Below are 57,671 nucleotides of genomic sequence, written 5' to 3' on the forward strand. Positions count from 1 at the left end.
CATATGCGAGAAGCAGTCGTCAATGCCGTAGCATTCATAAGAGGAATACTGCGGACGCGAGAATGTGTTGGCGACACCCATATCATGCGTGAAGCTTATCCCGCCTGGATACTCGGTATCATCGCCCGGGAACCGGACTGTGTCGCGGTAGCTGTAGCGGCTTGTGAACAGGTCAAGCTCATTCTTGACTGTCCACGGGTTCATCTCCAGCTCGAAGAACAGCTGGTCGACCGTCAGATCGAATGTGTTCATCATCCGGTATTCGCCCTCGTTAACCACCCATACCGCTTCGCCGTCCCGCTCCAGCATCTGCGTGCAGCCATAATAGCTGCGGATCGCATGAGCCAGCATGAATTGCTGGTCTTCGCTGAGCTTGGAGCCGCCGATCCATTCATCCGCCTTGTGTGCGGCAGCGGCAATCTCATCGTAATGCTCCCACGCATAGGCGGCAACGGCTTCAATATCCTTGAAGTAGCGGGCATAGTAGTAGGAGGTATCCATCCCGGCTGTTACGAGGCCCGCCCGGTGGAAGCAGATGACGAAGCGGAAGGTCTGGATTTCACCTGCTGGCACATCCATCATCAGTGCGGCTGTGCCGCCAAGACCGAAGGTCCAGTTTTCCTTAAATTCCGTCTTGAGGATGTTCTCCATGCTGAAGCCCTGTGCGGATACAATACGGTCATCCTTGGTTGCTATTGCCGTGTGGCGGCCTTGGCCGACACCGTTCATAACGCCGCCTGTTGTATCCCTCAGATGCCGCATGGAGCTGTAAGGATCGTTGCCCTCGTAGCCGAAGAAAGCCCGCTTCGCCCTTCCGCCCTGCCGGTTGTCGATTGTCAGCTCTGCCAGCACACCCGGGACAAGCGCGAGCTTAAGCTCATCGTCGGATGCTGTGGCCGGGTCCGGAACGGAACGAACCTGTGAGTAGAGGGTGAAGGACATGCAGCCCGAGCGAAGCGTGTCCGTACCGACCGCGAATTCGCGGGTTATGTCCTTCAAGGGAATGGGCATAATCAGGTCATTCTTCGCCTGCTCTTTCTCCTGGGTTGCGGTGTAGCGCAGGCTTTCGTCCGTGCCGCCGGAGAAGAAGGGGAATGCCTCATAGCCGGTGCCATCTTCGCGTTCTACCCCAATATAGACCTTCTGGTTAGGAGGGGCTCCCCGCTCCAGATCAAACCCGCCGCTTGCGCCGGGGAATCCTAATGTAAAACTGGCGAAGGCGCCAATCGGACTATGATGTGCGTTAAAGAACATATTTTTAGCCATTTGCAACCATCCTTTCATATCGGAAGTTTGGGATATTGACTAGTGATGTATACATCGTAGCTGATTTTCCAGGAAGGCAACATGGGGGATTCGTGGAGGAATTTACCCATATCGTGCATTCAGGTTCCACAGCCGTTATACTAATGGTAAATGTTCAGTTTACGGCTAATGTAACCGATTACCTGATAACGGGGGAGGAAGTCATCTTGAATCAATCTGAACTGCCTGACGGCAAGCTTAACACCCTAGTGCATACCGAGCTCCCTTCCCTGGAATCGACGGTGAAGCTGTTCGCTTCCCACTATCGCCTGGTAGCTCCCGACTGGAGCTATCCGGAGCATACTCACCCGCTGTTCGAGATCAATCTGGTGACCGAAGGGGCCCAGCTGATGCGGGTGAAAGGGGTAGAGCACTGTATGGCTGCCGGGGATTTGCTCATTATTCCACCCAATCAGGCTCATGAGAGCAGGGTTGCCGCTGATGAGCCGATGGGGTACTTTTGCCTGCACTTTGACAGTGATGACAAGCCGTTCCGGCAGATGCTGATGCGGACGAAGCTTGCGTTCCCTGCGGATTCCAGGCTGAACGGCATGATTCGCCCTGCGCTGGACAAGCTGATGGAGCTGTCGAGGCATAACGGCCCGTTCCTGTTAAGTCAGAAGATGCAGGCGCTCTCATCGATGTTTGAGCTGTTTGCTGCCCTTGGCGACATGCTGTCGGAGGAGGGGGAGGGCGGGGCAAATCTGTCCGGCCAAGCGATGGAGATGGCGGGAGCCATGGCCGGCATGATTGAACGGGCGGTTCAGGAGGCGGAAGGGAGCTCAGCGTCAGCCGAGCATCTGCTTATTGCCGATGTTGCCAATGAGCTGGGCTACAGCCCCTCGTACTGCAACCGGATTTTCCACCTTGTGTACGGAATGTCACCGAGGCAGTATCTGTCCTCCCTGAAGCTGAAGCAGGCCCGGCTCCTGCTGCTGGATCACAGGCTGTCCATTGAGCAGATCGCCTTCAAGCTCGGCTACCGGGACATCTCGCATTTCAGCAGGCAGTTTAAGAGGTGGACAGGCGTGCCGCCCAGCCATTATAGGCAGTATTATTCAAGCGGCGGGTAGCGAAGGGCTTGGTCCAGCGCTGTTTTCCAATCTGGGGATTGAAGCTATAGGGGTAGACGAGGGGGCTGTGCATGAGCAAACGCAGGCAATTATTATTAGATACCGCCCTTGCTCTGTTTATCGAGCATGGTTATGCGAATACAACGGTCCAGATGATACTGGATAAGTCAGGGGTATCGAAGGGGACATTTTATAAGTTCTTCCATTCTAGAGACGACTGCTTTACTGCGATACTGGAGGATCAGCTGCAGGAGGAGATTGCGATCAGGCAGCAGCTCGAAAGCCGCAGCTACGCATCTGATTATGAACGGCTGGTGGACCAAATCGCCATTCCGATGTCGCTGCCAGATAAGGAGCGGATATGGGGACTGTACTGGACAGGCTTCCATTCGGGGGAGATTGATTCAGTGAAACTGGCTAGGATACAGCTAAAATGGCTGTCTGAACGGTTCGTTCAGTTGTATGGTGAAGCGATTAGGCCCTATGCATATGAAGGTGTGATTCTCTTCTACGGGATGCTGTACCAGATTGGCAATACGCGGAGAAGCTTTAAAGGAGAGGGGCCCGACTGGAAAGAAGCTGCTGCTAAAGTGCTGAATTACGTCGAAGTGCTGCTTAACACGATGAGGGAGAGGGAAGAGCATCTGTTAGACTACAGCACCCTGTCCCAAATCAGCTCGCGCGAGGGTTTGAAGGCAGTGGACAAAGGGGCGCTGATTGAGGAGCTTCAGGAGTTCAATCGAACCGTTCAGAAATCACCGGTATCTTCAGCGGCCAAGGATATATCCAAGGGGCTTCTGGCGCTATTGGAGGAGAATGAGCTGAATATCACGCTTGCAGGTGTAGCCGTAAGAGCGTTCCAGGAAGCCTTTGAACCCAGTGCGTTTCGTTCCAATGCAGGGAGACTAGCCAGGTCGTGCTGGTGGTATTTAGAGCAAGTTAAGCAGAATTAGATAAGAATCTACATATATCCGGGACGGCCGACAGCAATGTCGGCTGTTTTTGTGCGGGAATCTAATTGCATTGAACTAATCGTATAGTATTGGAGCCTCTGTATAAAAGGGAACCTTAATAGTGACTTAGTCTAGTATCGAATTTTATACGACTAGTATAAACTATTAGGTGCATATAATGCCTATAATGAGCAGCGCGAAATATCGATCAATTGGGAGGAGCATTCGTTATGAATCAGGGACTTATATCCATCCAAGACATCACACAATTCAGGTCTAGAACAGAAGAGTTTTTTCCGCTGGAATGGTACAAGAGAATGCTGCTTGATAATCCTGTCTTCTATCATGAGGAGACGGATACCTGGAATGTATTTCGATATGATGATGTGAAGCAGGTGCTGAGCAACCATGAATATTTCTCCGCAGAAGGCTCCCGAACGACCATAGTGATTGGAGCGAGTAACAGTGAGGGGACGATACCAGAGAAGATTAGTATTTCCAGCATGGACCCGCCCCGGCATCAAAAATACCGCTCCCTGATGTCTTCAGCCTTTACGCCCCGCAGCTTGAAGAGCTGGGAGCCTCGCATCCGGCAGGTCGCCAGCAGACTTGTCGATGAAATGGAGGGGAATACCGCCGTTGATATTGTCCAGTCACTGGCCGGTCCGCTACCAGCCATGGTTATGGCCGACCTGTTAGGTGTTCCGGGAGACGGGACTCATCTGTTCAAAGGCTGGGTTGACGTCCTGTTTCAGCCGTACAGCAAGGAGGATGAGCAGGAGCTGGGCATCAAGAAACAGGCGGCTGCCAGAGAGTATTTTCAGTACCTGTATCCAATTGTTGTTCACAAACGGGCAAACCCGGGAGAGGATATTATCTCGGATCTGTTGGAAGTCGAGCTGGAGGGGGAACGTTTCACGGACGATGAGGTCGTGAAGACTACAATGCTCCTGTTGGGGGCAGGTATCGAAACGACGAGTCACATGCTGTCCAGCACCTTCTATTCCTTACTGCATGATGATAAGTCCCTATATGAACAGCTGCGGAATGATCCGGAGCTTGTCCCCAAGGCCGTAGAAGAGATGCTGCGCTACCGGTTTCATGTTTCCAAGCGGCATCGTACCGTTAAGCAGGATAATGATAGTTTGGGAGTCCCGCTGAAGAAGGGGGACGTGGTCATTGCGTGGATGAGTGCCGCCAATATGGACGAAAGCATGTTTGAGCGCCCATTCGAGCTGGACATTCACCGGCCGAACAACAAGAAGCACCTGTCCTTCGGAAACGGTCCGCATTTTTGCCTTGGCGCCCCATTGGCAAGGCTGGAGATGAACATTGCGCTGTCCGCATTTCTGGAGAGATTTTCGCGTATTGAACCGGTCGAGTCCTTTGACTTGGAGGCCAATCTGGCGACCTCTGCTCCCGGGCAGTCCCTGACCCATCTTCCAATGAGAGTCATAGAGTAAGCAGATTATACAGACACTAGTCATTTGGGCTGGTGTCTTTTTTTGTTTTGTCTATGAAGTCCTACTATAATAAGTGTGTCGGCTTGAAGATATGTTCGATCCGGGAGGAAGGGTTATGAAAGATCACAATTACTATGGCACCTTCATTCAAGTTGCCGATGATTCCCCTGTAACGGCTGCTGAAGTCCCCAAGCTGTGTGCGCTCGAATGGTTACATGCGCACAGCCGCACAACTGCGCAGCCGGCTATAGCCGGACTTATGAGAAAGGAGCTGCCCCATGTTTGATGCGGCATCGTTATTATTTTTTATTGGCACATCCATTCTATTGATCATCATTCCGGGGCCTGACCTGATCTTCACGGTCACGCAGGGAATGACAAACGGGCGGAAGGCCGGGGTCGTGACTGCTCTCGGGCTTAGCCTGGGCAACATTATCCATACATTGGCGGCTGTACTCGGCTTGTCGCTGATCATTCAGACATCTGCTGTGGCCTTTACCATCTTCAAGATACTTGGGGCTCTGTATTTGTTTTATATGGCGTTCAAAGCCATTAAACACCGTAAGGAACAGCTGCAGCCGGACAGCCGTACAGAGAAGAGCAGGCAGACCAAAGGGCTCTTCCTTCGGGGGGTTATGATGAACATTCTTAACCCGAAGGTGGCGATCTTCTTCCTGACCTTCCTGCCGCAATTCGTTAATTACCGGGCGGACTGGGTTCCGCTGCAGATGTGTTTGCTGGGTTTTATATTTATCGCGCTCACGGCTGTTATTTTTGGTCTGCTGGGATACTTCGCGGGAAGCTTCCGTGACCGGCTGTTCAGGAGGCCACGGTTTAGCGAGTATATGAACATAGCCGCAGCAAGCATATTCCTGGGCTTGGGCATTAAGCTGTTGACGACCAAGCCTTAAGGCAATAGATAGCAACACTCATTGGGGCTGCCGTCATCAGAACTATTAGGCCGAGCAGCTATCAAAAGTAGCTCTGTACATTGGAAAGGACCAGTTATGAGAAGCTCTAATCGAGATCTGCCCGTTCATCCTTACCTTCTCCTCACGGTCAGCATCCTGGCGGTTGCTGTATCGTCGATCATGATTAAGTCTTCCGCTACGCCCCCGTCGGTTGCCGGGATGTACAGACTGTTCATAACAGTGTGCATCCTGCTGCCTTTCGTCCCTTGGACAAGCATAAGGACCTTGTCCCTCAGTCTGAAGGAATGGATCATTGTCCTGTCAGCGGGAGCAGCGCTCGGGCTTCATTTTCTATTCTGGATGGAATCGCTGTCGTACACCTCCGTGGCAAGCTCGCTTGTCATACTGACGCTGCAGCCGTTCTTTGTGATGGTCGGGGCTTATTTCCTGTTTAAGGAGCGCATCACGGTTCGCATTACATTATGTATGCTGACGGCCATTGCCGGTTCGGTTGTGATCGCCTGGGGTGACATTGGAGTATCGCGGCAGGCTTTGATCGGGGATGGCTTGTCTCTGCTGGGGACGATCGCCATTTCCCTGTACCTGCTGGCGGGGCAGCGGGTAAGCCGCAGAATTCCTGCGAACCTGTACAGTGTCATCGTGTTTGCGGTTGGCGGTACTGTCATGCTCATCTATAGTGCCGTCAGGCATTATCCGCTCATCGGATACGCCCCGTCTGACTGGGTGTATTTCGTTCTGCTCGCTGTCATACCGACCGTGTTTGGTCATTTCATCTTCAACCTGCTGCTGCGGTCGATTGGCGCGACTGCTGTGTCCGTGGGAGTTATCGGGGAGCCGGTGCTGGCGACGATCCTGGCTTATTTCATCCTTGGCGAGGCGCTTGGAGGCTCACAGCTCACAGGCGGGGTGCTGACCCTGCTTGGAATGGGGACGTACTTCTGGCTTAAGGCCAGTCGCAAATCACATTCGCTACGTGCTTGACAATCCATGCGTCAGTTCCTATAATATTGAACACTTTTGGCCAAAGGTGATTTTGATTAACCGGATGGTTAATCGTTCGTCTGGAGCGATATTGGCATGGGAACGGAACACGATTATATATTTGGTAAAGTCTATAACCAGTGGATTGAAGACCAAATAGCGGAGAGCCAGCGCAGCACGCGGAGGCAGCGGGTTAGCAGGAGCAGGCAATTGACTGCATGGATTCAAATTTTTCTACTATTGATAGGGAGAGACAGATGATGACGGCAGCAGAGGAAAATCTACTGCTCATTAACGAGCCGGGACACGTTGTAACTGGAGTTAGTTTGCGGGAAAAGGTACAGCTTGTTATTAGCCCGTTCCACGAAATGCTGTGCAGTCTTCATGTACTCTACCGTCCGGAGCATCATACGGCAAGACGGGTTTGGGCGGAACGGCTAAAACAGGAAGCGCCTTTACTGTGGCAGCGTGCGCGGGATATAGGGGCTGTAACAGAGGAATGGATCGGGATAGTGAACTTGCCGGTAAGATGCTGCGAACCGATGAGTGTTCAGGAAGGTCTACGCCGGTTGGAGCTTCTTCCTGATGCGGAGCTTCTGGAGATGACCTTTAATTACCGGTATCCGCTCGAACAGGTTCTTCGGTGGATGTCGGGTGAAGACCGGGAGCTTGCGGAAAGCGGCTTAGGCGAACGGCAGAGGGTGCTGCTGACGAGTCCCTCCTGTTACCGGAAAGAGCTTCTTGCCGTACTGAAGGAGTATGCGGATTATTTTAAGCAGGAATGGCGTCTGGTGCTGCCTCTCATTCAGGCAGAGGCCGAACGTTTCCAGGCGGCATGTGAGCGCAATGTGATTAAGGCGCTAAACAGCCTGCATCCCAGATTGGCAGTGACGGGCGGGGAGATTGTCGCTTATAAAACGCAGACGTACCGTTATGCCGCTGGAGCGCTCGGGAAGGTGTTAATCATTCCGTCCTCGTTCATAGCTCCGCATCTGCTGATAGGCTGCGGGAAGGATGTTGTGTCTCTGCCGCTTGCCGTAGACAGCGATCCAACCGCCGGGTCGCTCACTGATGAATGGTCTCCGCCGGTAGACTTACTGGGTGTACTGAAGGGGCTGGCGGACGGTACCCGGCTCAGGCTGGTCAAACTGATCTGGCGTGGACCTCAGTGTACCCGTCAGCTCGCTCAGTTGCTTCGCATTTCGGAAGCTGCTGTATCCAAGCATTTAAAGATATTGCAGCAGGCAGGTCTTGTCTACAGTGAGCGGAAAGGGAACTATCAATACTACAGCTTGCAACGAAGCGAAATTGACCGCTTATCCCTTGATATGCTGCAATTCCTGGAGCAGCCGGCCGTGCCTGAAAAATAAAAGTGCAGCCTCTTGAGGGGCTGCACTTTTATTATTGCGCTACATCAGGTGGCTGCCAGTGTGGTGTACAGGAGATGGAGCCGTTCCATACGAATGCAGGAAGGTATCGGCTGTCGTGTCCTTCAGCGTTGGTACTTGGTAGTAGCCCCGCTGGTTGGCGTACTGGAAGCCTTCATACGCCATATCTGCCGAATTGTTCGCAGCGGTTTGGATCATTTGGCGGAGCGCAGGGTTCGCCATCTCAAGCGCTGCTCTCATTTTGAGGGCAGCCGTTTGCTTGTGACAGTTAATAATGCATACCGCTACATCGACATCATCAATCTCTTCGCTTGTGGAAGCAGGAGTCTGTGTTTGCGGATTACGCAGGCCGTAGGTAGGGGAATATCCCTGGTTAATGTTCATCATACCGGACATCTTGGCACGACGGTTAGGAACAGCTTGTCCGGCGCCTTGGTGATGGGCCATCTGGACAAGGTTGTTATACTCCACCGTAAGCATGTGCATATGTCTGTCCATCATGGCTTGGAGCTGTTGATCTTGGGCATAGGGACGGTACAGCTTCATGGTGTTCAGACCGTGGATCGCATCATTCATAATCTCGTGAAGCTCAAGAGCTTCGTGCGCGCCAAGCGTATTCATTCGTTTCATTGACCTCCAGTAAGTGGGTGTGTGCGAAGGCACCGTTACAAATGATCTCCCACTTGGAGAAAAATATTCCTAAACAGCCTGGCAAGCAGCAGAAAAAAAGCTGCTCCCGTCCGCGCCGGACGAAAGCAGCCATGGTGCTAGGAGGCAGCTACGACTTTCTGCTCTTCCTAATTGCGATTGTAACGGTAAGCGCGAGGCCGCCCCATAGCAGCACCGCCCCGAAGGTGAACATTGCAATTGCCGCTCCGCTCATATCAGCGCCCCCCTTGCTTATTTGGTTCTTTCCATCTGAATGCGTAGGCCAGCACGAACGCCAGCACGATTGTCAGGGCGACCATAATCCAGCCGAAGGTCAGCTGGGCATGCAGCGGATACCCTTCGTATGGTGTATTGAGCCACTGCTCAAAGTTACGATAAGACATGTAGATCAGAATCAGCGGGGTAACGACCTTGATCATCACATCCCACCACCTGCCGATCCGGAAGTCGGACACGAGGTTGTTCTCCTCCCGGATTGTAGCCAGTCTTGTGAACCAACCGATCAGAATAACCTCGAACAGGCCGGCAATGACGATGCCGAAGTTGTTAATGTAATGATCTACGATATCCAGGAGAACAACGCCTGCGCCGGTTGTATAAGCCAAGCTGACGAGAGCACAGACACCAACAACCCAGTTAACCGAAGCCTGGCGGGAAAGGTTGAATTTATCCCGGATCGCCGCGATCAGCACCTCAATGATTGAGATCAGGGAGGTGAAGCCGGCAATAACGAGCGACAGGAAGAACAGAGCGCCGAATGTGCCGTTCAGAATCGGGAACGCGTTAATGATCTGCGGGAAGACAACGAATGCCAGTCCGAGACCGGCTTTGGCGACCTCACTGACATCGACGCCAGTAGTCGTAGCCATAAAGCCGATTGCCGCGAATACCCCAATAGCTGCCAGAAACTCGAAGCCGCTGTTGCTGAAGGCCATAATAAAGCCGCTATTGTTGACATCCTGCTGTTTATCAATATAGCTGCTGTACGTGATCATGATCGCGAAGGCGATGGACAGCGAGAAGAAGATTTGGCCATAAGCGGCCATCCATACCGTATACCATTCCGGATTCGTTCCGCCAAGGAAGCCTGGCAGTATTTTACCAAAATCGGGCGTGAACAGATGGTCAAGACCAACTGCCGCACCAGGCAGAGTGACAGCACGGATGACGAACAGCACCATAATGACAAGCAGAATCGGCATGAAGATTTTGCTGACCCGCTCGATGCCGCGCTGAACGCCCTTGGACAACACATAATAGACGCCCGCCCACACTGCAACCAGCGGCAGCAGAATGTGCCATTGGATACCGCCGAAGTTCCAGCCGCTATCGGTAACGACTCCCTCGGGAACACCCAGATATGAGCCGAACAGGAAGCCCTCCGTGTCCGTCCCCCAGTTCAAATTGAAGGAATAGAAGAAATAACTGACTGCCCATGCGACGATCGCCACATAGTAGGTCGTAATGACGAAGCAGATTAGCGCCTGCCACCAGCCCAGCCACTCGAACTTACGTGATAATCTGCTGAGCGAGTAGGGGGCTGACCCGCCACCCTTCCGTCCAATTCCGAATTCAAGCAGCAGGATGGGAATCCCGGCTGTTAGCAGGGCGAAGAAATACGGAATCAGGAAAGCACCTCCTCCGTTACCATAGACCACATATGGAAACCTCCATATGTTGCCCAGGCCAATTGCGGAGCCGGCTGCTGCCAGAATAAAGCCGGTCCTTGATGCCCATTGATCGCGCTGCTTCATAAGCAACTCCTCCTTCTTAATTGATTAAACGGTGTATCAGAGTTTACGGAAAGTTAAATAGTCTGACTATTCAGTAATTTTTTACAAACAATTTATGTAGCTCCCTGCCAGGTATGCTTCCCGTAAACGGTACCAACTAAAACTTTTTCTCTAGAGACTCACACTGCTTCGTCTTAATTTCAACCAATTAACCAAGCTGAAAGTGGATGAATCTCTAGCAAACGATGTATATAGTATACAATTCATCTAAATATGAGTGTCTTGTATCAAGGAATTGTATGAATGATACATCACATACCTTGTAACTTTATGTACAAATCCGTTATTGCAAGAATAGCACAGGCCCTATTATTAAGGAAGAATAAATTTAGGGATAATTCATTCAATATTCTTATAAGGCTAAAAAAATTTGAACTCTATCAATACTTTCCACGACTATATAAGTGTAACCGCGCGGTGAAGCAAAAAATGAATGCAGGGCAGTGGGTGGAAGAGAGGTAACAGGCATGATCTATAAGCAGAACACGGCGATTGCCGCCCGCGGCCCGGAAGAGCAGAAGCTGAAGGAGCTGCTGCTTCCTGGCTGTTCGCCATAGTTCGCAACAAGATGCTGGATGCCCTTCGCCGAAGATATAGGTGTACGGGCATCTCACTAGGTGTCCGGACTGCCGCAGGGACTTGGTGATGTTCATAACAATGAAAGAGCAGGTGCTAGAAGAGGTCTAACGTCTGGCGGACATCTCTATTCACCTCCATTTGCAGCATGATCGGCGGTCTCGCTCCCGCGGAAGGGAAGCTGGATGCAGCGGCGGATGCTGCTCTGGGGGCGGACATCCCCCTGACAGAGACAGGGCTGACTGGGGACGCAGGGGAGTTGGCTGAGTGGAGAGCGATGCGGCATGAATAAAGCAAGATGAGACAATCCATCTCTTCTGTCTTTAGCGTGCTCAGATGGTATAACCATACAGCGAAATCGGTTTTGCAGAGCGGTATGCGTGTTTAACCTGTTGTCTTGCTTGATAACGATCAAAGGAGAGGTTCATAGATGGAGAAGGAATATAACAACAGCTACAACTACAATATGAGTGCAAAAGAGATCGCGGAAATGCTCGATGTGACTGCGGAGAAGCTGCCGCAGCTAATCACTCGTGTGCTGGAATCGTTCTATTCCCCGGAAGCTGGCAGCAAGATTGGCCAGTCCGTCGGTTCGCTGTATAAGGAGCTCGTTCAAGCTGGACTTCCGCAGGATGTGGCAGTCAAGATGGCGGGGGATTACATGTTCTCGCTTCGGGACTTTACGAAGCTCATGGATTCGACGGAACAATGAGCGGCGGTTTGAATCTTGTGCGAATGGGCTGGCATGTCCTCAAGGGCAGGACGAATTCCGATCAAGCTGACAGCCGTCCTGCTGAATGGAAGGCGAGTAAGAAAGCAGGCTGCGGACCGCTTCAGCAGGTCTCTTAAAGAACAAGGCTTACCTCCGGAGGCGGTAAGGCTGCTGACTGACCGTTATGCGGACATGATGCCGCTGCGTGTGCTCGATTATATTCAGCTAATGAACCGTTATGATAAGTCCAGGTCAAGGGGAGCATCTGGTACGTTAGAGAAGGGAGCAGGAGCATGAGGGATGAGGCAGTCGCTGTGTCTGAGCTTCGGGTTACACTGGGCGGACGGCAGGTGCTGAATCACGTCCATATGCGGGCGGGCAGGACGTAACTGGAGCCGTGCGGAAGGTGGGCTGTTGCAGCAAGGGGCTGATTAGGGTCAGGGCCGCGGCGGGTTATTTTAATAAGAGGTTTCAAGATCGGGCCAGCTTCATTGAGAAGCTGGCCTTCTTGTGCTTCGGGCAGTAAGCAAGCAGGTCGTTCATTCATGAGTGTGGCATCATTAGCAGGAAACTGATTGGAGCGGCGGATAAAATCAGACCAGCGGGATTCTGCAGGCCGTTGATCCGGGCGAGACAGGTACCGCCGTGGGGTATATCAGTCTGTTCCGTTCGCTTGGTTCTACGCTGGGACCGACCGCAGCCGGACTGCTTCTGTCCATCTACAGCAATGGTTTCAGCATGCTGTTCCTGATAAGCAGTCTAGTATCTGCGCTTAGCATAATCCTGCTGTTGTTGTTCCTGAAGCCGCGTAAAACAAACCCAATCGGTTAAAAATAATAAAAAGTTCCATAAACCCCTTGACTCATATAGGGTAGGGGGGTATAGTATTAGATATCAACAGCATAACAAACACTTGAATTAAAGGAGACGATAACCATGATGACCCAAACATTGAGCGTACAAGGCATGAGCTGCCAGCACTGCGTGAACTCCATCGAGAACGCACTGAAAGAGATCGGAGCAGAAGGCAAAGTTAACCTGAGCTCCGGCACCGTGGAAGTCGCTTATGACGAGAGCAAGCTGAGTCTGGATCAGATTAAAGAAACGATTGAGGAGCAGGGTTACGATATCGTGTAAGGGATTGTAAAGGAGAGGGATAGCGATGCAAGCAGCGGAAACGAAACAGACGACCTTGCAAGTGACAGGGATGACCTGCGCCGCATGTGCGAACCGGATTGAGAAGGGCCTCAATAAGCTGGAGGGCGTGTCGGCCGCCAATGTCAACTTCGCGCTGGAGAAAGCCAGCGTAACGTATGATCCGGGCAAGGTGGATGTTCAGCGTCTTGAGGAGAGCATACGTAAGCTCGGCTATGATACGGTGAAGGAAACGGTCGATTTTCAACTGGAAGGCATGACCTGTGCGGCATGTGCGGCCCGGATTGAGAAGGGCTTGAACAAGCTTCCCGGCGTCGCGCATGCGACTGTAAATTTTGCAATGGAGACTGCTCATGTGGAGTACGCTCCGGGTGAGGTAACGGTATCCGATATGCAGCAGAAGGTGGAGAAGCTGGGCTACAAGGCTACCCTTAAGCAGGAATCCGGCGAACCAGCAGACCGCAGAGCGCAGGAAATCCGCAAACACAAGCTGAAGCTCCTCATTTCCGCTGTTTTGTCGCTGCCTCTTCTGTGGACGATGGTGAGCCACTTCTCCTTCACGTCCTGGATGTATACACCAGAGATTCTTATGAATCCATGGCTTCAGATGATCCTGGCTGCACCAGTCCAGTTCTATGTAGGCTGGCCCTTCTATTCGGGAGCTTACAAGGCGCTCCGCAATGGCAGTGCCAACATGGATGTCCTGGTAGCGCTTGGAACCTCGGCCGCGTATTTCTTCAGTGTGTATCAGACCATCTCGTGGGCTTCTGAAGGAGGCTCCCTGCATCATGGCGGGCCGGCTCTGTACTTTGAGACAAGTGCGGTTCTGATCACGCTTGTCATCATGGGCAAGCTCTTCGAGGCGCTGGCTAAGGGCCGTACTTCCGAGGCGATCAAATCGCTGATGGGCCTGCAGGCGAAGACCGCGCGTGTGGAGCGTAATGGCCAGGAGCTCACCGTTTCAGTGGAAGAAGTGCTCATAGGTGATATCGTGCTGGTGCGTCCCGGTGATAAGGTCCCGGTTGACGGAGTCGTGGCGGAAGGCCGATCCTCTGTTGATGAGTCGATGCTGACGGGTGAGAGCTTGCCCGTCGAGAAGCAGGCGGGAGACGCGGTGTACGGTGCGACGATGAACAAGAATGGTTCGCTTAAAGTGAAGGCGACGAAGGTCGGCAAGGACACGGCCCTGGCACAGATCATTAAAGTTGTTGAGGAAGCGCAGGGCTCTAAAGCGCCGATCCAGCGGGTAGCAGACGTGATCTCGGGCATATTCGTTCCGATTGTCGTAGCCATTTCGATCGCTGCGTTTCTTGTATGGTATTTCTTGATCACACCGGGTGACTTCCCGAACGCACTAGAAATTGCGATTTCCATTCTAGTTATCGCCTGCCCTTGTGCGCTTGGTCTGGCGACACCGACTTCGATTATGGCCGGTTCCGGCCGTGCAGCCGAGCTTGGTATTCTGTTCAAGGGCGGCGAGCATCTGGAGCAGACCCACAAGATTGATGCCATTATTCTGGATAAAACAGGGACGGTAACGAAGGGGAAGCCGGAGCTTACCGATGTTATTACGGACGGGGATAAGAATACATTCCTGGCGATCGTCGGCTCCGCTGAGCGAAATTCCGAGCATCCGCTTGCCGAAGCCATCGTGGCCGGAATTGAGGAGAGGGGAATAAGCATTCCCGCTTCCGAGGCATTCGAAGCCGTTCCAGGCTATGGCATCAAGGCGGTTGTCCAGGGGCGCAGCGTGGTGATCGGCACACGTCGCCTGATGGAGAGGGAAGGCATTGCAGACGCGGAGTCCGCATATGGCGCAATGACTGAGCTTGAAATGGCCGGCAAGACTGCAATGCTTGCTGCTGTAGACGGGACGTATGCCGGCATGGTGGCTGTGGCGGATACGGTTAAGGAGACATCTGCCGCTGCAGTGAAACGTCTGAAGGCAATGGGGATCCAGGTGATTATGATTACCGGCGATAATGAACGGACAGCGCAGGCAATCGCAGCGCAGGTTGGAATTGAGCATGTGCTTGCCGAGGTGCTGCCAGAGGGTAAGGCGGCGGAAGTGAAGAAGCTGCAGGAGCAGGGCAAGCATGTCGCGATGGTAGGGGATGGCATCAATGACGCTCCTGCCTTGGCAACCGCTAACGTTGGCATGGCGATTGGCACTGGCACAGATGTGGCGATGGAAGCGGCGGATGTTACGCTGATGCGCGGCGACCTGTCGAGCATCCCTGATGCGATCTATATGAGCCGCAAGACCATGAGCAACATTAAGCAAAATCTGTTCTGGGCGCTTGGCTATAACACACTGGGTATTCCAGTTGCCGCAATCGGCCTGCTTGCCCCTTGGGTAGCGGGTGCGGCAATGGCGCTTAGCTCGGTTTCGGTTGTACTTAATGCGCTTAGGCTGCAGCGGGTGAAGATCAAGAGCAGCTAGAGGTGATTCATCAGCATTTTCATATACTGTGTCAACGAGCGCGACTAAAGACGAGGCAGCGGAAGGCGTATGCCTATTAAAAGTCAACAAACAAGCTTCTCATGCGGGGTCATGAGAAGCTTAATTGTGCTTGCGGATCAGCTCATCCAGTCCACCCGCAGATCAATCGTGGCGAGACCGTAGAGGAGAGCCGCTTGCGAAACAGCTGCTGATACAGCAAGGGTGAGCATCGCTTAGAATTAGCCCTTCTTACGGGCAGCTGTCCAGTTATTCTTTCGGCAATCTATTCGTTTCCTGGAGCCCTTCTGCGAATTCGCTGGTTCCGTTCCGGAGTTCGGGATAGGAGCTGTCCGGCTTCTCCGGCAGGCCGCTGCTCCTGCCAAGCAGGTGCTCATTGAAGAACTCGAGCACGACTTGATTGACAATGGCAGTGCTTCGCTTGCCACCAATGGAGCCTGTGAAGCCAAGCTGCGGCAGCAGGGGGGAAGCCAGCTGAAGATCCGTAAAGTTGTAATGGGAAGAACAATCTAAATACAGAAGCTGGTTGCCCGACTTCAGCGTCTGGCTGATCTGCTGGATCTCCAGCTCTGCGAGCTTTAACTGTTCGTTTAATTGTTCCCGGGTTGTACCCATGCGCTCGATCTCCGCATCGGTGTAGCTCTTCCCCTTCCGAATCTCGTTATAGGCGTTGAAGGTATCCTCTGCATAGAAGAACAGGAAGGGCTTCGTTACCGCTGCTTCACCCCGAAAACCGTATAGGGTGCCGTCCATGCCAATTCCCGCATCCACCCGGTCATCCGGCATTATGTCATAGCTGGCGCCGCCGCCATAGGAATGGCCCATGACGCCGACCCGGCTCATATCGATTCTGCCCGTGAAGCCACTCTCCGCCTGTCCGCTATTCATCTTCTCAAGCTGATCGAGTGCAAAACGCATATCTTCCGTCCAGACGCTTCCAATCTCGTCGCGGAAGTCGGCAGACTTCGCCATCCGTGCCGTATCTGTCTCATTGTGCGTGACTCTGCCATCTGGAAAGACGGATGCGAGTGTGCTGTACGGGTGCTCGACGGAGGCCACGATATAGCCATGGCTTGCGAGATTCTCGGCTTGCGATGTCTGCAGGAAGCGTGCCGTCCCCATGCCGTGACTTAATAGAATAAGCGGATAGGAGGGCTGCTCACCGGAGAGCTCTGCGTTCAAGCTGGAGTGGGTGAGGACATACTGCCATTGGCTGATCAGTTGTCCGGGCAGCTGCATCTCTGCCGCTACAGCATTAAGGATCTCCATGCCCTCTGGCACCAGGGGGGCAGTCTCCGTCTTCGGGTCGTGTTTGGCAGGGTACCATAGCTGCACCATAATCTCCCGCTTGCCGCCGTCCGCGCCAATTGTCTCCTCCCTGTTAGTATCAACCCAGTGAAAAATACGTGTCCCGATTGCATAAGGACCTGCCGGCTCCGGGAGGCTGAAGACCGGCAGGAGTACGGCCAAGCTGGCTGAGGCCAGGAGTGCAAGGGCGAGGAGCGATTTTAACGGCAGTGTAATCCAGGCGGACACCCGGCTCTTCCTGTCAGACGCTCCGCGTACAAGCCTGATGATGGCGACCGCGAGGAAAGCAGGGGTCATAAGATACGGGACGAGGAGCTGCCAACGTCCGCCCTCCACGATGAAATGGATCAGCAGAATAGCAGCAGCAGTTCCGCTGACCGGCAGCATGGCCTGTCGTCTTAAGGCTGTGCGGGGCAAGAACAACAGGATTAGCAGCAAAACGTTTGAAGACAGCAGCATGATTTCGAATAAACGCATACCAAATTCCTCCTAGACTCTCATGTAGAACATATCAACCCAAATGGAAGACGATTCAAAAGTTGTCAATATGCAGCCTCTCTCCTATGGGGTGGTATATAATACCTCTAAGACGAGTGAATCCGGTTTCTGGCATTACTCAGGGCACGGCGGATAGCATTTGGCCGTGAGCCGCTGATTAAGGATGTTCTGGCAGCATCGGACCGGGTCACCCTCCGCCGTACGGATCAGGACGATCTGTTCCAGATTCTCTATATTGAGCGGGACCCGGATAACGTACCGTTCATAAGCCAGTGGACAAGGGAGCAGCATGGGGAAGCGATGGCTGACCCGGACGCTCTTCATCTGGTCATTGAAGATGCGGGTGGAAATCTGGCCGGATACCTTATCGTGAATGGTCTGGATGATCCTAACCGTTCGGTGTGTCTGACACGTATTGCGCTGCAGACGCAGGGCAAAGGGTATGGCAAAGAAGCCATCCGGCTTATTGTCGAGTGGCTGTTTGCACATACGAACGTTCACCGTATATGGCTGGATGTAAAGGATTTTAACCTAAGAGCTCTTCATGTGTACCGTTCATCGGGCTTCACCATCGAGGGGACGCTGCGTGACGCGGTTCTCCGGGATGGTAAATATGAATCGCTGATCGTAATGTCCATTCTCAGGACAGAGTACGAGGGTTAAACGGGATCGTTCTGTCCGTAAGTTTCGCCTAGGGACGCAAGGCCGCGAGGATTGCTCTCCAGGTCTTTGTATCTTCGGTCAGAAAATGTCCGGCTCCCGGTACTATCGTAACCCGGCAGTCGGGTATCTGCTTGGCTGCTTCAAGCATCTCTGCGCAAGGCGCCATCCGGTCTTCGGCCCCATGGAATACCCATACGGGAACCTTCAGCCCGGACAGTTCGAAGCCCCAATGCCGGGACAGGAGGACAGGCTCGCTAATCCCTTCATGTGGACCCTGCCGGTAGGCCTCGCGCAAATGCCGCAGGGTACCCTCAAGCTGCTCCTCTGTCTGAAGATGAGCGCGATCCCATTCTGACAGATGCTTGTTGCCGGTCTTGAGAAGGTGTTTGAACTTCTCGGGCTGCTCATCCATCAGTTTAATCTGTGCGTTCAGCGACCATTTTACCAGCCAGGGGGCATACCTGCTCAGTATGAATGCGAGCCGGTTGGCCTTCACCATGCTGGCCGGGGGTCTGCCGCTGCGGAAGGGGGCGACGCTCGCGGCCATGGCAGCCGCCCGCAGGCCGGGGGGAGCCTTGTACGCGCACGCAGCGGCATATGCCCCTCCCCCCGAGACGCCAAGCACGGAGTACTCGTCAAACCCGAGCAGTGCTGCTGCCTCAATTATATCATCCGCCCAGTCCAGCACCGTCCGACCCGGCTTAGGGTCTGAGCGGCCATAGCCCGGGCGGTCGAAGGCGATCAGGCGGCATCCAAGGCTCAGGGCAGTCTCGTCTTCGCCTGCAAACCAGATCCGGCTGCCGGGTGTGCCGTGGAACAGGAGAATAGGGTAGCCACCCGGGGGTCCGTTCTCCATGTAAGCCAGGCTTCGCCCATCGTGCAGCCTGAGCATGCAGCTGTTATCATTCATTCGAGCCGCCTCCCCCGTTCAGGATCAAACCATATTCAGCTGCATAATAGGCGATTGCCCCCTGCATCCATGCTGCTTCCTCTTCGGAATAGGGGGAGTGAAACATGCCATCAAGCTTGTCAATTTCATCCTGGGGAATCTCTGTCAAGGCAAGCGCTCCTTCCCTGCCCACAAGCTCATGGATGAGCTGCATATAGTCTTTAACCAGCTTAGCGGTCTCGGGGTCCTGGAAGGGCCTGCCGGTTAACCGCCTGATCTCTCTTACTAGCTGGACAAACTGCTTATCCAGCTGCTCCTGCGTTGAACTGTGCAGCATACTGCCGGGCGGCAGGCTGATTTGCTGCTCAAGCCATTCGCGCTGCTGCTTCTCGAGCTGGATATTGCGGATCAGACTGAGCAGCAGCGTGCTGTCCGCTTCGCCCTCCTCATCCAGAACCTTCAGAGTCCGGTCTACGGCCTGGAGGGAGGCTTCAATTTCAGCCCTTCGGGCCTCCAGCGCTTGCCTGTGCAGGCGGAGAGTTTCGCTTAAGCTTACCGTCCGTCCCGAGTGATATAAGGTCTGCCGGATTTGCTCCAGGCTAAAGCCTAGAAACTTGAGACTCAGCACCTGCTGTAGCGTAGCGATGTCTTGATTCGTATAGAGCCGATGTCCGGAGCCCGGCCGTTTGGCAGGCTTGAGAACACCCGCCTCGTCATAGTAATGCAGAGTACGTATAGGCACCCCCGTCTTGGAGGCGAATTCGCCAACGGAATAGGTTTCGTTCTTCCCTTCGTTCTTTGGATCGCTCATTCAAGCCCCTCCCTTATGCAGTTAATCATAAAACCTACACGTACTGGAGGTGCAAGATATTTTTTGTGGGTTAGCCGAAAGGCAGTATCCACCCAATAAGTTTAATGCGAGGCGCCTAAGGGTTAGGTTCCCAACAGATCTTCAATATGGTACAATGTAATGGGTACATATGTTCGCCTTTTATCGATGTCAGGTCATTGGAGCTAGTATAAGAGGCTGCGATATTTCAAGGCTGCAGGGAGGCTTGTGTTTAATGAAATTTGCGGAAATGGAAGCTGTTATCTCTTACATCCAGGAGCATCTGTATGACCCGCTTAGTCTGGGGCAGCTGGCAGCATATGCCGCATACAGTCCTTATCATTTTACACGTATCTTCAAGGCCTACACGGGGTTAACCCCCCAGTATTATATTTCTTCTCTTCGCCTGCAGAGGGCAAAGGATCTGCTGCTGCAGACGAACCTGTCCGTTCGCGATATTAGCCTGGAGATCGGCCAGCAGAGTCTTGGGACCTTCACAACCCGGTTCACTCAGCGTGTCGGCATGACTCCCTCGGAATTCAGGAACTCGCCGCTGAAGGCAGACAATAATATGGCACTGCTGAAGAAGTCAACCCACTGGGCCTCGGCCCTACTGCCGCGAGCCGGTGAAGGGGTTGTTAAGGGCACAGTAACGACAGCGGTTCCCTCCTCGGGGGGTGTTACACTAATAGGCTTGTTCGATAAGCCGATCCCTGAGGGCATTCCCCGCTGGGGCACACTTATCGCAGGAACAGGGGACTTTCAGTTAAACAGTGTACAGCCTGGAACCTATTATCTAATGGCCACCTGCATATCGTGGGAGATGAGGGCTGTCGATGCGCTGCTGCCTTATGCAACTTTGAGAACACGTTCCAGGAAGCCGGTAATTGTGCGGCCGGCTGAGCCTGTTCCCCATCAGCAAGTGGTTCTGTATCCGCCGCAGATCGATGATCCTCCTATTCTGATCTCGCTGCCGCTGCTTATGGAGCGGTTTATTAACAGGATGAGGCAGAATAATCATTTTCTATAGAGATGAAATAAGTGATACGCAAGGTTGTTATTAGGGCAAGCTCCACCACTTTAATTATAGGAGCAGCACAAGAGGCAGATAGCCAGGACAAACTCCGCCGGCTGCTTCTCATCACGAATAATAAGGAGTGGTAGCGACGGCAACCTTGAGTCAGAACGGGGCAAGAGTGCTACAACAGGCAGAAGGCTTGCGTATGAACAAGGCCTCCTCATTAAGAAAGCTGATCAATTGACGCAGACGTGTGGGATAATAAGGAAGACGGGAATAACGGTCTCTTGAGGGAGATCGTTTTTTGCCCCCAAAAATGGGAACATATGTTCCTGTAAATTTATGTTCAAAGTATAAATAAGCAGATGAGGAGGGATAAACATGCTGATCTCAGACCATCAGCAGCAGAGGTTCCGGCGCTACTGTGAGGCAAACCCCGCACTTCTGGCGAACCGGGTCGTGGCAGGCTTCTTTCAGGATGAGGCGCGGGTGGGCCTTTTGCTGAAAGCCATGGATGGAGATCCAGAGAGCAGGCGGGAGCTGGAGCAGTCGTTTCGACGGCACTTTTTTCGAATCCGGTTCATGAAGTACATGGTTTCAACTGTTAAGTTTGCAGCAATAGACCAGCAGCGGAGCTGCCGTCGTCGAGACGCGGTCCAGCCCCTCTTGTACGATTGCCCATCAACGACGGAGGAAGGGGCTCCCCTGCTTGGCGAGCTGTTTCAGAACAGCCGGGATCCGTCTTCAGCTGCAGCAAGTGAAGAAGCGGTAACTGATCCGGAAACCTTCCACAACAGCTTGACAAATGAACAGTTGGCTGATGCCTTTGCATCGCTAACGTATAAACAGAAGCTGGTCACAACGCTGTGCTATGCCTTGGGCTACCGTGATACTGAAGCTGCGCAAATGCTGGGTGTTTCACCTCAATCTATATCCAAAACAAGAAGGCTTGCGCTGAGTAAGCTGCGGCAGGCTATGACAGGAAGGAGAGAGGGCAATGGATGCTGAGCAGCCATTCGCATACTTACTCGCTGCTGTCAGCCAAGTGGGCTTTCCGATAGCGGTGGCAAGCTACTTGCTAATACGCTTCGAGAAGAAGCTGGATATGCTGTCGGAGACAATTGTCAGGTTAACAGAAGCGATGAAGAACCGAGCAGGAGAGGACTAAGATGGATAAGGATCTCTATGAGCTGGTGAAGCTTGCACAGGCCGGTGATGGAGAGGCAATGCAGGATATCATCACCATGCTGCTTCCTGTGATTCGGGCGGCGAGAAGGTCCATGAAGCCTGACCGTCAGGATGATCTGGAACAGAATCTCATTGAGCTGATCATCCGCAAAGTATATGATTATGACCTGTCTGGCGTACCGGACTACACGGCATTCAGCCGCAACTTTATAGACAAGCAGGAGGGGAATAGATAGATGGATAATCTGGCATCAGTCAATAGGGAAGCTGCCTTGCGACAGCAAGAGTACAAAGGACGGGCCGAAGCGGCCCGTCCTTTTTTTTGATAGGTTTCTGACTCTGCTTAACTATTCTGCCGCTTCTGGCGCGGATTCCTCTTCAACAGCCGCATCAGTGCTTCCGGCTTCAGCTCCACCGCCTGCTTCCTGCTCTGCATCAACGGCTCCGGCATCTTCCTTCTGCTTGGCCTCCAGCATCAGCTTATCCAGCTTGTTCTGTAGGCTATCCAGCGCTTCGCTTACGGACTTGCTACCATCCTCGGCTGCTTTCATCTCTTCGTTAGCCAGCTGATAGAATTCTGATGTGAACATCTCAGGCAGCTTATCATAATTCCGGTACATCTGTGGCTGAGCCGGCTTCAAGGCGTAGAAGGCAGCCAGATTACGGCCTTCATCATCCTTGATGTACTTGGTCCGGATCGGGAAGTTGCCTGTGTTGGCCTTGGCAGCAACCCGGGCATAATCATCACCATGGATGTACTTGATGAAGTCCCACGCTGCATCCCGGTTCTCGGCGCTTGCATGGATAGCAAAGATATTGTAGAAGTTTACATACGTCGATTGGTCAGGGGTCTGCGGGTTGACAGGCACTGTTACGAGATCCCAGTTGGTAACCGCTTTGTCCTTTAGGCTGGCGGTCGCTTCTTTAATCTCGTTAAGCTTGTAAGTGCCTTCGAGCATCATCGCCACCCGGCCGCTGATGAACGGGTCTCTCATGAGATAGTCCTCGTATGTGTTGAAGTTGCCGTTCATGGAATTCGGGTCCTCGGTATACAGAGTGCCCGACTTGATCGCCATCAGTGCAGACTCGAAGATCGACTTCCAGGAGTCCGTATTAATCGTTACCTGCAGGCTGTTGGGGTCAACGAAATTCAGATCGTTGGCAAGGCCTATAGTATTGCCAAGCTCGAACAGACTCGTCTGGTAGCCTGCTTTAAGGCCGTAGATCCGGTCTTTCCCGGTACCATCAGTAGGGAAGAGGGAGGCCAGATGAAGCAGCTCTTCCCAAGTCATCTTGTCCCTTGGATATTCAATGTTATAACGATCGAACAGGTCCTTATTATAGAAGATCGCCTGGCTGTAAAACTCAGGAGTCAAACCATATAAGCTTCCATTCCCCTTCTCCTTCAGATACTCGACAACACCTGGCAGAATGCCTTCCAGATCAAATTTGTCCTTCTCAATGAAAGGGTCAAGCTCAACCAGCTTCCCGTCCGCCGCCAGCTCCTCATATTGGTCGACACCCACCATAATGACATCCGGCTTCTGTTCCTCAATATAATCCATCATCATTTTCTCATAGTCCTGTCCTTCTTCCGGGCGGACGTTCTGCGTAGAGATGACTTCAATTTCTACATTAGGATGAAGGGCGGTGAACAGCATGCCGTACTGCTGATAAAAGGAGCGCTCATCATGGTACATGACTTTCAGCGTCGAGGCTTCCTCGGCCTTGTTGCTGTCCGCGTTGCTGGCACAGCCTGCCAGAATGCCAGTTGTCAAAACAAGGGGTAAGAATAGCTTGCGAAATCGTTGAATCAAGAGAATTTCCTCCTTAAAGACTTTATAGGTATGTAATTTAGACGACAGTGGTTGGAAAAAAGATGCAGTTTCTCTCAAAAAAATTTTCACCACACCATTGAGGGAACTCTATTAACGTGTGGTTTAATCTGGCAAAAACACCTCCCCTTAGAAATATAATAACATATATGGATGGGACATGCCGCTGCTTGTCAAGACTAAAGGGGGCAGGGTACAATCGAGAGGAAGGTCCATTACGCTGATGAAAGTGAGAGTGAGCAGAGATGAGTAGAGACAGGGACGAAATGAAATACCAGACGAGCGGAGCGTTGTGGATCACCAGAAGTGTGACGGAGCTTGAGGGCGGAGAGGTCCAGGAGCTGCTGATTCCGCAGCTGGACGACCAGCTCGGGGCGGTGTTTACGAGCAGCTATGAATATCCAGGCCGCTATACACGCTGGGAATTCGGATTTGTGAATCCGCCGCTGCGCCTGTCTTCACGCGGAATGTCGTTCCGCATGGAGGCGCTGAACAGCAGAGGAGAGGTTCTTCTTGCCGCTGTAAGGGGCATGCTCAGCAGGCTTCCGGCCGTAACTGACTTGGTGTACGCACCGGGAGTTATAACCGGCGGTCTTGTGCCTTCAGAAGGGATATTCGCGGAAGAGGACCGAAGCAAGCAGAACTCGGTCTTCACGATTATCCGGGCGGTGAAGGATTACTTCTACCATCCGGAGGATGAGGTGCTCGGATTATACGGGGCATTCAGCTATGACCTGGTGTTTCAGTTCGAGAAGGTGGAGCTGCAGCATGACAGGCCGGACAACTACGAAGATTTAGTGTTGTATTTGCCGGATGAGATCTATGTAACGGATCATCAGCTGCAGAAGACACTTCGATATGAATATGAGTTTCAACATGATACAGGGGATACAGAGGGGCTGCCGCGAACCGGACGGAAGTCGGGCCCTACATCAGGCAGGGAAGTGACTGCGCCAAGCGACCATGAGCCAGGGGCTTATGCGGAGCTTGTACGAAAGGCGATTCGGGAATTTGCGGTCGGCAATATGTTTGAGGTGGTGCCCGGCCAGACCTTCTACGAGCCGTGCAGCGAGCTGCCATCCGTGCTGTTTAAGAGGCTGAGCCGCAGAAACCCGAGTCCCTATGGTTTTCTCATCAATCTTGGCCAAGGCGAGTACCTGATCGGAGCTTCACCGGAGATGTATGTTCGGGTCGAGGGGCGGCGCATTGAAACCTGTCCGATCTCAGGCACCATCCCGAGAGGCAGGACGGCTATTGAAGATGCCGAGCAAATCAAGCTCCTGATGAATTCCGAGAAAGATGAATCTGAACTGACGATGTGTACGGATGTAGACCGCAATGACAAGTCGCGAATCTGTGTCCCGGGCTCGGTGAGGGTCATCGGACGCAGGCAGATCGAGCTGTATTCGCGATTAATCCATACGGTCGACCATGTCGAGGGCCAGCTCCGGGAAGGGTATGATGCGCTGGATGCGTTCCTGACCCATATGTGGGCTGTCACGGTTACCGGCGCTCCCAAGCGTGCGGCGATCACCTTCATTGAGCAGAACGAACGGTCACCCCGCAAGTGGTATGGCGGAGCCGTGGGCTTCTATGGTTTTAACGGCAGCTTGAATACCGGCCTAACGCTGCGGACAATCCGCCTGGAGGGCGGAGTCGCAGAGGTGCGTGCGGGTGCAACGCTGCTCTACGATTCTGACCCGGAGGCCGAGGAGCGGGAAACACAGCTGAAGGCTTCTGCCATGCGCGATGCGATCCTGAAGCCGGATACAGCGGTTGAAGAACCGCAGCATGCTACGGAAGAGAGTGACCGCATCCGCGTGCTGCTGGTGGATCATGAGGATTCGTTCGTTCACACTCTCGCCAATTACTTCCGCCAGGCAGGTGCCGAGGTGGTGACTCACCGTGCAGGCTTCCCGCTGTCCATGATGGACACGCTGAAGCCCGATCTTGTCGTGCTGTCACCGGGGCCAGGCAGACCCGCTGATTTTCAGCTGCAGACAACCATTGACGGCTGCCTCAGCCGGCAGCTGCCGGTGTTTGGGGTATGCCTGGGACTGCAGGGAATCGTTGAATATTTCGGCGGGGAGCTTGAGGTGCTGGATTATCCGATGCACGGCAAACGCTCGGTCATCCGCCAGACAGCAGAGAACCGGGTGTTCAAGGGCATCTCGCCGACCTTCGGGGTGGCGCGCTATCACTCGTTGTACGCGGCCAAGGAAGCTGTCCCCGAATGTCTTCAGGTAACCGGGGTATCGGAGGATGGCGTCGTGATGGCGGTGGAGCACAAGGAGCTTCCGGTCTATGCCGTGCAGTTCCATCCCGAGTCCATCCTGACGCTGGAGGAAGACCGCGGCCTGCAGATGATCCGCAACGTAGTGGAGCTCGTGGCCGAGCGGAAACGGACAGCTTCAGCTGTGTAGTCTCTTATAGAGTGGAAATAGAGTGGAAAAGCCAAACCCGGCTAAGCAGCAGGGTTTGGCTTTTCTTATTGTATGCTGGCATCCAAGCTGAAGGAGACCATGAGCGGTTTCTTCACTCCATGAATCACTGTGCGACCGGTCTCTTCCACTGACCTGCCTTGGTATACTGTTCCAATATATTGATCGTAAAGGTCTGTCTGAACCACTGTTACGTCATACAACTCATGATCAACGGCGCCATAATAGCTGCGGGAATTATGCGGGCTGTCTTCGGGTATGGCGGGCCATTCATCTGCCGCAGTCCATGTCTTGGTCATAACGCCATCCGGATTCCCCGTAAGGCTTTCCCTGACCAGCTCGAGGAGATGAGGGTCATAGACTCCATCCGCCTGAACAGCAGCGGAGATGGAGAGGTCAGCATCCAGTTTTGGGGCTGAGGCACCCTTGGCTGCACTGAGAAGCTGCATATGATTGGATAGCTCCCCTGGCTCGCGCACGCCTGGCTGCAGCCTGGCAATCGTGTATACGGAATGGATATAGACGCGGCGTTCTGCATTCGGTGGCCGCACAGACGTGAGATTCGAATCTTTTGTCTCGCTGAATTCTACCTTGGCATCTTCGTTAACAGGTGATTCATAGAGGACCAGATTCCCGAATTCCATTGGGACCGGACTGTTTAGTTGTGCTGCATAACTTGCTGAATATTGGGCGGCACGGGAGGCATCCGCACTTATTCCTTCCGCAGCTCCGCTATCTGCTCCCTGGCCGGCTTCGGCTGCTGCTGTAATTGAGACGAGCAAAGCCAGTAAAGCAGTGCCTGCAAGCTTAGTTAGTGTTAATTTATACAAGGCGGTTATCCTCTCTTATGGAAGTGTGGACTGACACTCATCCCCTCCCCTTTGATCAGTTACTGCTCCATCTTCTTTACTTCAATATAACAACTTCTTCATGGCTCATTCCCCTGTAAACAATGAGACGGTAAGTCAGCACGATTAGTTACAGGGAAATGAGTTGGGAAGCTGCTGGCGGGATCGCGACTGGTGTATACTTTTCTGCTATAATCCGATTAATGCACCAACCTAAGACCAGAGTAGACAACAAAGGCGGTAGAAGGCACGCGTGAAGACACTGCTTATCGACAACTATGATTCCTATACATTTAACCTGTATCAGATGATTGCGGCTATTAACGGCAGGGAGCCGGCCGTCGTCCGCAACGACTCGGTCAGCTGGGAGCAGCTGCGCGAGTATGACTTTGATAATATCGTCATCTCACCAGGGCCGGGAAGACCGGAACGGGAGGAGGATTTTGGCATATGCAGGCAGGCGATCCTGGAGGCGGAGGTCCCGGTGCTGGGCGTGTGCCTTGGGCATCAGGGCATTGGCAGCTTGTATGGCGCGCAGGTTAGACAGGCGCCGGAAATTATGCACGGCCGCCTGAGTGAGCTTGTGCACAGCGACGAAGCGTTATTCAGCGGTATTCCGCAGCATGCCCGGGTTGTCCGTTACCACTCCCTGGTGGTGGAAGACCTGCCGGAGGAGCTGGTGGGAATCGCCTGGACGGCAGACGGGGTACTGATGGGGCTGCGCCATCGCAGCCGTCCGCTGTGGGGCGTTCAGTATCATCCGGAATCGATATGCACGCAGTTTGGCGAGCAGGTTCTGCGAAATTTCGGCCAGCTGACGCTTGCGCACCAGGCAGAATACGGCCGGAATAAGCAGGGCAGGAAGCCGCTTGAGCAGCTGAGTCGGCTATACTCTCCGCTTCCAGGAGGCAAGGAACAGCTGTCCTGGTCTTGGGCGGGAGTGCCTGGTCCCGACGAGCCTCAGGGCCAAGTCCAGGCTAAGGCGGATGCAGCTGGATCTCTGATGGCTGGAACGGCAAGGACATACGAAGTATTGTTCCGCAGACTAACGGAATATCCAGACGCCGAACGGCTGTACCGTCACTTAACGAGCGGAACAGACTCTTCCTTCTGGCTTGACAGCAGCCGGACGGGCGAGGGAATGGGGCGGTTCTCCTATATCAGCGCAGCAGGAGGCCCGTTGAGCCGGACCGTGAGCTACAGTATGGCTGAACAGCTGGTACAGGAGCGGCGGGGGGATGCAGTTGTTACTCACCGTGAAAGCATCTATGACTATTTGGAGCGTGAGCTGGCAGAGAACTCCTGTGGAGCGGAGCTGCCCTTTGATTTTGTAGGGGGCTTTGCAGGCTGCTTCGGTTATGAGCTAAAGGCCGAGAGCGGCGGTGACGCGGCTTATACATCTCCGCTTCCCGACGCGCTGCTCCTGTTCGCCGACCGGCTTTGCGTTATTGACCATGAAGAGCAGCTGCTGTACCTGGTTGCCTTAACGGACAGCGGCGAAGTAAGGGAACTGGCGGAAGGGTGGCTGCAGGAGACAGCCCGTGATGTGGCCCGGCTGGCTGCAGCGGAGGCATGTGATGCTGCACAGGGGGGCAGCAGCTATCCGGCAGATCGTGGCCGTACAGATGATAACCAGCCGGACGAGCCCATCCTGTTCCATCTTAATCGCTCCTACGAGCAGTATATAGCCGATATTGCGCAGGCCAAGCAGTTTCTGTGTGAAGGGGAGACTTATGAGATCAACCTGACCAATGAGCTGCGCACGGAGGCCGTAAGCGATTCGCTGGCATTATATAGCACGCTGCGCCGCATTAATCCGGCTCCTTATTCAGCGTATATGCGGTTTGGCGGCATCCATGTGGTCTGCTCGTCTCCCGAGCGATTCCTGACAATTGACCAGCAGGGCCGTGTGGAAGCGAAGCCGATTAAGGGAACCAGCCGCAGGGGGGCAACGGAGGCTGAGGATGCAGAACTGCGGGAGCAGCTGCGGGGCGATGAGAAAACCCGTGCGGAAAATCTAATGATTGTCGACCTGCTGCGCAATGACCTTGGCCTTGTCTGCGAAGTGGGCAGCGTACATGTTCCGAAACTGATGGATGTGGAAAGCTACGAAACGGTGCATCAGCTTGTGTCCACGGTCAGAGGACAGCTGCGGCCGGATGTGTCGGCTGTCGGATGCATCCGCGCTGCTTTTCCGGGAGGATCAATGACCGGTGCGCCCAAGCTGCGGACCATGTCGCTGATCGACCGGCTGGAGCAGCGTCCGAGGGGTCTGTATTCAGGGGCAATTGGCTTCCTTGGCGTCAATGGCTCTGCCGATCTGAATATCGTCATCCGTACGATTATCTGCACGGAGCAGTCAGCGACAATAGGAGTGGGCGGAGCTATTGTGATGCAGTCTGATCCTGAGCAGGAATATGAGGAGATAATGTTGAAGGCGAAGGCGCTGATTCAAGCGGTCGTAACCGCGAAATACGGCAGGTTCGGGCACGAGCTGTATGCAATTGAGGGCGGCCGGTGAGCCCGGGAGTGAGTGATCATTCTTGCCTCTGGATGTATGGGGAAAATGAAGTAAGCAATCATGCAGGCAGTGTGATTGCTTTGCTTATTTTTACCGGCGGAATCGAGAACGCTGCTTGCTTTCCTCCTGTATTAAAGTTATTATAGACCCATTAAGTCTCTAATTAAGGTGATTACATGAAATATTCACAAGCAACCGACTATGCGCTTCATGCGATGCTCCATCTGGTGTCGGAAGCACCGGATAAGCCTGTGAGCGTGCATTTGCTGGCAGAGAAGCTCGGTGTCTCTCCTACCTACCTGTCCAAGATGCTGACCAAGCTGGTCAAGGCGGGGCTCATTCAATCCGTTCCCGGAGCTAATGGCGGGTATCGTCTCAGGCGCAGTCAGGAGGACATCTCTTTCCTGGATATTATCCATGCGATTGAAGGCACGGCCTCTGTCTTCGAATGCAGTCTTAATCATAGCAGCGAGTGCCAAATTCAGCAGGTCGTAATGGATGCAGAGCGTCAAATGGAGGAGTACCTTAGAAGCAGGAAAATCTCCGACCTTGCCAGGCCGTCATAAGCAAGCGATGAACGGCCGTTTCTTCACACCAATTATAGATATAATGAATCTGTTATATCTTTAATACTATAGATCCGCTCTGGCGGAAGGAGGATGAAGCATCATGGCGGGACAGTATGATTGCGTCATAATAGGCGGCGGACCGGCAGGATTAAACGCAGCACTCGTGCTGGGAAGGGCGAGAAGGAGCGTGTTGCTGCTTGACAGCAACCAGCCGCGCAACGCGGTTACCCATGCTTCGCATGGATTCCTAACCCGGGACGGCATTACGCCAGCAGAATTTCGCCGGGTCGCATATGAGGAGATCCTGCGTTACCCTTCGGTACAGCACGAAACACTTAAGGTGACGGGCATTCGCAAGATCCCCGGCGGTTTCGAAGTCACAACGGACAGTGATCGGCGTGAACCGGTCCAATCCCGCAAGCTGCTGCTCGCAACCGGTCTGAAGGAGATTTACCCGGATATTCCGGGGCTGAAGGAGCTGTACGGCAGAAGCCTGTTTCACTGTCCATACTGTGACGGATGGGAGCTGCGGGACGAGCCTCTGATTGTGGTGGGGAATAATCAGAGAATATTCCATCTGGCCAAGCTGCTATATGGCTGGAGCCATGATCTTATCGTCTGCACGAATGGACAGCGCGTCCTGTCGGATGAACAGAAGCTGGTCTTGTCTTCCCGTAATATTCAGGTAACGGAGCAGGCGGTGGCAGCATTCCATGGCCAGGAAGGCAAGCTTCGGGAGGTCGAATTCTCAGATGGTTCACGGGTCAGCAGGTCAGGCGGATTCATTATCCCGCAGTGGGTTCCGCATGCCGCGTTCCATGAGGCGCTTGGTTATGAAGTAACTGAGGATGGCGGAGTCTGGACGGATGCAGCCGGCAAGAGCTCTGTACCCGGTCTGTACGCAGCGGGCGAGGCGGCTTCCGGTACGCCGTCCCAATTGATTTTGGCCGCAGGGGCGGGCAGTATAGCGGCAGTCAGTATGAACACGGAATTTACGGAAGAGGCGTTTAGCTGAGAGGTTCTTTGCTTATTAGGTAAACGAACGAATGGAGAGGCTGCTACAGCAGCTTCTCCATAATCATGACATCAATATACCGGCCATCCAAGCGCCCCTGCTTCTCGAACACGCCGACCTCGCGGTATCCGTTCTTGCGGTACAGCGCTTGGCCGCCAGCGTTGAAGGGGAAGGTGAACAGAACGATCTTGTAGAAGCTGTTCTTCCTAGCGCTCTCCTCAAGCGCAGGCAGCAGCAGACTGCCGATTCCTTTGCCGCGGTAGGCACGGTCTACATAGATAGACAGATCGGCCACACCGTCATAGGCGCAGCGGTGCGAGTAGCGGTTGAGCGCCGCCCACCCTGCGATTTCTCCTTGATCTTCTGCAACTAAAGCTGTGTAACGCCCTTGATGCTCCAGAAGCCAGTTACCGATGTATGCCTGATCCTTCTTCTCTGTCTCCAGTGTAGCAATCCGGTCTTCAATCCCCTGATTATAAATGTCCAATATTCGCCCCAAATCCTGCTCGTGAGCCTGTCTGACGGTCTGCAGCATCATTCCAATTCCCCCAATAAAGTCCAGTCAATTGATTCTCACATTCTAGCACAACGTTTGAACTCCCTCAATGGCGCCCAACCTCCAGGCGATTGATTTAATCCTTGGTCCTAGCTTAAATAATTTAGTTGATTTTTGCAAATAAAATAATTATACTGGAGGAAATTTATAGGAACCCCTCAAGCAGCTAGCAGACATGATATGTACTGTTGATTTGTAGAATCTGCATTATATCACACGTTTCTACATGATTTTCCTCAGACTATCTTCAGACAAAATCACAACCTTACACCTTATGATATATTTGCAATTATCAACCTTTATTGAGCGGTATCATACTGTGTCCAGCTTTGCGTTTACAGCGGGTGCAGGTTGATATATAGCATGTAGTATTTACTCATATTCAGGAGGTGGAGAAGAGGAATGATTCAACTACTGCCTGATCTGGAAAGGAAGTTTGAAGCTTTCGCAGAGGAGGCTTTCCAGGCTAAGCACTTATCGGACAGGGACAAGGCGCTTGTAGCTTTAACTGTATCCATGCTTACAGCCGGTGATGAGGCGCTGCGGAGGGCGGTGGTTACGGCCAAGCAGTCGATGATTACCAATGAGGAGATCGGACAGGTGGCAGGTATAGTAGCCGTAGCTCAGACAGCGCGTCTGACGGGCCGTGAAGCAGCCGGAAGCCGTGGCGTGGAACCGGCTGCGCAGCCGGAATGCTGCCGGTAGGAGGGATGCAGATGAATAAAGGCGAGTGGGCTGTGGTAGTCGGCAGACGGGATCAGGTCGAGGAGATCGATTTTATCCAAAAGCTTGGTTACAAGGTGGTGCTTCTTAATTCTGTCATCTCGATGGAGGACGCCTTGAATGCCGATCTGCCTGTAGAGGTGGATCTGAACGATGAAACGGAAGTATTGCGCAAGGTGTCCGGGCTTGCAGAACGCTGCCGGATTGGAGCTGTCTACACCTGCAATGAGTACCGCTTGATTCTGGGGGCTAAGATAGCGGAAGCGCTGAACCTGCCTCATGCCCTGAGTGTGGAAGCGGCCCGTAACTGCAGGAGCAAGGCGAGGACAAGGGCTCTGCTAAGAGAGCATAATGTGAACCCGGTAGCCTTCAAGCTGGTTCGCTCTCCCGCCGAAGCGCTGCAGGCGCTTGGCGGTAGCGAGATAAGCCTCCCGGTAATTGTGAAGCCATCCAACGACGCGGGCAGCCATATGGTAAGAAGATGCGAATCACTTGAGGAAGTATGGGAGGCAGTTGAAGCGATTCAAAGCTCAGGCAAGAACTGGGTCGGACAGCCTCTTGAGGCGGATATCCTGATCGAGGAATTCATAGAAGGACCGGAATTCAGTGTGGAATGCTGCACGGTGAATGGCATCACGAGGGTTATCGCCGTGACGGCAAAGGAAACGGCAGGCATGATCGAGACGGGGCATCTGGTGCCGGCGCCGCTGGCGGAAGAGGACCGGCAGGCCATTGAAGCATTAGTCACTGAGGCATTAAAGGTGCTTGGTGTGGATTACATTGTATCTCACACCGAAGTCAAGCTGTCAGCTGGCGGGCCTAAGATCATTGAGGTGAATGCCCGGATGGGAGGGGATCAGATCCATCGTCTGGTTGAGGCCGTGACGGGCTATGATTTGCGCAAGCTGGCCTTTCACATTGCCGCTGGAGGCACGCTCGAGGATGCGCCCCGTGATCTTCCGGCCGCAGACTCAGCCCAAATCGCCTTCCTTCTGGCCGGGCAGAGCGGTATCGTTCGTCTTCGCAGTGAGGCGGTCAGCGGCATGGAAGGGGTGCAGGAGCTGAAGCTGCTGGTGGAGGACGGTCAGCATGTGAAAGCATCGCACAGTAATTACAACCGTCTCGGGTATGTGATTGCCCACGGCAGGGAGGGCAAGCATGCATCCGACCGTGTGAGGGCGGCAATCAACGCGCTGCAGCTGACCGTTGTTGCAGAACAGCCGCCGGGCGGCGGACAAGCGGGGCTTAGCGGGCAGCAGCCGGCTGTATCCTGCTGCAAGCCGGGGGCGTGATGAAGCGGCAGATTATTCTGCTCTGTCTGTCCGTATTTATTCTTGTGGCAGGCACGGGGATTGTCGCGCCGCTGCTCGCTCCTTATGCGAAGGACTTGGGGGCAACCGGCCTGTGGGTCGGCATGCTCTATAGCGGCTTCTATGTCGTCCGTCTTCTGATCGGTACGCCAATCGGCAGATTGGCTGACGCCAAGGGTCCCAAAGCGATACTAACCTACAGTCTGATTCTGTATCCGTTCATCGCTTTGAGCTACGGTCTGGCGGGAAGTATTGCCGGCTTGCTCGGAGCCCGTCTCCTGCACGGCGTGGCTTCCGCGATGATGCTTCCGATGGCGATGGCCTATATGGGGGAAATCAGTGCCGCAGGCAAGGAAGGCAAGTATATGGGCTTGTACAACACGTCCATCTTTGTTGCAAACGGAGTGGGGCCGCTCCTAGGTGGTACCATCGCAGAGCACTACGGAATGCAGACGGCTTTCTTCTCCCTGCTGGGGTTAGCTTTGGCAGCATTGGTGATCGTCGCCTTCCTGCCGTCCTCGCGCGCGAATGAGCACCCGGAAGCGCAGCAGCAGGAGGCCGAACAGGAGGAGCAGGTTCCGGCGGCCCGCCGGCCGGTATCACCCTGGCGTCATCCAGGCGTTCTGGCGCTCGCTTCGATTAACGTGGTCGTAGCCGTACTGTCGATGTTCATGGTGTCCTTCTTCACCCTGTATGCGGCCAGCCGCGGCTTGAGCATTGCCGCGATCGGGTTCCTCATCGCCCTTAACAATATCATCATAGGGGCTACCCAGGTGCCGCTTGGATGGGTGGTGGACCGGTATGACAAGGTCAGGCTGGTTGTCATGTCCTCGGTTCTGACGATTATCCTGCTGATTATGTTTCCGTCGGCCTACGCGCTGTGGAGCATTTCCCTGCTGATGGTGGGCACAGGCCTGGCCTCGGCGGTAACACTGGCTGCGTCATCTGCAATGGCAGCGGTTCTCGGCCGGCAGGCGGGCATGGGATCGACGATGGGCTTTCTGGGATCGGCGTCAAGTCTTGGGATGGTTATAGGCCCGCTTGCTTCAGGGTTTCTGATGGACAGCTTTCACATTGACACCACCTTTTATTTCTCGGGATTAATGTGGGCAGTAGGAACAGCGGTGTTCTGTCTCTGCTGGGCCGCTCACAGCCGTTCCGCCAAAATCAAGGCCATTACGAAAGGGGAAATGACAAATGTCTAATCAGGAAACGGTTGCGGCAGCCTGCTGCTCGGAGGCTCCACAGGAGCTTGCGCCCGCTGTTCAGGCAATTAAGGACTTTTACAACTCGGTAGCAGAAGGAGAAGGAAGCTATGCCGCCGGAACGGACAAGTTCTCGCCTTCCGGGCCGACTGAAAGGATCAAGGAGCTTGTGCTGGGCTCGCAGAAGCGGCGGATTCTGGATATAGGCTGTGGCATGGGGACGACGCTCCTGTCTCTCACTAACGCTTACACGTTCGGGCAGCAGTTTATCGGAATTGATTTCAGCGAGAAGATGATCGAAAGGGCAAGGGAGAGAAGCAGGGAGCTGAGCAGTGCCTACAGGGGGAAGACGGGCTTCTTCGTAGCCGATGTCCAGGCCATGCCTTACATGGACGGACAGTTTGATTTTATCTACAGTGAATGCGTGCTCAATCTGGTGCCGGACCGGATCAAGGCCATTAGCGAAATCAGCCGGCTTCTAGAGCCGCAGGGCATATTTGTCTACACGGACTTTGTCTCCTATGCACCGGTTCCGGATTCGATCCGCGGCGACCTTAGCCTGGTCAGCGGCTGCAGGGCGGGCAGCATTCCGCTTAGCGAGAATATTGCGCAGCTGGAGAACGCCGGTTTTGCGGACATTGAGATTGTTAATTTTACAGAGGACAAGAACAAGCGGTATGCGGAGCTGATGGCATCGAGCGAGGAGTACAAAGCCGATTACCTGAGCTTTCAGGATACGCATCCGGAGGCATTCGCATTTCTGGAGGAGAAGGTAGGCTACTATCTCATCAAAGCCGTGAAGAGTGAGTAAATGTCCGCTTGATCCGGATAAGGTGCACCAGAATTTGAGCCGAGGAGGAAAGCTATGAGGATACTTTTGGTTTCCAATTTTGAAGGCGGGTTCCAGCCTATTACGGTCGCTACGGCTCTTAGTGCGCTGCTTAAGGAGGACGGGATGCAGGTTGAGGTGCTGGACACGTATGTGGAGGGTGTTCAGGAGTCCCGTTTTGCAGATCAGGATCTGATTGCTGTCTCTATCCCTCTCTTTGATGCCGTTCAGGCGGCAGCCGAGGTGACCAAAATCATTCGCCGCGTCAATCCCCAGGCGCATATTACCTTCTTCGGGCAGCATGCCACGATCAATGCCAGCCGCTTGGCTGGGACGTACAGCGATTCCTGCATATGCGGGGAGTGGGAACAGCCGCTTGTGCAGCTCGCCCGCTATCTGAACGGGGAAGAGGACTGCAGCCTGGAGGGCATTCTGACGGGGAGCGGAGCCCGGGAGGGGCAGGTGATTCATCCCTATATGAGCCGGGATCATTTCGCCGTACCTGCCCGCCATATGCTTCCTCCGCTGCACAAGTACCCGCAGAAGCAGATTAACAAGCTGCTGGGCTCCGATCGGGTAGTCGGCTCGACCGAAATTGCCCGAGGCTGCCATCACAAATGCTTGTACTGCTCGGTGTATGCGGCTTACGACGGCAAGGTGCTGCTGGTTCCGGAGCATGTAGTGCTGGAGGATGTGCGCAACCTCATGGCCGGAGGGATGACGCATCTGACGTTTATCGATGCGGACTTCTTTAATGCCAAATATCATGGAATCAAGCTGCTCCGGCAAATTCATCAGGAATTTCCGCAATTGACCTTCGATTTTACAACCCGTGTTGATCATATTCTGGAAAATAAGGAAGCGCTGGCAGAAATGAAACAGCTCGGCCTCAAGTTTATTACCTCGGCGCTTGAATTCCCTTCCGAGCTGGTGCTGGATGCAGTTGCCAAAGAGACCTCTGTGTCCGATATTGAACAGGCCATTCAGTTTCTTCGGGACACCGGTATTATGTTGAATCCTACCTTCATCATGTTCAATCCCTGGACAAATATTGATGATCTGACCTCCTTTCGCACCTTTGTCGAAGACAACCAGCTGAATGATATTATCGACCCTATCCAGTATGAAACCAGGCTCTATCTGTACAAGGGCTCCCCGCTGCTGCGGCAGTCTTCTATCCAGTCGCTAGAGCTGACCGAACACGAATTTCATTATGAGTGGAAGCATCCGAACCCTGAAATTGACGAGTTGTTTGCCGAAATTGTGACCGTACCGGAAGACGGTATATTCAAGCGCTGCTGTCTAAAATGCTAAGGGGGGACGGCGATGGGTGCAACTGAATTGAAACGTGAGCTCCCCGTCCTTGTCTATGAAGCAGAGCGGGGGCAGGAGCCCCTGTCGATGCTGCGCAAAAAATGGATTGCCGAATTCATCGGCAGCTATTTCCTCGTATTTGCGGGGACGGGAGCCGTAATAGTGAATACGTTGACAAGCAGCTTGACGCATATCGGGGTGGCGATTACGTTCGGACTTGTCGTCATGGCCCTGATTTATGCATTCGGGCATGTCTCGGGCGCACATTTCAATCCGGCTGTAACACTGGCGTTTCTGTTTCTCCGGCAGATTGATGCCCGAACTGCGCTGAGCTTTGTGGTGACCCAGTGTCTGGGAGCCTTGGCGGCAAGCTTGACACTGCTGTCTATGTTCGGGCATGTGGGGAGCTTGGGTGCAACCCTTCCTTCGGGCAGCTGGCAGCAGAGCGCCGTGATGGAATTCATCCTCACCTTCGCACTTATGCTCGTTATTCTCGCATCGGCGGTCCATGCCAAGGCAAGCAAATCATTTGCGGGTATTGCAATTGGCGGCACGGTCGCGCTCGAGGCCATGTTCGCGGGCCCGGTCAGCGGGGCATCGATGAATCCGGCCCGTTCACTGGGCCCGGCGATTGTATCCGGGAGTCTCAGCCATCTGTGGCTGTATATCGTATGTACGACAGCGGGGGCGGTTCTTGCGGCATATGTCTATAATCAGCTCCATGAATAAGGGAAGCAATTGACTATGACTGGGAGGGAATGTTATATGAAAAACGTGCAAATGGCGCTGCTTGGCGGTTTTCTTGGTGCGGGTAAGACGACAACCATGATTCGGACAGCTGAAGTCCTGCAGTCCAGAGGACTTCAGGTAGCTATCATTACGAACGATCAGGGGAAAGAGCTGATTGATACGGAGCTGTCTAAGAAGAGCGGTCTGAACACCCGGGAAGTGACAGGCGGTTGCTTCTGCTGCCGCTTTGAGGAGCTTTACGACCATTTGCACGCGCTGGCTGAGCATGAACGGCCGGATGTTATTATTTGCGAGGCAGTAGGCAGCTGCACGGATCTGGCGGCAACGGTCCTTCAGCCGCTTCAGCGTTACTATGCCCATGAATTTACGACCGTGCCGCTTACGGTCGTTGTAGACCCGGCAAGATTGCTGCTTGAGCTGGACGGGAAGCGCGATACACCGCTTTTCTCCCAGTCGGTCAGTTACATCTTCGAGAAGCAGCTGGCTGAAGCGGATATCATCGCACTCAACAAGCTGGATCAGTATTCGGCGGAGGAGATGGTCCGGCTTGGCAATTATTTGGCGAAACGGTATCCGAATGCGGTGATTCAGCCCATATCGGCAGGCCGGGGCGATAATCTGGACAAGCTGATTCACTTATGGAGCACTCTGGAGAGTGGAGGCACCAATATTCTTGAGATTGACTATGAGCAGTATGCCGAGGGAGAAGCCCAGCTGGCCTGGATGAACTTGATGGGGGATTTGCAGCGAACGGACGGCAAGCCGCTGGACCCCGAAGAGTGGATAGCAGGATTTCTTGCCCAGCTGAACAATCACTTTGTAAGGGAAAGGATGGCGGTTGCCCATCTCAAGGTTCATGCCGGCAATGACACGGGCTTTGTGAAGGCCAGCGTTGTCCAGACAGGAATGGCGCCGGTCTATACAAGAGATGCCGGGCTTGTGCTTGGAGCCGGATACCGGGTCGTTCTTAATATTAGAATCGAAGCGTCCCCTGCGCTGCTGGATTTGGTCGTAGCGGATGCGATCGCATCGGTCAACCACGACATGTCGTCGGCCTGGCTGCAAACCTATCATGAATGCTTCAGTCCTCTTCCGCCGCAGCCGACACACCGTCTGAAAATCACGTCATAGGAGGGCGGCACCATGAAGAAGCATTCCATTGAGTTGTATCCGGCAATTATGACTGCGGAGCCGGATGGTGGCTGCTGCGTGGACGAGGCTGCCAGCGACTGCTGCGATCCGTCAGCTTCAGCGTTTCCGGCTGCCGCCCCATTTCATGAGCTCAAGCAGCGGCTGAAGGAGCGCTATGAACAGGAGGTTTATGTGCATGTTTATGACTACGCCCTTGCCATGGACAGGGCACTTGCCAAGCGGAAGCTTAAAGCGCTCTTCAAGGAACGGGGCTTCAGCCATCTGTCGGTTGATGACATGTTGAAGCTTGCGACACCGGCAGCTGTTGTGGATGGCCGGCTGGTCAGCTTCGCTTCGGATATTACCTATGAACAACTGGAGCATGCCCTGCTGCTGCAGAAGCTGGAGGAGAATGCGGTATAAACGGGAAACCGGCTGGCTATCAGATGCCAGCCGGTTTCTTTTTGTAAGAGAGCGGTGATGCAGGGAGATAGCTTAATCACTTACTATGTTTGTCAATAAGAGTGCAGCATGTTATAAAGAGGAGGTAGAGGAGGCATGCAGGTGGAAAATTTGAGAGATCTGTTTCAGGTCATGACCCGAAGATTCGGGCTGCTGGATAAGAGCTGCGCTTCCGTAGGCGGTGTTGACCTGTCTATTACACACAGTCATATTTTGTATGAGATTGACCGGCAGGATAATCCCTCCATGCAGCAGATTGCTGACCGGCTAGGAATCGATATTACAACCTTTAGCAGGCAGATTCAGAACCTGGTGCAGTTGAATCTGGTCCGCAAGGCGCCGTCTCCGGTTGACCGGAGGGTGTCCATCTTATCGCTCACGACAGAAGGGAAATTTATAGCGGCTACAATTGACAGTCAGATGAATGAGTATTTGAACGAAATTTTCTCCTACATGAGTGAGTTCGAGCGGAATACGGTTATGCGCTCTGTGGAGCTTCTGAACGAGTGTATGGCGAAGAGTCCAAGATGCTGTAATCCGATGGGTGTTTCTTAGTATGGCACCAGCTGCAGTATCACAATCAGGCGCTCCGTCTCCGAACAAGAGGCGTTACGGGCCAGCTGTATGGCTGTTACTGGTCATCATGGTAGTGGCGGCGGCAGCCGCGGTTCTCCTAAGCCGGACGGAAGAACCGGCGGTAATAGACGCATTTACACGGGAGAGTTACAGCTACCGCAGCATCGAGACGGAGGAAGGCATCATCCTGCATATCATAAAGACGAAGCCCGAACGGCTCAGACTAGTTGTGATCGGCGGCAATGTGACAGCAAGCGGCAGGCCGGGAATCAACGGCGGATTTTTCTGGGAAGGCCATCTTCTCAGTATGGCAGTAGAGAATGACAAGCCCGTCAACGGTAAGCCGAAGGGCTATGGTTCAGGATGGTTCAACGCCAAGTATCCAAGAGGCACCTTCGTCTATGACGGCGCGTCTCATACCCTGTCCGTACAAGTGGTCAGCAGCGCGGATGAGGTGCAGGTGTCCGACCGCTCTGACTATTGGGCGCAGGGCGGAATTAGCATGAATCTTCAGCGTGACGACATATGGAAGCAGGCGGCAGAGGCTGAGAAGCTCCCCTTTGGCGGGGATAAGCGTCTACGGACAGGCATGGTGTATGATGAAGAGGGGAATGTCCATCTGATTGTTTCATCCGTGAAGTGTTCCGCGGAGCAGTTTCGATCGGCTATCCTGGAACTGAAGGAGCCGGATTCCCTGGTTGAAGGGGTATTCCTTGATGGCGATGGCTCGTCCCAGCTGCTGCTGGAGAATGTGAAGCTAACCGGTGACGGCCGGCCTGTACTTCAAATGATTGGAATGGAATAGAATACAAGTTATGGATACGATTAAGCAAACAGTTCTTTACATCTATCTTACAGAGGTCTATGCTTGAGATGGTGTGGCTTTTAACTTTTATAAGAACAGGGTTATCCACCGGGAATGAACTCATTAATAGAAGCTGGTGGCAATCGGAAGATAGGATGGGGACATGAAGACAGATTATATCGACGATTTGCTTACGATTGTTTCCAGAAATATATACAACTCCGCTGCGCAGGTCATGAGCACGGCCAGCAGCATGATTCCTGCCAATACATTCTGCATCGCGATCAACGACAGGATGACCACAACGGTGCTGAAATCCTATAACAGGGAGGAGCTGCTGCTGGCGGAAGGACTAATAGTGGACAATGAGGATTCTTATTGTCACCTGGTCATCGAGAAGTCTGCAGGTCCGCTAGTGGTGCCGGATAATTATACCCATCCTTTAACCAAGGACATGGACGCGACCCCGTTTGTCGGCGGTTGTTCGTTTATGGGAGTCAAGATCATTAAGCGGGGCGGCGAGGTGTATGGCTCGCTATGCGCTTTTGACCACAACTATTACGTCTATACGGAGAAGGATGTCGCGCTTATGGAGTCCCTGGCGGCATTCTTTGCCAATGTCCTCGAGCTGGAGGATACGGTTCACATGGTGAAGAAGGCTGAGCGTGCGGTGATTGGCATGCGTGAGAATAAGAACAACCTGGTTGCGATGCTGAGCCACGAAATACGCACTCCGATGAATGCGGTTATGGGCTTGGCCGAGCTGCTCCAGACAACGGAGCTGACCCGGGAGCAGCGGGGATTTGTGGATATGATACGGTCCAGCGGCGACTCGCTGCTGAAGCTCCTCGGCAATGTGCTCGACTACTCGAAGTACGAAGCGGAGAGCATGGTCCTGAAGAACCGTCCCTTTGACCTACAGGGATGCATCAGCCAGGTTACAGACTTGTTCGTGGCTGAGATCAGGAGAAAGGGACTCCAGCTCAAGACAGATATCGATACGAAGGTTCCCGGCATCCTGATCGGTGATGAGGTGAAAATCCGGCAGGTGCTGGTCAATCTCGTCAGCAATGCCATCAAGTTCACCGAACGGGGACAAATCACGGTGGGTATAAAGCTGCAGCGAATCGATAGTGCCGATGAAGTGGCTTCGCTTCTCTTTACTGTACGGGACACGGGAGCGGGAGTTCCTGCTGATCAGGCGGATGACCTGTTCCTTCCCTTTGTTCAGCTGCACGATCCTGCCCAAACCGGCTATCAGCAGGGCTCAGGGCTTGGCCTTTCAATCTGCAAGCAGCTTGTAGAGGGGATGAGCGGCTCGATCTGGCTGATGGAAACGGGGGAGAAGGGCTCCTGCTTTGCGTTTGAACTTATGCTTCCCTACCGTTCAATGGCTTCTCTGCCGGAGAGTGAAGGATTCTAGGCGGGCAGCATGCTGCTTGGCGGATAAAAGAAAAGGCGAGCCCCCGGGGCTCGCCTTTTCTTTGCGATGTGGAAGATTTGAGTTTAGCCTGAAGCAGGCTGATGCTCAGGGGAAGTTCCTGCCTGTCATGCGGACAAGACTGCCGGCTATGCAGGGTTCGCTGTGCGTGCAGGCTTCACAAACCGCATGAACATAAACCGGACAAGAGGGCCCATTACGAGCAGCTGCAGCGGGTACGCCATAATAAAGTTCTTGCCGAGGGTCGCTGCATAATTGGCGAATGTGAAGCTGCTGGCCGCGCTGTCTGCGATGTTGGCCATGATGAGACCGAAGAAGGACATGCAGATGACCATGCCGGCTACCATGCATGTTGACATGGTTAGAACAATATAGAGATTTTTGGACTTGTCAAAAGGCAGCTTGAACACGATTTTCTTGGCCAGCGGACCTATGATGCAAATGTCCAGGAGCAGTGCAACAAGGAATCCTATGACAAGGTTAAGGCCCAAGACAGGGAGGCTTATTGCCTCCGTGAGGCCATTGACCAGCATATTATAGAATGTCATGACGATAACCATTCCAGCGCACATCATTAAACCAAAGTATAGACTTTCCTTCTTTGTTGTCGGCAAATCAATCAACCTCTCTGTTTTGTAAGCTGTGATTATTCTACTGAACATAAAAATTTCTCGTAAGTGAACATTCTGTGAATAAATAGTGAACAGATCACTGCTGTCGAACAGCAGTCAAAAAGAACGGGAACCCCGGCTAGCCGGGGTTCCCGTTCTTGCTGTGCTGCTTATCGATTCTATCGCCGGATTGGCGGAATATCAGCAGGATTGGAGGGTGCGGCCGGCCTTTCGAGCAGGCCGCCGATTCCATATTGCGTAAAGTTACGGACGAACTGAAGCGCTTCGGCACGCGTCAATCCCTTGCTGCCCTGGAAGGACTGCACAGTAATCTTCGCCGTGCTGCTGCCATTAGCCAGACCGAAGGCCAGCATGTAGCGGATCGCATGATCGCCTTCGAACCGGACACCCTCGGCAGATGAGATGAGCTCGGCAACCTGCTGCCGCTGAATTGTGCGTTTCCGGGATGCTGTGCTGTTGTATCCCGCTGCCGGGTAGTTCAGTTCACGGGCTTTGCTGTAATAGGTATTGGCCCAGTGACCGCTGCCGGCCGGTACAAGCCCAGGCTCGAAAGCGCGCAGCAGCATAGCCAGAAATTCGGCTTCCGTAACCGGCTGGTTGGGACGGAAGCTGCCGTCCGCGTAGCCGGTTACCATGCGGCTGGATACTGCCCACTGAATAGTATCGCTGGCCCAGTGGCTCGCGGTATCCCTGAAGGCGGTCACACCGCTTGGGGGAGATGCGCTAAGGGTGTCATTGACCGCTGCTGCATTGCCTACGGAGAACGTAAGGGCTGCCGGGTGCGGCAGCTCCTGCGCTGCTCCGTTAGGAGAAGCTTTTCCCCGCACACTCTTGTCCAGATACAGCGTATACGTACGCTTGGGATCAAGTTCGCCGCTGCCTGGCGAAACGAACAGCCGGTTCCACAGCAGGCTGACCTTCACATTACGGATAATCTTCCCTTGGTCGTCCATGATAAAGACGTTGTCATCGGTTATAGATGAGGCATCTATATATTTGTACTGCTTGCTCCCGGCAGCTACTTGCAGGCTGATACTAAGCGGGATGCCGCTGTGTACGGCGGCTCTTCCCGGCAGATCGCGGATGCCGAGCTTGGACTTGAGGTCGGCCAGATCCCTGCTCAGCCTGTTCTTGTCAGCGCCTGCAGGCAGCGGGTATGCAGCAGCAAGGGCAGCTGCATAATCAATTGCCCGCCGCGATGCAGCGGCCTCTGACAGTGCACGCTCTGCTTGCCGGGCAGAATCCGGCTGATCTGTCCGTTCCGCGCTACCGCCAGGTTCCGGGGCTGCATCGCTGCCCGGTATAACCGAGCTGCCTCCCGTTGGCGGCGGAGTCGGATTGAACGGCATAGGCATGAACGGGAGCGGCGCAGGGTTACTAACAGGACCCGGACCTGGTGCCGCAGGTGCCGGAGCAGGTGCTGGGGCAGGTGCCGGAGCCGGAGCCGGAGCCGGAGCAGGCGCTTCACCGTCAGGCAGCTGGCTTCCGCTTTCAGCAGGAGAGCTGTCTGCCGGGCTCTGGCTGTTGTCTCCGGAAGAGCTGTCCGCTGGCTGCTGGGCGGTATCTGCTGCCGGAGAGCTTTCTTCCGAAATTGGGGCATCCGGATTACCGGCTTCCACTGTTCCCGATGGCTCTTCAGGTTGTTCTTGAGCAGCAGGAAGGGTCGTGGCCTGTATCGTAGCTCCCGCCGACTCGTTGCCGCTTGTGTCGGCTGTCGCTACCTTGAAGGTGTATGTGGTAGCGGGGGCCAAATCGACCGCTTGGTACACGGACGCTGTGACCGAACCCAGCCGGCTGCCGTTCAGGTACACGGCTGCAGCGGCCAGATCCGGATCAGCCGGACTGGTCCACTCCATTGTGACTGAGCTATCGGTTATACTCTTAATCCGTAGATTGCTTACCTCACCCGGAGGAACAATATCCTTGGTAAACGTCGAGAAACCGAGTCCATACTCGTCATCCCGGCCGGGCGCGCCAAGATCGATTGCGTATTTATGCAGTTCGCTGCGAAGCTGTTCGTTGGTATAAGACGGGTGCATCTGCTTCAGCACCGCAAGCATGCCCGCAACATGCGGGGCTGCCTGAGATGTGCCGTCACCAGAGGCATACATATTGTTCAGATAAGTCGAGAGAATATTGACGCCCGGCGCTGCAATTTCATTTTCTGCACCTGTCGATGAGAAGTCTCCCCGATTGCGGTTAACGTCAATGGCGGATACAGCAATTACATTGTCGAACTTGGCCGGGTAGTTGATGGTGTTAATCCCTGCGCCGCTGTTGCCGGCCGAACCTACGAGCACTATGCCATGCTGATGCGCAAGATCAATCATGCTCTGAAGGGAAGGAGAATAGGTATCGGTGCCGAGCGAGATGTTGAGGATATGCATGCCATTCTGAATCGACCACTCAATTCCCTCCATGACATCCAGCAGGGTGCCCTGACCGTTCGCGTCCATTACCTTAACCGCATACAGCTGCGCATCCGGTGCAATACCGACCATGCCGCCGTTGCCCCGTCTTGCTGCAATGATCCCGGCAACGTGGGTGCCATGGCCTTCGTCGTCTGTGTAGGATGATGTGTAATCGACAGTCGAGACGCCGCCTGCGATGATCAGATCCGGGTGAGGCGCGATACCACTGTCCAGTACAGCAACCTTCACACCGGCGCCAGTGTAGCCCTCTGCCCATTTATTTGACGATTTAACAGCTTGAAACCCCCACTGCGACTGCTCGGCCGGAATGACCTCCGAGGAGCTCAACTGCTGTAAATCACTGCTGGTCGTGCTAAAGGTAATATTCCGCTCAATCAGCGCAATATTGGGATCATCGATCAGCTCGATAAGCTGATCGTTCGTGATAGATGCGGCAACGGCCGGTACCACATCGAACTCATGCCGGATATCCTGGCTTTCATTCCGGGCGGCCTCCTTGCCTTCTTCGTTCTTATAGATAATAATGACTTCCTGCTCCGCGTCTCCCGGAATATAGGGGGCTTCTGCCTGAACCCATGAGGTTTGGAACAGCAGGGACAAGGTGAGAAGAACGGCTGCAGTTATCTTCGCTGGTTTCATCTTATCTTTCTACTCCTTCTTGTCTTACTTTAGCTGTCACGACACAACACATGCCGCCCGCCAACACAGCTATGTAATTGAAATATCGGCTGGAGCTGGGGAGTTGTGAAGAACAGCACAGCATTTTAATTTGTTAAAATCCCCTCATCTTCCATCCGTCTTTAAGCGCTTCCACAATTGTCCTGCCCACGGGCTTGCAGGATGCTTTATAATGGAGGGACAGCTACCCTAAGGTACGGAGAGAGGTAACGAATGCCATGCAAGCGGAACAGGTTTTTTTTGAACGAAAACATAGAGAGCTCGGCGTCAGCCTCAACGAGGTTCAAAAGCAGGCGGTCCTAACAACGGAAGGACCTCTGCTTCTGCTGGCTTCGCCTGGCTCGGGCAAGACGACAACGATGATCATGCGGATGGGCTATCTGGTGGAGGTAAAAGGGGTTGACCCGTCGCGCCTTAAGGCGGTGACGTTCAGCCGCGCGTCCGCGCATGATATGAAGGAGAGGTTCAAGCGGTTTTTTCCCGGCCTGCCGGCTGCGGATTTTTCAACGATTCACAGCTTTGCCTTCGAGGTGGTGCGCCAGTACTTCTGGCGGGCCCGCCAGGAATATGTGCTGATTGAAGGCCATGCGGAGCAGGCGGAAGAGGACGGGGAGGAAGAGCAGCAGCCCGGGGTAACCGGCAAACCGGGGCAGTACGGCGGACAGCCCGGGCAGCTGCCGCTGAACAAGAAGCTGATCCTGCGCAGTCTCTACGAGACGATAACAGGCAGCAGGCCGACAGACGACCAGATGGAGGAGTTAACGAGCTATATCAGCTTCATTAAGAATAAAATGATTCCGCCCGCGGAGTGGGCAGCTGTCCGATGCGGTGTGCCGCAAGCGAAGCGGGTGATGGAGGCTTACGAGAGCTACAAGCAAACAGGCGGGCAGGGCAAGCTGCTGCTGGATTATGACGATATGCTGACGGTAGCGAACCGTCTGCTTGAGGAGGACGAGAGCCTGCTTCGCAGCTACCAGAAGCGGTATGACTACATCCTCACAGATGAAAGCCAGGATACCTCCCTCGTGCAGCATGCCCTGATTGAGAAGCTGGTCCGCCCTCACGGTAACCTGTGCGTGGTGGCTGACGATGATCAGAGCATCTATACCTGGCGGGCTGCCGAACCGCAGTATCTGCTTGATTTTAAGAAGGTGTACCCGAATGCGGAAATCCTCTTCATGGAGCAAAACTACCGTTCAACCGCCGAGATCGTGAAGGTGGCAAACCGCTTCATCAAGCGGAACAAGAACCGGTATAACAAGAACATGTTTACCCGCAACCCGCCAGGCCAGCCGATAAGCATCCGGACGCTGGATGACTTCCGCCAGCAGTCGAAGTATGTGGTGCAGGAGCTGCAGAAGCTGGAACAGCTGGGGGAAGCGGCGGTGCTGTACCGCAATAACTCCTCATCGATCAGCCTGATGAATGAGCTGGACCGCGCTGGCGTGCCCTATTATATGAAGGATGCGGATAACCGGTTCTTCTCTCACTGGGTGGTTGAGGATGTGCTGAACTTCATGCGGATGTCGTATACGGACCGGCGGGCGGACTTGCTTGAGAAAATCCATACGAAGCTGAGCGGCTATATCACGCGTCACCAGATAACGGTGCTCAAGGAAATCAACAATAATGAATCGGTGTTCGATAACCTGCTGCGCTTCGTCCATCTGCAGGACTATCAGCGCAAGCTGCTGCAGGACTGCAAGGCGAACTTCGAGCGGATGCGGGGGATGGCGCCGCTGGCAGCCATTCATCTGATCCGGAATCAGCTAGGCTATGACAAGGCTGTGGAGAAGCTCTGCGAGCGGCTCGGCTTTCAGCGGGATTACCTGGTCGGTATTCTGAATACGCTGGAGGATATCGCCGAGCCGCTGCCCACCATGGAGGCGTTCGCGCAGCGGCTTCAGCATCTGGAGGAATCGCTGAAGAAGGCGAGGTCCAGACGGGGGCAGAATGCCGTCACCCTCTCCACCTTCCACAGCTCCAAGGGATTGGAGTTCGAGCATGTGTACATGGTGGACCTAATAGAAGGGGTCATTCCATCAGCCGATGACATCGAGCAGAAGGCCGAGGGCAACGGGGAGCCGATGGAGGAGGCGGTGCGTCTGTTTTATGTCGGAATGACCCGAGCGAAGAAGTATCTGGAGCTGATTGCCTACAAGGAGCGCAACGACACCAAGGTTCAGGAATCCCGCTTTGTCACAGGTGTGCGGTACATTATGAACCCGCCGGAGGACAAGCAGGCGGGCGGAAGCGGCCAGGCCGCTGTGAGGGCTGGGGCAGGCAGAGGCCCCGCCGCCGGTTCAGGCACTGTATCGGCGGTGCCGCGATCCTCAGCGGTCAGCGGTTACCAGCCGCTGCCGGAGGTGCCGTACAACCCGAATGCCATCAAGCTTGCGGTCGAGCTGCAGATTGGCCGCCAGGTCAAGCACCGCGTATTCGGGCATGGAGAAATTGCCGAGGTTACGGACGGCTCGATTGTGATCCGTTTCCCGGGCGGGCTTAAGAAGCTGCAGGTCCGCGCCTGTCTGGAGCTTGGGCTGCTGGAGCCGGCTTCTGACGCAGGATAAGAAGAGCCAGACTAATCGGCGGTATTCCGGTTAAGATAACCAGATTGGACGAAAGGTGCTAACATTAGTTATACATTGATGGACAAATATGCACTTATGAATAACTATGTTATAATGAAAGTTACTAACCTCAAGGGAGTGACAGTCATGAATGTGGATGTATGGTCGGACTTTGCATGTCCTTTCTGTTATATAGGCAAGAGGCGCTTTGAGTCGGGATTATCGCGGTTTGCACATAAGGACGATGTGACGATTGTGTTCCGGAGCTTCCGTCTGGACCCGTCAACGCCGCGTGAGCCAGAGCAGGATATCCATACGGCTTTGGCAGCCAAATACGGTATGAGCCGGGAGCAGGCGATGGAGGCGAACCGCAACGTCGGCGAGCAGGCTGCTGCTGAGGGGCTGACGTTCCGCTTCGATACGATGCAGGTAACGAATACGCTGGACGCACACCGGCTTACGCACTTTGCAGAAGCCCATGGCAAGCGCGAGGCACTTACCGAGCTTCTGTTTAAGGCCTATTTCACCGATTCGGATAACCTCTGCGACCGGGAAACCCTGCTTCGCATCGCGGGTGAAGCCGGACTGGACCGTTCTGCAGCAGATGAAGTGCTCGCAGGCGACCAGTTTACGGATAACGTCCATATCGATGAGGAGATCGCTTCTCAGTTGGGTGTGCGCGGTGTTCCGTTCTTCGTGGTGAACAATAAGTATGCTGTGTCGGGCGCGCAGCCGGCTGAGCTGTTCCTTGAAGTGCTGGAGAAGGCATGGGCCGAGGAGCACGGTGAATCGGATGCAGCTGGCCAAGCGCTGAATACTGAAACTGCGGATGAGGCGGGCATCTGTACGGATGATGGCTGCGAGGTGCCGAAGGGCTGATTACAGGGCGGAACAGACCGGCCGCAGAACGATGTGCCGGAGCTGGAAGATAGGGGACCAAATGGGACAATTCCCGTTGGTCCCTTTTTCAGTTGTTTCGGCTTATGCAGATCTCTTTATCGTACGGGTTCCCGGCCACGCATGCGCGAGGATTGAGGCCTAATAAGAAAAGCGTCCAGCAAGGCGCTTGGCCCTGCTGAACGCTTCTTAAGCTGTGCTGACGGCTGCAATCTCATCAAGCCTCAGGCCGCTTGCCGGTGCCGATCGCGATGCGGTTCCACGCGTTGATCGTAACGATCGCCATCATGACCTGGGCGGCGCCTTCGGCGCCAAAATGACGGATGACTTCCTTGCGGAGCGTATCCGGGATATGCCGGCCGGCAACCAGTGTCAGCGCCTCGGTCATCTCTAGCGCCGCTCGCTCGGCTGGCGTGAACAGCGGGGATTCCCGCCATACGGACAGATGATAAATCCTCCGCTCCTGCTCGCCGCTCTCCCGTGCGTCGCGGGTATGCATATCGACGCAGAAGGCGCAGCCGTTCAGCTGAGATGCATAGATCTTGATCAGCTCTAGAAGAGCGGGATCAATGCCTGTGCCGGCTACCGCCGCATCAAGCTCTATCATCTTCTTGTACACGCTGGGGAGCGTATGCTCCATACGAAACCGCGACTCGATTTGAACCGAATTATCCATCCGATATCATCTCCTCTAAGCTTAACAGTGTTGAACACCTTTCACGTAGAAGGAAAGTCTCTAGTCGGTTATCTGGGTGTACCTAGCGGATCTGCTGCTGAAAGATGTTCCGACCCTTATTTTACCATATCCCTCAGTCTGGTCTAGCTGTTGTTTTTCAGAGATACACAATGCTGATTAACGTGTCGGTTCCGGTGTAGTCTTCGTCTCGTCAACCGGCTTGCTGACGAACCAGGCGACAACCGCGATCAGAATCAGGACGAAGTAGAAGGTGCCCTTCCAGATCGGATTCTTCTCGAAGCCTTCCGGCAGAATGGACAGTGCCGGGTGAGCCAGAGTGTATACGGCGAGCTTCACGCCAACCCAGCCTACGATCATGAAGGCTGCGACTTCAAGGCCCGGACGCTGCTGAAGCAGGCGGACGAACATTGAAGCGGCGAAACGCATGATAACAAGACCAATGAAGCCGCCGAGGAAAATAACGATGAAGTGGCCGGCGTCCATATCTCCGATCTTGCCAATCCCTGCGCTTGGAAGTGTTACCGCAAGCGCCACAGCTGCGAGGATGGAATCCACCGCAAAGGCAATATCGGCAACCTCAACCTTGAACACGGTCATCCAGAAGCCGGAGCCTTTCTTCTTGCCAGGAGTTTCTCCGTCAATCGCCTGCTCAATAGGCGTCTCCTTGCCGCGGGCAAGGTACTTGCGCAGCAGGTGGTTAAGGGCGATGAACAGCAGGTAGAGCGCACCAATTGCCTGCACCTGCCACACGTTCACCATGAACGAGATGATGAAGAGTGAGCCGAGACGGAACACGAATGCCCCGAACAGGCCATAGAACAGAGCCTTCTTCCGCTCTTCTTCCGGAAGGTGTTTAACCATGATGGCGAGAACGAGTGCGTTGTCGGCAGCCAGCAGTCCTTCAAGCACGATCAGTACGAGAAGCACCCAGCCGTATTCCAGTAAGATAGACAAATCCATAAGTAGTCATTACTCCCTTCCTCTAATAACCTGTATAATATGTTACCCGGACTATGTACTTCATACTCCGGAGAGTGTGCCAGAGCGGTGAGCTTTCCTCACTGCCCCTGGTACCGCATCCCCCTTTCCGGCAAAATGACGAAGAAAAGGCCCTCACCGCCAGCTGCGGTAAGGGCCTTTATCAATAAAGACCTTTACCCAGCATGAATAAACAGTGGGCAAAGGTCTCGCTAACAACGAATGGTTGCCAGCAACGCCGGAGGCGGGAACCTCGTAATGACGACGATTGCTGTAACAGCTACTCCCCTTTGGAGTTCTCTTCAGTTGGCTTTACTATAACGTTAAGTTGTCCGTGTTGTCAATGGATGTTAGTAAAATTTTTCTATTTAACTGGTAACAAATTCATTGGAATGAATTTCAAAACGTGAACAACCGCTGCTCTGATATAATTTACGATGAGGGAAAAGGAATACACTTTCCTGGACAAGAGAAGCTGTAATCGCTATCATTCAATGATTAGTAAGCTGTTGTGCGAATTAGATACCATTCCGATCGTCGGGTTACAATAGCTGCACAATCCACCTGGTTGACGACTAACCTGGCAGAATATACAGATCCTAAAGGATACAGGCCATTAAGTAAAACGGATTAGGGGGAGCAATGTTGGCAGAGCTGTGCAGGGTGTTGATTGTAGATGATGAAATTCTGGTCAGACAAGGACTCCGTCATCACCTGAATTGGGAGCAGGAGGGCTTCGTCATTGTCGGCGAGGCTTCGAATGGCAAGGAGGCGCTGCTGATGGTAGAGCAGCTTAAGCCGCATATCGTCATTACGGACATCGTCATGCCGGTGATGGACGGGGAGGAGTTTACCCGAATTGTAAAGTCGCACCATCCCGAAGTGGAGGTTGTCGTGCTGAGCAGCTTCGGGGAGTTCAACTATGTCCGCTCCACCTTTCAGAGCGGGGTGGCGGATTATATATTGAAGCCAAAGCTGGAGGCACGTGAGCTGCTGGAGGTGCTGCGGCGCACTGCGGAGCGGATTCCCGCCCTGCAGCTGGCTGCTCCCGGCGAGAGCAGTGGCCCGGCAAAGGTTGAACTGGTGATCGACAAGCTCCTGTCCGGGTACGAAGCGGACATTGATCCGGTTTTGATGAAGGAAGCATTACCTTATAACGGCTTCTGCCTGGTCGGCGTAGATGCAAAACGGCTGACTGCTGGCGATAAGAGCGCTGTAAATCGGCTGCGGGAGCGGATATCGGCGGAGCTTACGGCTTACTCCGACCGTATGGCTTGGCAGCCGCTGCCGCAGGACGGAAAATTGGTTGGGTACCTCCTTAACTTGGACAGAAGCGGGTTTGCCGAGGTCAAGCATACGGTTAAAAGCGCAGCGGCGCTTACAGCGGAGCGGGAACCGGGGTTGTGCTGGCTCGTCAGCGAGCCCTTCACAAATTTAAGGGAGCTGCAGCGTATATATACGGAGAGCTTCAAGAAGCTTGCGGGATACCGGTTTTTCTACCCGAAGCGGAACGTGCTGATTCACAGCGAGCTGCAGGCGCCAAGTGAGGCTGAGCACCGCTTCAATCTCAACCAGTTCACCGATGAGATGAAGCGGGGCCATTACGACTCGGCTTTTGCCTATCTGCAGGGTCATGTAAAGGCGCTGGCCGGCGATCATAGGGTGGACGTGTTCGAATTCAAGTCACTGCTCGGTAATCTGATCTTCAATATTACCGTTCTCCTGGGCAACCTGGAGGTAGACACGAAGGACCTAGAGGAAGCGAAGTACCGATATCTGCGCGGAATTGAGGAGGCCGACGATGCGGAGACCGCAGTCGGACTGCTGACTGCGTTCATCGGACAGGTCGAGGAATGCCTGTCGGCAAGGCAGCAGCCTGCCGGATCAAGCGGCATGAAGAAGCTGCTTGACTATATTGCCGAGCATTACAGCGAGCCGCTGACACTGACTGAGGTGGCGAAGCATTTTCACTTTAACCCGTCCTACTTGTCCAGTTACTTCGCGGCGCATAACAAGGAAGGCTTCAATGAGTATGTGAACAGGCTGCGTATTGCCAGAGCCGAGGAGCTTCTGCGGGCACAAGAACCGATGATCTCCGAGATCAGCGGGATGGTCGGCTATTCGGACCACAGCTACTTCTGCAAGGTGTTCAAGAAGTTCACCGGACTGTCACCAAGCCAATACCGCAAGCAGCATCTGGGGCAGAAAGTAGAGCGGGAAACATGAGACGGTTCTGGAATGCTTTTAAATACCAGAGGTTATTCACCAAAATCTTTCTTGTCATGGTCATCAGCATTATCGCCGTCTCGGCGCTGACTTCCCTGACCACAATCCGCATGTCGGAGCGTCTCTTTATGAAAACCTTTAGCATAACAAATTCGAAGGTGCTTTATCAGATTAAGACGAGCATCGAGTCATTCAACTACAGCATTGTAACGGCGGCGAACAATATATTGCAGAGCGGGTCGATCAAGAGCTTCCTGACAGAGGGGGAGTCCGACTCGCTGACGGTCGCGAAGACCTATTACAGCATGAACCAGCAGATGAAGCGGATCCAGTCGAATGTGGATGCCTATGAGGTTGGGATTACGCTTGTCGGCATGAATGGGCGGAATTATGCGACCGACCGGACTTATTTTACACTAAGCACCGAGGAGCTGAAGCACCACCGCCTGACCTTGACGACACTGCTGGAGCCGAAGCGGCTGATGTATCAGTATTATAATGAGAAGTCTGCGGGAGGGGAAGGCGGAGAGCCGCTGCTTGTCGCGACGAAGGCGCTGATGGAACGGACGACTGGTGGTATCTATGGCACGATGTATGTGACGATCCGGGAGAGGGAGTTCAAGCAGTTCTATACGAACTTCACCAGCGAAGGCAACGATGTGCTGATTCTGAACAGGGACGGGATTATTCTCTCGAGCAACCGAGAGGAGCTGATCGGCCAGACTTCGGAGGAGCTTGTAAGACACGCGGAGGAGATCAACGATACCGGGCTGGATTACAGGCAGGCTAAGGTGTTCGGCAATGACAGCATCCTGGTGGCGGATTATCTGCCTTCGTATGATTTTTACCTGGTGAACATGATTGACAAGAATATAGCGCTGAATCAAATCTTTGATATAAAGACAATCGTGCTTATCTGCGTAATGATCGTATCGGCTGCACTTATCATTGTATTCCTGATCTCCCGGCAGATCACAAAATCGCTGACGCTGTTCGTACGCCGGATGTCCAATGTAACGAAGCATGATTTTGGCAATTATATGAATGTCACCGGCAGCTATGAAATCCGGGAGCTTGGTAAAGCTTATAACTATATGCTCGACGAGCTGCATGCGTATATTGACAGGCTCGTGGAGACGCAGAGGCATCAGCGGAATGCGGAGCTTGCGGCGCTGCAGCGGCAGATCAATCCGCATTTTCTGTATAATACGCTGGCTTCGGTGAAAATGCTGGTGCAACAGGGCAGCAAGGAGAAGGCGGCGGAGACGATTAACGCCCTGATCTCGCTGCTCCAGAATACAATCAGCAACGTAAGCGAGACGATTACAGTCGAAGAAGAGCTGGCTAATCTGAAGAACTATGTGTTCATTAACCATGTCCGTTATGGCGGGCGGATCAGGGTGGACTATTTTGTAATGCCGGACTGCATGCAGGCTAGGGTGCCTAAGCTCATTATTCAGCCTTTCATCGAGAATGCGTTCTTCCACGCGTTCAATAAGAAGGAGGAGGGCTTCATCCATGTGCTGATCTCCTCGGAGGGGCACACGCTTATCTGCGAGGTAGTAGATAACGGCGACGGCATGGAGGGCGTGTCCGACAACACCCTGCCGAACCCGAAGAGCAAGCGGCAGCTCTTTACCGGCATTGGCGTCATTAACGTACATGAGCGGATCAAGCTGCTGTACGGCGAAGAGTACGGTGTCACGATCTCCAGCCAGCCTGGTGAAGGGACGAAGGTGCGGGTCCGGCTGCCGAAGGAAACAGATTAAACTCCGCTAGCCGGAAGATGCAGTAAACAGATACAGAAGTACTCCCGCCACGTGTACAACGACGATAAGGCCAACTATGGTCATAATCACTTTGAACATCCTTCTGCTGCTGTTGGACATAGGTTATCACCGCCTTAACAGGATTAAAGGGGCTGGCCTCCATCCGGGAGGAGAGGCTCCTTTTAATCTTTATTAACCATTTGTTCGCCCAGATAATTCCATATGTTTTAGATATAGGGGCGATAGCGTGCAATTCTTGTCCAAAAACAAAAGAATTTACAAATTCTAAAGAAAGTACAACCGAAAAAAGAAAGCGGATACAAGAGTAATAATAATAACACAAATCAAGATAAAGATCGTACTAACGGACGGTTCAGCTCAGGTGCTAACATAAAGCCATAGAACAGCAAGCGCTTACATTAACAGTGCTTGCCCAACAATCTTAGGGGGTAGAGACGCAATGAAGAAAGCATGGACACTGCTGCTCGCCGGTATGCTGATGTTAACCGCATGCTCGTCGAACTCATCTAACCAGGAAGGCAGCTCGAATGCCGGGGGATCGGATACAGGAGCTGCAGCGAAGGAGATTTCCATCTGGGCTTGGGACCCGTCCTTTAACATCGCGGCACTGGAAATTGCCAAGGCAGCTTATGCGGATGACAATCCGGATGCGAAGATTAATGTAATTGAATATGCACAGAATGATGTGATTCAGAAGATGAATACGGGCCTTAACTCCGGAACGACCAAAGGTCTGCCGAACATCGTGCTCATCGAGGACTACCGTGCGCAGAGCTTCCTGCAGGCATACCCGGATATGTTCGTGGATCTGTCCACTCATATCAACGCTGGCGATTTTGCCGAGTATAAGATCGGGCCGACCAGCCATGACGGCAAGCAGTACGGTGTACCGTTCGATTCCGGCGTCACCGGTCTCTATGTGAGAACGGATTACCTGGAGCAGGCGGGCTACACGCTAGAAGACCTGCAGGACATTACCTGGAACGAATATATCGAGATCGGCAAGGCTGTGAAGGAGAAGACAGGCAAGAATATGATCTCGCTTGATCCGAACGACCTCGGCATCCTTCGTATGATGGCGCAGTCTGCAGGCTCCTGGGTGCTGAAGGAGGATGGCACAACACCGAACCTGGCGGATAACGCGGCGCTGAAGGAAGCGTTCGAGGTGTACAAGGCCATGATGGAAAATAATATTGTGCGCATGCATTCGGACTGGAGCCAGTTCGTAGCAGGCTTCAACAGCGGTGAAGTGGCATCCGTGCCGACCGGCAACTGGATTACGCCATCCATTAAGGCAGAAGCTTCACAAGCAGGCAAGTGGGCGATTGCTCCGCTTCCGGTCCTGGCAAACCAGCCGGATTCGGTTCACGCTTCCAACCTTGGCGGCAGCTCCTGGTATGTGCTGAATGTGCCGGGTTCAGAGACGGCGGCGGATTTCCTGGCGAAGACATTCGGCTCGGATGTGGAGATGTATCAGAAGCTGCTGACCGATATCGGAGCACTCGGCACATTGAAGGAAGCAGCCGCCGGTACGGCCTATGAGAAGAGCGACGAGTTCTTCAGCGGACAGAACATTGTGGCGGATTTCGCCAAGTGGACTGAACAGATTCCTAACGTAAACTACGGCATGCATACCTATGCAATTGAAGATATTCTGATCGTTGAAATGCAGAATTACCTGAACGGTAAAGACCTGGATAAGGCACTGGCAGATGCACAGGCCCAGGCGGAAGCACAGCTGAAATAACCCGATTGACCTTGGGCGTTCGCCTGCTCCCTCCTGAACAAGACGCTTTAGGAGCAGGCGGATACGCGCCAAGGTTTTTATTTTGGACACCAGAAGGAAAGGAGAGATGGTCAATGAGCTCAGCGGTTAAACCTGCCCTCGGCAAGGACAGCGGCGTTAACGTCAAGACGGGGATGAGCAGCCACAAGAAAATGAATCTGATCGGCTGGCTCTTCGTGGGCCTGTCGGTTATTCTGATCATCACGTTCTACTTCTACCCGATGTTCCAGGCTTTACTGCTGTCCTTCAAGACGGGGACAGGGGCAAATCTCGAATATACGGGTCTCGATAACTACAAGCGGCTCTTCATAGATAAGACATTCCTGACGGCAGTCGGCAATACCTTCATCTATCTGATTATTCAGGTGCCGGCGATGATTCTGCTCGGACTATTCATCTCAGTGCTGCTGAATGACAGCAAGCTGAAGTTCAAGGGCTTCTTCCGCACGGCGATATTCCTGCCATGTGTTACATCGCTGGTTGCCTATTCCGTTGTCTTCAAGTATCTGTTCGCAGGTGACGGCATCGTGAATATGGCGCTGATGAAGCTTCATCTGATTACGGAGCCGATACAGTGGATTACCGACCCGTTCTGGGCTAAGGTAACGATTGTAATCGCTATCACCTGGCGCTGGACGGGATACAACATGATTTTCTATCTGTCTGCGCTGCAAAATATCGATAACTCGATCTATGAAGCGGCCCGGATCGACGGAGCTTCGTCAACCCGCCAGTTCTTCAGCATCACCGTCCCACTGCTTAAGCCGATTATCTTGTTTACGTCAATTACCTCGACAATC

53 protein-coding genes (2 of these 53 only partly in view) are annotated in these 57,671 nt (G+C 53.7%); 39 read left to right on the forward strand and 14 right to left on the reverse strand.

The features are described from left to right. A protein-coding gene (locus tag L1N82_RS16615; RefSeq protein ID WP_235288576.1) for a glycoside hydrolase family 52 protein crosses the window boundary here: on the reverse strand, positions 1-1,266 show its 5' portion. It extends 840 nt beyond the left edge of the window; 1,266 of the gene's 2,106 nt are visible here — the first part of the coding sequence; it begins with the start codon at positions 1,264-1,266; its stop codon lies off the left edge, out of view. 92 nt (positions 1,267-1,358) lie between these two features. On the opposite strand from L1N82_RS16615, the gene L1N82_RS16620 reads away from it, so the two are divergent. From L1N82_RS16620 to L1N82_RS16650, 7 genes are all read left to right on the forward strand, one after another. After that, positions 1,359-2,378 carry an AraC family transcriptional regulator gene (locus L1N82_RS16620; protein WP_235288577.1) on the forward strand — a complete coding sequence of 340 codons (1,020 nt, stop codon included), beginning with the start codon at positions 1,359-1,361 and terminating at the stop codon, positions 2,376-2,378. Between the two features lie 71 nt (positions 2,379-2,449). Further along, complete coding sequence (locus L1N82_RS16625; RefSeq protein ID WP_235288578.1) at positions 2,450-3,331, forward strand: TetR/AcrR family transcriptional regulator; 882 nt, start codon at positions 2,450-2,452, stop codon at positions 3,329-3,331. Between the two features lie 230 nt (positions 3,332-3,561). Then, positions 3,562-4,794, forward strand: a complete 1,233-nt coding sequence (locus L1N82_RS16630; protein ID WP_235288579.1) for a cytochrome P450 — start codon at positions 3,562-3,564, stop codon at positions 4,792-4,794. Positions 4,795-4,909: 115 nt separating this feature from the next. After that, complete coding sequence (locus L1N82_RS16635; protein WP_235288580.1) at positions 4,910-5,080, forward strand: DUF6157 family protein; 171 nt, start codon at positions 4,910-4,912, stop codon at positions 5,078-5,080. Beyond that, positions 5,073-5,705, forward strand: a complete 633-nt coding sequence (locus tag L1N82_RS16640) for a LysE family translocator (RefSeq protein ID WP_235288581.1) — start codon at positions 5,073-5,075, stop codon at positions 5,703-5,705. Before L1N82_RS16635 ends, L1N82_RS16640 begins: the two co-directional genes overlap by 8 nt. A 96-nt stretch (positions 5,706-5,801) precedes the next feature. Then, positions 5,802-6,707: a DMT family transporter gene (locus L1N82_RS16645; RefSeq protein WP_235288582.1), complete on the forward strand. Its 906-nt coding sequence runs from the start codon at positions 5,802-5,804 to the stop codon at positions 6,705-6,707. A gap of 218 nt (positions 6,708-6,925) precedes the next feature. Continuing rightward, positions 6,926-8,077, forward strand: a complete 1,152-nt coding sequence (locus L1N82_RS16650; RefSeq protein ID WP_235288583.1) for an ArsR/SmtB family transcription factor — start codon at positions 6,926-6,928, stop codon at positions 8,075-8,077. Positions 8,078-8,116: 39 nt separating this feature from the next. Here the strand turns inward: L1N82_RS16650 and L1N82_RS16655 are convergent, their stop codons facing one another. The 3 genes from L1N82_RS16655 to L1N82_RS16665 form a co-directional block, all read right to left on the reverse strand. Beyond that, complete coding sequence (locus L1N82_RS16655; RefSeq protein ID WP_235288584.1) at positions 8,117-8,725, reverse strand: spore coat protein; 609 nt, start codon at positions 8,723-8,725, stop codon at positions 8,117-8,119. 148 nt (positions 8,726-8,873) lie between these two features. Next, a complete protein-coding gene (locus tag L1N82_RS16660; RefSeq protein ID WP_235288585.1) occupies positions 8,874-8,978 on the reverse strand; it encodes a MetS family NSS transporter small subunit in 105 nt (34 codons plus the stop codon). Position 8,979: 1 nt separating this feature from the next. Further along, positions 8,980-10,518 (reverse strand): sodium-dependent transporter, encoded by a 1,539-nt coding sequence (locus L1N82_RS16665; protein WP_235288586.1) that lies wholly within the window; start codon positions 10,516-10,518, stop codon positions 8,980-8,982. A gap of 763 nt (positions 10,519-11,281) precedes the next feature. On the opposite strand from L1N82_RS16665, the gene L1N82_RS16670 reads away from it, so the two are divergent. From L1N82_RS16670 to L1N82_RS16695, 6 genes are all read left to right on the forward strand, one after another. Continuing rightward, on the forward strand, positions 11,282-11,425 hold the full coding sequence (locus L1N82_RS16670) for a hypothetical protein (RefSeq protein WP_235288587.1): 144 nt from the start codon (positions 11,282-11,284) through the stop codon (positions 11,423-11,425). A 138-nt stretch (positions 11,426-11,563) separates the two neighbouring features. Continuing rightward, positions 11,564-11,845 carry a hypothetical protein gene (locus L1N82_RS16675; RefSeq protein WP_235288588.1) on the forward strand — a complete coding sequence of 94 codons (282 nt, stop codon included), beginning with the start codon at positions 11,564-11,566 and terminating at the stop codon, positions 11,843-11,845. 15 nt (positions 11,846-11,860) lie between these two features. After that, positions 11,861-12,142 carry a hypothetical protein gene (locus L1N82_RS16680; protein ID WP_235288589.1) on the forward strand — a complete coding sequence of 94 codons (282 nt, stop codon included), beginning with the start codon at positions 11,861-11,863 and terminating at the stop codon, positions 12,140-12,142. Positions 12,143-12,454: 312 nt separating this feature from the next. Beyond that, complete coding sequence (locus tag L1N82_RS16685; RefSeq protein ID WP_268822021.1) at positions 12,455-12,676, forward strand: MFS transporter; 222 nt, start codon at positions 12,455-12,457, stop codon at positions 12,674-12,676. A gap of 105 nt (positions 12,677-12,781) precedes the next feature. Continuing rightward, a complete protein-coding gene (locus L1N82_RS16690; protein WP_235288591.1) occupies positions 12,782-12,982 on the forward strand; it encodes a copper ion binding protein in 201 nt (66 codons plus the stop codon). A 25-nt stretch (positions 12,983-13,007) separates the two neighbouring features. Then, positions 13,008-15,443, forward strand: coding sequence for a heavy metal translocating P-type ATPase (locus L1N82_RS16695; protein ID WP_235288592.1), 2,436 nt, complete (start codon positions 13,008-13,010; stop codon positions 15,441-15,443). Between the two features lie 267 nt (positions 15,444-15,710). Here the strand turns inward: L1N82_RS16695 and L1N82_RS16700 are convergent, their stop codons facing one another. Then, positions 15,711-17,246, reverse strand: coding sequence for an alpha/beta hydrolase family protein (locus L1N82_RS16700; protein WP_235288593.1), 1,536 nt, complete (start codon positions 17,244-17,246; stop codon positions 15,711-15,713). A 189-nt stretch (positions 17,247-17,435) separates the two neighbouring features. Between L1N82_RS16700 and L1N82_RS16705 the strand changes: the two genes are divergently transcribed. Further along, a complete protein-coding gene (locus L1N82_RS16705; protein ID WP_268822022.1) occupies positions 17,436-17,930 on the forward strand; it encodes a GNAT family N-acetyltransferase in 495 nt (164 codons plus the stop codon). A gap of 28 nt (positions 17,931-17,958) precedes the next feature. Here the strand turns inward: L1N82_RS16705 and L1N82_RS16710 are convergent, their stop codons facing one another. Beyond that, complete coding sequence (locus tag L1N82_RS16710; RefSeq protein WP_235288594.1) at positions 17,959-18,840, reverse strand: alpha/beta fold hydrolase; 882 nt, start codon at positions 18,838-18,840, stop codon at positions 17,959-17,961. After that, the gene (locus tag L1N82_RS16715) at positions 18,833-19,630 is read right to left on the reverse strand and encodes a MerR family transcriptional regulator (RefSeq protein ID WP_235288595.1); all 798 of its coding nucleotides are present in this window, start codon (positions 19,628-19,630) and stop codon (positions 18,833-18,835) included. Before L1N82_RS16715 ends, L1N82_RS16710 begins: the two co-directional genes overlap by 8 nt. A 253-nt stretch (positions 19,631-19,883) precedes the next feature. On the opposite strand from L1N82_RS16715, the gene L1N82_RS16720 reads away from it, so the two are divergent. From L1N82_RS16720 to L1N82_RS16735, 4 genes are all read left to right on the forward strand, one after another. Next, the gene (locus L1N82_RS16720) at positions 19,884-20,678 is read left to right on the forward strand and encodes a helix-turn-helix transcriptional regulator (RefSeq protein ID WP_235288596.1); all 795 of its coding nucleotides are present in this window, start codon (positions 19,884-19,886) and stop codon (positions 20,676-20,678) included. A gap of 369 nt (positions 20,679-21,047) precedes the next feature. Beyond that, positions 21,048-21,674, forward strand: coding sequence for a sigma-70 RNA polymerase sigma factor region 4 domain-containing protein (locus L1N82_RS16725; RefSeq protein ID WP_235288597.1), 627 nt, complete (start codon positions 21,048-21,050; stop codon positions 21,672-21,674). Then, a complete protein-coding gene (locus L1N82_RS16730; protein ID WP_235288598.1) occupies positions 21,664-21,834 on the forward strand; it encodes a YvrJ family protein in 171 nt (56 codons plus the stop codon). The genes L1N82_RS16725 and L1N82_RS16730 overlap by 11 nt, the downstream gene beginning before the upstream one ends. A gap of 1 nt (position 21,835) precedes the next feature. Next, positions 21,836-22,090 carry a helix-turn-helix domain-containing protein gene (locus L1N82_RS16735; protein ID WP_235288599.1) on the forward strand — a complete coding sequence of 85 codons (255 nt, stop codon included), beginning with the start codon at positions 21,836-21,838 and terminating at the stop codon, positions 22,088-22,090. 111 nt (positions 22,091-22,201) lie between these two features. Here L1N82_RS16735 and L1N82_RS16740 read toward each other — a convergent pair whose 3' ends face one another. After that, a complete protein-coding gene (locus L1N82_RS16740) occupies positions 22,202-23,671 on the reverse strand; it encodes an ABC transporter substrate-binding protein (protein WP_235288600.1) in 1,470 nt (489 codons plus the stop codon). A 263-nt stretch (positions 23,672-23,934) separates the two neighbouring features. Here L1N82_RS16740 and L1N82_RS16745 point away from each other — a divergent pair, with 263 nt between their 5' ends. Beyond that, positions 23,935-26,112 carry an anthranilate synthase component I gene (locus L1N82_RS16745; protein ID WP_235288601.1) on the forward strand — a complete coding sequence of 726 codons (2,178 nt, stop codon included), beginning with the start codon at positions 23,935-23,937 and terminating at the stop codon, positions 26,110-26,112. Between the two features lie 65 nt (positions 26,113-26,177). Here L1N82_RS16745 and L1N82_RS16750 read toward each other — a convergent pair whose 3' ends face one another. Continuing rightward, positions 26,178-26,960, reverse strand: coding sequence for a hypothetical protein (locus tag L1N82_RS16750; RefSeq protein ID WP_235288602.1), 783 nt, complete (start codon positions 26,958-26,960; stop codon positions 26,178-26,180). 271 nt (positions 26,961-27,231) lie between these two features. On the opposite strand from L1N82_RS16750, the gene pabB reads away from it, so the two are divergent. From pabB to L1N82_RS16765, 3 genes are all read left to right on the forward strand, one after another. Continuing rightward, positions 27,232-29,499, forward strand: coding sequence for an aminodeoxychorismate synthase component I (pabB, locus tag L1N82_RS16755; RefSeq protein WP_235288603.1), 2,268 nt, complete (start codon positions 27,232-27,234; stop codon positions 29,497-29,499). A gap of 176 nt (positions 29,500-29,675) precedes the next feature. Further along, positions 29,676-30,065: an RrF2 family transcriptional regulator gene (locus L1N82_RS16760; protein WP_235288604.1), complete on the forward strand. Its 390-nt coding sequence runs from the start codon at positions 29,676-29,678 to the stop codon at positions 30,063-30,065. 103 nt (positions 30,066-30,168) lie between these two features. Next, entirely contained in the window at positions 30,169-31,083 is a 915-nt protein-coding gene (locus L1N82_RS16765; RefSeq protein WP_235288605.1) for an NAD(P)/FAD-dependent oxidoreductase, read from the forward strand. 43 nt (positions 31,084-31,126) lie between these two features. Here the strand turns inward: L1N82_RS16765 and L1N82_RS16770 are convergent, their stop codons facing one another. Further along, the gene (locus L1N82_RS16770) at positions 31,127-31,621 is read right to left on the reverse strand and encodes an arsinothricin resistance N-acetyltransferase ArsN1 family A (RefSeq protein ID WP_235288606.1); all 495 of its coding nucleotides are present in this window, start codon (positions 31,619-31,621) and stop codon (positions 31,127-31,129) included. 420 nt (positions 31,622-32,041) lie between these two features. Between L1N82_RS16770 and L1N82_RS16775 the strand changes: the two genes are divergently transcribed. The 11 genes from L1N82_RS16775 (at position 32,042) to L1N82_RS16825 (ending at position 42,167) form a co-directional block, all read left to right on the forward strand. Continuing rightward, a complete protein-coding gene (locus L1N82_RS16775; RefSeq protein WP_235288607.1) occupies positions 32,042-32,344 on the forward strand; it encodes a carboxymuconolactone decarboxylase family protein in 303 nt (100 codons plus the stop codon). Positions 32,345-32,355: 11 nt separating this feature from the next. Beyond that, a complete protein-coding gene (locus L1N82_RS16780; RefSeq protein ID WP_235288608.1) occupies positions 32,356-33,654 on the forward strand; it encodes an ATP-grasp domain-containing protein in 1,299 nt (432 codons plus the stop codon). Continuing rightward, on the forward strand, positions 33,654-34,877 hold the full coding sequence (locus L1N82_RS16785) for an MFS transporter (protein ID WP_235288609.1): 1,224 nt from the start codon (positions 33,654-33,656) through the stop codon (positions 34,875-34,877). Before L1N82_RS16780 ends, L1N82_RS16785 begins: the two co-directional genes overlap by 1 nt. Further along, complete coding sequence (gene arsM, locus L1N82_RS16790; RefSeq protein ID WP_235288610.1) at positions 34,870-35,688, forward strand: putative arsinothricin biosynthesis methyltransferase ArsM; 819 nt, start codon at positions 34,870-34,872, stop codon at positions 35,686-35,688. Before L1N82_RS16785 ends, arsM begins: the two co-directional genes overlap by 8 nt. A 54-nt stretch (positions 35,689-35,742) precedes the next feature. Beyond that, complete coding sequence (arsL, locus tag L1N82_RS16795) at positions 35,743-37,020, forward strand: arsinothricin biosynthesis radical SAM protein ArsL (protein ID WP_235288611.1); 1,278 nt, start codon at positions 35,743-35,745, stop codon at positions 37,018-37,020. Positions 37,021-37,032: 12 nt separating this feature from the next. Next, the gene (locus L1N82_RS16800) at positions 37,033-37,749 is read left to right on the forward strand and encodes an MIP/aquaporin family protein (RefSeq protein WP_235288612.1); all 717 of its coding nucleotides are present in this window, start codon (positions 37,033-37,035) and stop codon (positions 37,747-37,749) included. Between the two features lie 36 nt (positions 37,750-37,785). Further along, on the forward strand, positions 37,786-38,901 hold the full coding sequence (locus L1N82_RS16805) for a GTP-binding protein (protein WP_235288613.1): 1,116 nt from the start codon (positions 37,786-37,788) through the stop codon (positions 38,899-38,901). A 12-nt stretch (positions 38,902-38,913) separates the two neighbouring features. Next, on the forward strand, positions 38,914-39,324 hold the full coding sequence (vcpD, locus tag L1N82_RS16810; protein WP_235288614.1) for an ArsD-related vicinal cysteine protein VcpD: 411 nt from the start codon (positions 38,914-38,916) through the stop codon (positions 39,322-39,324). A 141-nt stretch (positions 39,325-39,465) separates the two neighbouring features. Further along, positions 39,466-39,918 carry a MarR family winged helix-turn-helix transcriptional regulator gene (locus tag L1N82_RS16815; protein ID WP_235288615.1) on the forward strand — a complete coding sequence of 151 codons (453 nt, stop codon included), beginning with the start codon at positions 39,466-39,468 and terminating at the stop codon, positions 39,916-39,918. A gap of 1 nt (position 39,919) precedes the next feature. Next, positions 39,920-40,744, forward strand: a complete 825-nt coding sequence (locus tag L1N82_RS16820) for a hypothetical protein (protein WP_235288616.1) — start codon at positions 39,920-39,922, stop codon at positions 40,742-40,744. 163 nt (positions 40,745-40,907) lie between these two features. Next, positions 40,908-42,167, forward strand: coding sequence for a GAF domain-containing protein (locus L1N82_RS16825; protein ID WP_235288617.1), 1,260 nt, complete (start codon positions 40,908-40,910; stop codon positions 42,165-42,167). 146 nt (positions 42,168-42,313) lie between these two features. On the opposite strand, the gene L1N82_RS16830 is transcribed toward L1N82_RS16825, so the two are convergent. After that, positions 42,314-42,799 (reverse strand): DUF2798 domain-containing protein, encoded by a 486-nt coding sequence (locus tag L1N82_RS16830; protein ID WP_235288618.1) that lies wholly within the window; start codon positions 42,797-42,799, stop codon positions 42,314-42,316. Between the two features lie 176 nt (positions 42,800-42,975). After that, positions 42,976-45,888 (reverse strand): S8 family serine peptidase, encoded by a 2,913-nt coding sequence (locus L1N82_RS16835; RefSeq protein ID WP_235288619.1) that lies wholly within the window; start codon positions 45,886-45,888, stop codon positions 42,976-42,978. A gap of 257 nt (positions 45,889-46,145) precedes the next feature. On the opposite strand from L1N82_RS16835, the gene L1N82_RS16840 reads away from it, so the two are divergent. Both L1N82_RS16840 and L1N82_RS16845 read left to right on the forward strand, forming a co-directional pair. Next, positions 46,146-48,497: an ATP-dependent helicase gene (locus L1N82_RS16840; protein WP_235288620.1), complete on the forward strand. Its 2,352-nt coding sequence runs from the start codon at positions 46,146-46,148 to the stop codon at positions 48,495-48,497. Between the two features lie 147 nt (positions 48,498-48,644). Further along, the gene (locus tag L1N82_RS16845; RefSeq protein WP_407946768.1) at positions 48,645-49,376 is read left to right on the forward strand and encodes a DsbA family oxidoreductase; all 732 of its coding nucleotides are present in this window, start codon (positions 48,645-48,647) and stop codon (positions 49,374-49,376) included. A 235-nt stretch (positions 49,377-49,611) separates the two neighbouring features. Here L1N82_RS16845 and L1N82_RS16850 read toward each other — a convergent pair whose 3' ends face one another. Both L1N82_RS16850 and L1N82_RS16855 read right to left on the reverse strand, forming a co-directional pair. Next, entirely contained in the window at positions 49,612-50,052 is a 441-nt protein-coding gene (locus L1N82_RS16850; RefSeq protein ID WP_235288651.1) for a carboxymuconolactone decarboxylase family protein, read from the reverse strand. A gap of 195 nt (positions 50,053-50,247) precedes the next feature. Beyond that, positions 50,248-51,051, reverse strand: a complete 804-nt coding sequence (locus L1N82_RS16855; RefSeq protein WP_235288622.1) for a TerC family protein — start codon at positions 51,049-51,051, stop codon at positions 50,248-50,250. A 660-nt stretch (positions 51,052-51,711) separates the two neighbouring features. Between L1N82_RS16855 and L1N82_RS16860 the strand changes: the two genes are divergently transcribed. From L1N82_RS16860 to L1N82_RS16875, 4 genes are all read left to right on the forward strand, one after another. Beyond that, the gene (locus L1N82_RS16860) at positions 51,712-53,295 is read left to right on the forward strand and encodes a response regulator transcription factor (RefSeq protein ID WP_235288623.1); all 1,584 of its coding nucleotides are present in this window, start codon (positions 51,712-51,714) and stop codon (positions 53,293-53,295) included. After that, entirely contained in the window at positions 53,292-55,064 is a 1,773-nt protein-coding gene (locus L1N82_RS16865; protein ID WP_235288624.1) for a cache domain-containing sensor histidine kinase, read from the forward strand. Before L1N82_RS16860 ends, L1N82_RS16865 begins: the two co-directional genes overlap by 4 nt. Positions 55,065-55,524: 460 nt before the next feature. Next, the gene (locus L1N82_RS16870; protein WP_235288625.1) at positions 55,525-56,832 is read left to right on the forward strand and encodes an ABC transporter substrate-binding protein; all 1,308 of its coding nucleotides are present in this window, start codon (positions 55,525-55,527) and stop codon (positions 56,830-56,832) included. Positions 56,833-57,005: 173 nt separating this feature from the next. Then, a protein-coding gene (locus L1N82_RS16875; RefSeq protein ID WP_235288652.1) for a carbohydrate ABC transporter permease crosses the window boundary here: on the forward strand, positions 57,006-57,671 show its 5' portion. It continues 207 nt past the right edge of the window; only the first 666 of its 873 coding nucleotides appear in the window; its start codon is at positions 57,006-57,008; its stop codon lies beyond the right edge, outside the window.

Origin of the sequence: Paenibacillus tarimensis (genome assembly GCF_021532315.1) — a bacterium.
In the GTDB taxonomy this organism is placed as follows: Bacteria; Bacillota; Bacilli; order Paenibacillales; family Paenibacillaceae; genus Paenibacillus_I; species Paenibacillus_I tarimensis.

Bases quoted from the DNA above. Each gene is read 5' to 3' on its own strand.
- L1N82_RS16625 (WP_235288578.1), top strand. From the start codon at position 2,450: ATGAGCAAACGCAGGCAATTATTATTAGATACCGCCCTTGCTCTGTTT.
- L1N82_RS16630 (WP_235288579.1), top strand. From the start codon at position 3,562: ATGAATCAGGGACTTATATCCATCCAAGACATCACACAATTCAGGTCT.
- L1N82_RS16635 (WP_235288580.1), top strand. From the start codon at position 4,910: ATGAAAGATCACAATTACTATGGCACCTTCATTCAAGTTGCCGATGAT.
- L1N82_RS16640 (WP_235288581.1), top strand. From the start codon at position 5,073: ATGTTTGATGCGGCATCGTTATTATTTTTTATTGGCACATCCATTCTA.
- L1N82_RS16645 (WP_235288582.1), top strand. From the start codon at position 5,802: ATGAGAAGCTCTAATCGAGATCTGCCCGTTCATCCTTACCTTCTCCTC.
- L1N82_RS16650 (WP_235288583.1), top strand. From the start codon at position 6,926: ATGGATTCAAATTTTTCTACTATTGATAGGGAGAGACAGATGATGACG.
- L1N82_RS16655 (WP_235288584.1), bottom strand. From the start codon at position 8,725: ATGAAACGAATGAATACGCTTGGCGCGCACGAAGCTCTTGAGCTTCAC.
- L1N82_RS16660 (WP_235288585.1), bottom strand. From the start codon at position 8,978: ATGAGCGGAGCGGCAATTGCAATGTTCACCTTCGGGGCGGTGCTGCTA.
- L1N82_RS16665 (WP_235288586.1), bottom strand. From the start codon at position 10,518: ATGAAGCAGCGCGATCAATGGGCATCAAGGACCGGCTTTATTCTGGCA.
- L1N82_RS16670 (WP_235288587.1), top strand. From the start codon at position 11,282: ATGATCGGCGGTCTCGCTCCCGCGGAAGGGAAGCTGGATGCAGCGGCG.
- L1N82_RS16675 (WP_235288588.1), top strand. From the start codon at position 11,564: ATGGAGAAGGAATATAACAACAGCTACAACTACAATATGAGTGCAAAA.
- L1N82_RS16690 (WP_235288591.1), top strand. From the start codon at position 12,782: ATGATGACCCAAACATTGAGCGTACAAGGCATGAGCTGCCAGCACTGC.
- L1N82_RS16695 (WP_235288592.1), top strand. From the start codon at position 13,008: ATGCAAGCAGCGGAAACGAAACAGACGACCTTGCAAGTGACAGGGATG.
- L1N82_RS16700 (WP_235288593.1), bottom strand. From the start codon at position 17,246: ATGCGTTTATTCGAAATCATGCTGCTGTCTTCAAACGTTTTGCTGCTA.
- L1N82_RS16710 (WP_235288594.1), bottom strand. From the start codon at position 18,840: ATGAATGATAACAGCTGCATGCTCAGGCTGCACGATGGGCGAAGCCTG.
- L1N82_RS16715 (WP_235288595.1), bottom strand. From the start codon at position 19,630: ATGAGCGATCCAAAGAACGAAGGGAAGAACGAAACCTATTCCGTTGGC.
- L1N82_RS16720 (WP_235288596.1), top strand. From the start codon at position 19,884: ATGAAATTTGCGGAAATGGAAGCTGTTATCTCTTACATCCAGGAGCAT.
- L1N82_RS16725 (WP_235288597.1), top strand. From the start codon at position 21,048: ATGCTGATCTCAGACCATCAGCAGCAGAGGTTCCGGCGCTACTGTGAG.
- L1N82_RS16730 (WP_235288598.1), top strand. From the start codon at position 21,664: ATGGATGCTGAGCAGCCATTCGCATACTTACTCGCTGCTGTCAGCCAA.
- L1N82_RS16735 (WP_235288599.1), top strand. From the start codon at position 21,836: ATGGATAAGGATCTCTATGAGCTGGTGAAGCTTGCACAGGCCGGTGAT.
- L1N82_RS16745 (WP_235288601.1), top strand. From the start codon at position 23,935: ATGAGTAGAGACAGGGACGAAATGAAATACCAGACGAGCGGAGCGTTG.
- L1N82_RS16760 (WP_235288604.1), top strand. From the start codon at position 29,676: ATGAAATATTCACAAGCAACCGACTATGCGCTTCATGCGATGCTCCAT.
- L1N82_RS16765 (WP_235288605.1), top strand. From the start codon at position 30,169: ATGGCGGGACAGTATGATTGCGTCATAATAGGCGGCGGACCGGCAGGA.
- L1N82_RS16770 (WP_235288606.1), bottom strand. From the start codon at position 31,621: ATGATGCTGCAGACCGTCAGACAGGCTCACGAGCAGGATTTGGGGCGA.
- L1N82_RS16775 (WP_235288607.1), top strand. From the start codon at position 32,042: ATGATTCAACTACTGCCTGATCTGGAAAGGAAGTTTGAAGCTTTCGCA.
- L1N82_RS16780 (WP_235288608.1), top strand. From the start codon at position 32,356: ATGAATAAAGGCGAGTGGGCTGTGGTAGTCGGCAGACGGGATCAGGTC.
- L1N82_RS16785 (WP_235288609.1), top strand. From the start codon at position 33,654: ATGAAGCGGCAGATTATTCTGCTCTGTCTGTCCGTATTTATTCTTGTG.
- arsM (WP_235288610.1), top strand. From the start codon at position 34,870: ATGTCTAATCAGGAAACGGTTGCGGCAGCCTGCTGCTCGGAGGCTCCA.
- arsL (WP_235288611.1), top strand. From the start codon at position 35,743: ATGAGGATACTTTTGGTTTCCAATTTTGAAGGCGGGTTCCAGCCTATT.
- L1N82_RS16800 (WP_235288612.1), top strand. From the start codon at position 37,033: ATGGGTGCAACTGAATTGAAACGTGAGCTCCCCGTCCTTGTCTATGAA.
- L1N82_RS16805 (WP_235288613.1), top strand. From the start codon at position 37,786: ATGAAAAACGTGCAAATGGCGCTGCTTGGCGGTTTTCTTGGTGCGGGT.
- vcpD (WP_235288614.1), top strand. From the start codon at position 38,914: ATGAAGAAGCATTCCATTGAGTTGTATCCGGCAATTATGACTGCGGAG.
- L1N82_RS16820 (WP_235288616.1), top strand. From the start codon at position 39,920: ATGGCACCAGCTGCAGTATCACAATCAGGCGCTCCGTCTCCGAACAAG.
- L1N82_RS16825 (WP_235288617.1), top strand. From the start codon at position 40,908: ATGAAGACAGATTATATCGACGATTTGCTTACGATTGTTTCCAGAAAT.
- L1N82_RS16835 (WP_235288619.1), bottom strand. From the start codon at position 45,888: ATGAAACCAGCGAAGATAACTGCAGCCGTTCTTCTCACCTTGTCCCTG.
- L1N82_RS16840 (WP_235288620.1), top strand. From the start codon at position 46,146: ATGCAAGCGGAACAGGTTTTTTTTGAACGAAAACATAGAGAGCTCGGC.
- L1N82_RS16845 (WP_407946768.1), top strand. From the start codon at position 48,645: ATGAATGTGGATGTATGGTCGGACTTTGCATGTCCTTTCTGTTATATA.
- L1N82_RS16855 (WP_235288622.1), bottom strand. From the start codon at position 51,051: ATGGATTTGTCTATCTTACTGGAATACGGCTGGGTGCTTCTCGTACTG.
- L1N82_RS16860 (WP_235288623.1), top strand. From the start codon at position 51,712: ATGTTGGCAGAGCTGTGCAGGGTGTTGATTGTAGATGATGAAATTCTG.
- L1N82_RS16865 (WP_235288624.1), top strand. From the start codon at position 53,292: ATGAGACGGTTCTGGAATGCTTTTAAATACCAGAGGTTATTCACCAAA.
- L1N82_RS16870 (WP_235288625.1), top strand. From the start codon at position 55,525: ATGAAGAAAGCATGGACACTGCTGCTCGCCGGTATGCTGATGTTAACC.